This is a genomic window from Centipeda sp. (in: firmicutes) (genome assembly GCF_057271695.1).
On the sequence record NZ_DBHIVL010000013.1, the window covers coordinates 1 to 40,877 of the forward strand.

29 protein-coding genes and 2 tRNA genes are annotated in these 40,877 nt (G+C 56.9%); 3 read left to right on the forward strand and 28 right to left on the reverse strand.

Features of this window, described 5'->3' with window-relative positions; translation table 11 throughout:
* Nucleotides 1-135 precede the first annotated feature (135 nt).
* The 14 genes from rplB to ACO6BQ_RS03575 all read right to left on the reverse strand — a co-directional run bounded on the left by rplB (nucleotide 136) and on the right by ACO6BQ_RS03575 (nucleotide 13,374).
* Entirely contained in the window at nucleotides 136-963 is an 828-nt protein-coding gene (rplB, locus tag ACO6BQ_RS03510; RefSeq protein WP_489119541.1) for a 50S ribosomal protein L2, read from the reverse strand.
* A 20-nt stretch (nucleotides 964-983) separates the two neighbouring features.
* A complete protein-coding gene (gene rplW, locus ACO6BQ_RS03515; RefSeq protein WP_006692916.1) occupies nucleotides 984-1,265 on the reverse strand; it encodes a 50S ribosomal protein L23 in 282 nt (93 codons plus the stop codon).
* The gene (gene rplD / locus ACO6BQ_RS03520) at nucleotides 1,265-1,888 is read right to left on the reverse strand and encodes a 50S ribosomal protein L4 (protein WP_489119542.1); all 624 of its coding nucleotides are present in this window, start codon (nucleotides 1,886-1,888) and stop codon (nucleotides 1,265-1,267) included. Before rplD ends, rplW begins: the two co-directional genes overlap by 1 nt.
* 18 nt (nucleotides 1,889-1,906) lie before the next feature.
* Nucleotides 1,907-2,560, reverse strand: a complete 654-nt coding sequence (gene rplC / locus ACO6BQ_RS03525) for a 50S ribosomal protein L3 (protein WP_489119543.1) — start codon at nucleotides 2,558-2,560, stop codon at nucleotides 1,907-1,909.
* A gap of 15 nt (nucleotides 2,561-2,575) precedes the next feature.
* On the reverse strand, nucleotides 2,576-2,887 hold the full coding sequence (gene rpsJ, locus ACO6BQ_RS03530) for a 30S ribosomal protein S10 (RefSeq protein WP_006695835.1): 312 nt from the start codon (nucleotides 2,885-2,887) through the stop codon (nucleotides 2,576-2,578).
* Nucleotides 2,888-3,104: 217 nt separating this feature from the next.
* Entirely contained in the window at nucleotides 3,105-4,292 is a 1,188-nt protein-coding gene (gene tuf / locus ACO6BQ_RS03535) for an elongation factor Tu (protein WP_489119544.1), read from the reverse strand.
* A gap of 15 nt (nucleotides 4,293-4,307) precedes the next feature.
* Complete coding sequence (gene fusA, locus ACO6BQ_RS03540) at nucleotides 4,308-6,386, reverse strand: elongation factor G (protein WP_489119545.1); 2,079 nt, start codon at nucleotides 6,384-6,386, stop codon at nucleotides 4,308-4,310.
* A gap of 31 nt (nucleotides 6,387-6,417) precedes the next feature.
* A complete protein-coding gene (rpsG, locus tag ACO6BQ_RS03545; RefSeq protein WP_006692921.1) occupies nucleotides 6,418-6,888 on the reverse strand; it encodes a 30S ribosomal protein S7 in 471 nt (156 codons plus the stop codon).
* Between the two features lie 27 nt (nucleotides 6,889-6,915).
* Nucleotides 6,916-7,293, reverse strand: a complete 378-nt coding sequence (rpsL, locus tag ACO6BQ_RS03550) for a 30S ribosomal protein S12 (RefSeq protein ID WP_006692922.1) — start codon at nucleotides 7,291-7,293, stop codon at nucleotides 6,916-6,918.
* Between the two features lie 64 nt (nucleotides 7,294-7,357).
* Nucleotides 7,358-7,603: a ribosomal L7Ae/L30e/S12e/Gadd45 family protein gene (locus ACO6BQ_RS03555; protein WP_489119546.1), complete on the reverse strand. Its 246-nt coding sequence runs from the start codon at nucleotides 7,601-7,603 to the stop codon at nucleotides 7,358-7,360.
* A gap of 155 nt (nucleotides 7,604-7,758) precedes the next feature.
* Entirely contained in the window at nucleotides 7,759-9,774 is a 2,016-nt protein-coding gene (locus ACO6BQ_RS03560) for an LTA synthase family protein (protein WP_489119547.1), read from the reverse strand.
* Nucleotides 9,775-9,836: 62 nt separating this feature from the next.
* Entirely contained in the window at nucleotides 9,837-11,018 is a 1,182-nt protein-coding gene (locus ACO6BQ_RS03565) for an FtsW/RodA/SpoVE family cell cycle protein (RefSeq protein WP_489119548.1), read from the reverse strand.
* Entirely contained in the window at nucleotides 11,018-11,677 is a 660-nt protein-coding gene (gene trmB, locus ACO6BQ_RS03570; RefSeq protein ID WP_489119549.1) for a tRNA (guanosine(46)-N7)-methyltransferase TrmB, read from the reverse strand. Before trmB ends, ACO6BQ_RS03565 begins: the two co-directional genes overlap by 1 nt.
* A 41-nt stretch (nucleotides 11,678-11,718) precedes the next feature.
* Complete coding sequence (locus tag ACO6BQ_RS03575) at nucleotides 11,719-13,374, reverse strand: ShlB/FhaC/HecB family hemolysin secretion/activation protein (RefSeq protein ID WP_489119550.1); 1,656 nt, start codon at nucleotides 13,372-13,374, stop codon at nucleotides 11,719-11,721.
* Nucleotides 13,375-13,552: 178 nt separating this feature from the next.
* On the opposite strand from ACO6BQ_RS03575, the gene ACO6BQ_RS03580 reads away from it, so the two are divergent.
* Both ACO6BQ_RS03580 and ACO6BQ_RS03585 read left to right on the forward strand, forming a co-directional pair.
* Nucleotides 13,553-14,011 (forward strand): low molecular weight protein-tyrosine-phosphatase, encoded by a 459-nt coding sequence (locus ACO6BQ_RS03580; protein ID WP_489119551.1) that lies wholly within the window; start codon nucleotides 13,553-13,555, stop codon nucleotides 14,009-14,011.
* A 24-nt stretch (nucleotides 14,012-14,035) separates the two neighbouring features.
* Nucleotides 14,036-14,533 carry a pyridoxamine 5'-phosphate oxidase family protein gene (locus ACO6BQ_RS03585; protein WP_489119552.1) on the forward strand — a complete coding sequence of 166 codons (498 nt, stop codon included), beginning with the start codon at nucleotides 14,036-14,038 and terminating at the stop codon, nucleotides 14,531-14,533.
* Between the two features lie 165 nt (nucleotides 14,534-14,698).
* Here ACO6BQ_RS03585 and ACO6BQ_RS03590 read toward each other — a convergent pair whose 3' ends face one another.
* From ACO6BQ_RS03590 to ACO6BQ_RS03605, 4 genes are all read right to left on the reverse strand, one after another.
* Nucleotides 14,699-15,235: a PBECR4 domain-containing protein gene (locus ACO6BQ_RS03590; RefSeq protein WP_489119553.1), complete on the reverse strand. Its 537-nt coding sequence runs from the start codon at nucleotides 15,233-15,235 to the stop codon at nucleotides 14,699-14,701.
* 315 nt (nucleotides 15,236-15,550) lie between these two features.
* Nucleotides 15,551-27,016, reverse strand: coding sequence for a YDG domain-containing protein (locus ACO6BQ_RS03595; RefSeq protein WP_489119554.1), 11,466 nt, complete (start codon nucleotides 27,014-27,016; stop codon nucleotides 15,551-15,553).
* Between the two features lie 143 nt (nucleotides 27,017-27,159).
* A complete protein-coding gene (locus tag ACO6BQ_RS03600; RefSeq protein WP_489119555.1) occupies nucleotides 27,160-28,536 on the reverse strand; it encodes a flagellin N-terminal helical domain-containing protein in 1,377 nt (458 codons plus the stop codon).
* Nucleotides 28,537-28,879: 343 nt separating this feature from the next.
* Nucleotides 28,880-29,692, reverse strand: coding sequence for an Rpn family recombination-promoting nuclease/putative transposase (locus ACO6BQ_RS03605; RefSeq protein ID WP_489119556.1), 813 nt, complete (start codon nucleotides 29,690-29,692; stop codon nucleotides 28,880-28,882).
* A gap of 127 nt (nucleotides 29,693-29,819) precedes the next feature.
* On the opposite strand from ACO6BQ_RS03605, the gene ACO6BQ_RS03610 reads away from it, so the two are divergent.
* Nucleotides 29,820-30,137 carry a DUF2442 domain-containing protein gene (locus tag ACO6BQ_RS03610; RefSeq protein ID WP_106626480.1) on the forward strand — a complete coding sequence of 106 codons (318 nt, stop codon included), beginning with the start codon at nucleotides 29,820-29,822 and terminating at the stop codon, nucleotides 30,135-30,137.
* A gap of 77 nt (nucleotides 30,138-30,214) precedes the next feature.
* Here ACO6BQ_RS03610 and ACO6BQ_RS03615 read toward each other — a convergent pair whose 3' ends face one another.
* The 10 genes from ACO6BQ_RS03615 to ACO6BQ_RS03660 all read right to left on the reverse strand — a co-directional run bounded on the left by ACO6BQ_RS03615 (nucleotide 30,215) and on the right by ACO6BQ_RS03660 (nucleotide 40,876).
* A complete protein-coding gene (locus tag ACO6BQ_RS03615) occupies nucleotides 30,215-33,982 on the reverse strand; it encodes a PolC-type DNA polymerase III (RefSeq protein ID WP_489119557.1) in 3,768 nt (1,255 codons plus the stop codon).
* Nucleotides 33,979-34,554 (reverse strand): lytic transglycosylase domain-containing protein, encoded by a 576-nt coding sequence (locus ACO6BQ_RS03620; protein ID WP_489119558.1) that lies wholly within the window; start codon nucleotides 34,552-34,554, stop codon nucleotides 33,979-33,981. Before ACO6BQ_RS03620 ends, ACO6BQ_RS03615 begins: the two co-directional genes overlap by 4 nt.
* Nucleotides 34,541-35,146: a dephospho-CoA kinase gene (coaE, locus tag ACO6BQ_RS03625; RefSeq protein ID WP_489119559.1), complete on the reverse strand. Its 606-nt coding sequence runs from the start codon at nucleotides 35,144-35,146 to the stop codon at nucleotides 34,541-34,543. The genes ACO6BQ_RS03620 and coaE overlap by 14 nt, the downstream gene beginning before the upstream one ends.
* Nucleotides 35,147-37,777 carry a DNA polymerase I gene (gene polA / locus ACO6BQ_RS03630; RefSeq protein WP_489119560.1) on the reverse strand — a complete coding sequence of 877 codons (2,631 nt, stop codon included), beginning with the start codon at nucleotides 37,775-37,777 and terminating at the stop codon, nucleotides 35,147-35,149.
* Nucleotides 37,774-38,283: a cob(I)yrinic acid a,c-diamide adenosyltransferase gene (locus ACO6BQ_RS03635; RefSeq protein WP_489119561.1), complete on the reverse strand. Its 510-nt coding sequence runs from the start codon at nucleotides 38,281-38,283 to the stop codon at nucleotides 37,774-37,776. The genes polA and ACO6BQ_RS03635 overlap by 4 nt, the downstream gene beginning before the upstream one ends.
* A 78-nt stretch (nucleotides 38,284-38,361) precedes the next feature.
* Complete coding sequence (gene ndk, locus ACO6BQ_RS03640) at nucleotides 38,362-38,775, reverse strand: nucleoside-diphosphate kinase (protein ID WP_489119562.1); 414 nt, start codon at nucleotides 38,773-38,775, stop codon at nucleotides 38,362-38,364.
* Nucleotides 38,775-39,305 (reverse strand): gamma carbonic anhydrase family protein, encoded by a 531-nt coding sequence (locus ACO6BQ_RS03645; protein ID WP_489119563.1) that lies wholly within the window; start codon nucleotides 39,303-39,305, stop codon nucleotides 38,775-38,777. The genes ndk and ACO6BQ_RS03645 overlap by 1 nt, the downstream gene beginning before the upstream one ends.
* A gap of 53 nt (nucleotides 39,306-39,358) precedes the next feature.
* A complete protein-coding gene (locus ACO6BQ_RS03650; RefSeq protein ID WP_489119564.1) occupies nucleotides 39,359-40,588 on the reverse strand; it encodes a tRNA nucleotidyltransferase/poly(A) polymerase-related protein in 1,230 nt (409 codons plus the stop codon).
* Between the two features lie 64 nt (nucleotides 40,589-40,652).
* Nucleotides 40,653-40,729 (reverse strand) — tRNA-Ile (locus ACO6BQ_RS03655).
* A 72-nt stretch (nucleotides 40,730-40,801) separates the two neighbouring features.
* A tRNA-Gly gene (locus tag ACO6BQ_RS03660) sits at nucleotides 40,802-40,876 on the reverse strand.
* Nucleotide 40,877: the final 1 nt, after the last annotated feature.

Consider the following 40,877-nt stretch of genomic DNA (forward strand, 5'->3'; position numbering starts at 1 on the left):
TATGCGTCCGGTTTGCCTCCTTGTTCGGACGAAAAAATCTACGCCAATCTGACGACTTCATTTTATCAGCGATTCCTTAAATCAGCAATTCAGAGGAATGCCCCAAAAGCAGGGGCTGTCCTCATGAGTTACTTATTACTTCCTACGATGCACAATGAGACGATTCGATGCCTTCTTCTTGCGGCGCGTCTTCTTGCCCATCGCAATCTTGCCCCACTTCGTCATCGGGCTCTTGCGTCCGACCGGCGAACGGCCCTCGCCGCCACCATGCGGATGGTCATTCGGGTTCATCGCAATACCGCGCGTCTCCGGACGGCGTCCGAGCCAGCGGCTGCGGCCTGCCTTACCGATGGTGATGTTCTCATGCTCGAGGTTGCCAACCTGCCCGATCGTCGCACGGCAGCTCACATGCACGCGGCGAATCTCGCCGGACGGCATACGGAGGAGTGCGTAGTCGCCTTCCTTTGCCATGAGCTGTGCAGACGTGCCCGCACTGCGGACGAGCTGTGCGCCCTTGCCGATCTTCATCTCGACGGCATGGATGACCGTACCGAGCGGGATATTCTTGAGCGGAAGCGCGTTGCCCGGCTTGATGTCCGCCTCGGCACCCGACTCCACGACATCGCCGACCTTGAGGCCGTTCGGTGCGAGGATGTAGCGCTTCTCGCCATCTGCATAGTTCAGCAGCGCAATGCGTGCGCTGCGGTTCGGATCGTATTCAATCGTCGCGACGCGGGCGGGGATACCGTCCTTCGTGCGCTTGAAGTCGATGATGCGATAGAGCCGCTTGTGACCGCCGCCACGATGGCGCACAGTCAGTTTGCCCTGCTGGTTGCGCCCACCCGATTTCGTCAGGCGGACGGTGAGGGACTTCTCCGGCTTGTCCGTTGTGATCTCATCGAAGGAAGAGACCGTCATGAAGCGTCTGCCGGCAGAATACGGCTTAAAACTCTTTACTGCCACGTTCGTACCTCCCTTTCGTCTCAGCCTTCAAAGAACTCGATGCTCTCGCCCGGCGCGAGTTTCACGATGGCCTTCTTGTAGTCCGGGCGCTTGCCCTGCGTGCGGCCCATGCGCTTTGTCTTGCCGATGACGTTGACCGTGTTGACCTTTGCGACCTTCACCTTGAAGATCTCCGAGACCGCCTTTGCAATCTCGATCTTGTTTGCAGCCTTTGCAACAACGAAGACGTATTTGCCTTCAGCCATGAGCTGCGTCGTCCGCTCCGTGATGAGCGGGCGTACGAGAATATCACGTGCGTCCATTATGCGAATACCTCCTCGATACGGGTGATGGCATCCTTCGTAATGAAGAGCTTGTCGTGATGGAGAATGTCATAGACATTGATTCCACGTGCCGTGATGGCTTTTACACCCGGAATATTGCTGGTGGAACGCTCCACATTCACGGCTTCGTCCGCCGTGATGAAGAGGCTCTTTGCATTCACACCGAAATCGCTCAGGAGCTTCACGGCTGCCTTCGTCTTCGGTGCCTCGAAGTCGAGCTGGTCGAGGACGATGAAATCGCCCGTACGAACCTTGTCCGAAAGCGCACACCTCAAGGCCAGACGACGCTGCTTGCGCGGCATCGTAAAGCCGTACTTGCGCGGATGCGGGCCAAAGACCGTACCGCCGCCAACCCACAGCGGGCTGCGCGTCGAACCTGCGCGGGCACGACCCGTACCCTTCTGACGCCAGGGCTTTCGTCCACCGCCGCGCACAAGACCGCGCGTCTTCGTGGCATGTGTGCCGAGACGCTGCGATGCGAGCTGGAGGACAACCGCCTGATGAAGGAGGCCGGCGTTCATGTCGACATTGAAGAACTCGTCGTTCAGGCTGATCTCGCCAACCTGGTTGTGCGACATATCATATACTGCTACATTCGCCATGCTGCGATTCCCCCTTCCTTATTCTTTCGCTGCCTTTGCAGGCTTAACGGTATCTTTGATCACGACAAATCCCTTCTTCGGGCCCGGAATCGCGCCCTTGATAAGGATGAGGTTGCGGTCACTGTCCACGCGGACAATCGTCAGACGCTGCACCGTGACACGCTCGCCGCCCATACGGCCGGGGAGCTTCTTGCCCTTGAGGACGCGTCCGCCGGGACCGGAGATCATCGCACCCGTCGAGCCCGGCTCGCGATGCGACTTCGAGCCGTGCCCCATCGGGCCGCGCGCAAAGTTGTGACGCTTGATGCCGCCCGCAAAACCCTTGCCCTTGGACGTGCCGACCACATCGACAAGATCGCCCGCAGCGAAGATGTCGACGCCGATCGTATCACCAACATTGTATTCGGAAGGAGCAGCAAGACGCATCTCACGAATGAAACGCACCGCCTTCACGCCCGCCTTCTCAAACTGACCCTTGAGCGGCTTCGTGACGTTCTTCTCCTTGATATCGCCAAACCCGAGCTGCACAGCGTTATAGCCGTCCGTCTCGTCGGTCTTGTTCCGGAGCACGAAGTTGTTGCCGGACTCAACGACCGTCACGGGAACGACGCGGCCTTCCTCTGTGAAGATCTGGGTCATGCCCAGTTTTCTTCCTAAAATAGTCTTAGCCAAGGCTTCCACCTCCTATTAGAGTTTAATCTCGATGTCAACGCCGGCAGGCAGATCGAGACGCATGAGCGAATCGACCGTCTTGTTCGTCGGCTGCAGGATGTCGATGAGGCGCTTGTGCGTGCGCATCTCAAACTGCTCGCGTGAGTCCTTGTTGACGTGCGGAGAACGGAGAATCGTGTAGACATTCTTCTCCGTCGGAAGTGGAATGGGACCCGAGACCATTGCGCCCGTCTTCTTTGCCGTGTCGACGATCTTCGCCGCACTCTGGTCAAGTGCCTTGTGGTCGTAGGCCTTCAAACGAATTCTGATTTTCTGCTGTTTCGCCAAAGTAGTTTTCCTCCTTCGTCCGGGGTCTCGCCCCAAACATTTCTCCACGGCAGTTCCCTCTGCCCCCACGGGGCATAGCCATCTGCCATGTCATCGCATGGAGTACGTCGTCTGTCGTATGATTCCAAAAGATGAAAAAGAAGTTTTATCATATCCCCCGAAAAGGAGCGACGCGAGCGCCGCTCCTCTCCCTAGGGAATATCAAGAGACTAATAAATTAGCCTTCAATCGCCGTAACACGACCCGCGCCGACCGTGTGGCCGCCCTCGCGGATAGCGAAGCGGAGACCCTGCTCGATCGCGATCGGGGTGATGAGTTCGACTTCCATCTCGACGTTATCGCCGGGCATAACCATCTCCGTGCCCTCGGGGAGACGGACAACGCCCGTCACGTCCGTCGTACGGAAGTAGAACTGGGGACGATAGTTCGTGAAGAACGGCGTATGACGGCCGCCCTCATCCTTCGTCAGGACGTAGACCTGCGCCTTGAACTTCGTGTGCGGCTTGATGGAGCCGGGCTTCGCGAGAACCTGACCGCGCTCGATGTCCTTACGATCCACGCCACGGAGCAGTGCGCCGATGTTGTCGCCTGCAACCGCGCTGTCAAGCAGCTTGCGGAACATCTCAATGCCCGTAACAACCGTGCTGCGTGCCTCTTCCTGAAGACCGACGATCTCAACCGTATCGTTCAGCTTCAGCTCGCCGCGCTCCACACGACCCGTAGCAACCGTACCGCGGCCCGTGATCGTGAACACGTCCTCAACCGGCATGAGGAACGGCTTGTCCGTGTCACGCGTCGGCGTCGGGATGTACTTGTCGACCTCATCCATGAGCTCGAGGATCTTCGCCTTCATCGCATCGTCGCCCTCAAGAGCCTTGAGTGCGGAACCTGCAACAAAGGGGATGTCATCGCCGGGGAACTCGTACTGCGAGAGCAGCTCGCGCACTTCCATCTCGACGAGCTCGAGGAGTTCCTCATCGTCGACCTGGTCAACCTTGTTGAGGAACACGACGAGAGCCGGCACGCCGACCTGGCGAGCGAGCAGGATGTGCTCACGCGTCTGGGGCATCGGACCGTCCGCAGCGGAGACAACGAGGATCGCGCCGTCCATCTGTGCCGCACCCGTGATCATGTTCTTGACATAGTCCGCGTGGCCCGGGCAGTCGACGTGTGCATAGTGACGGTTGTCCGTCTCATACTCAACGTGTGCCGTGTTGATCGTGATGCCGCGCTCGCGCTCCTCCGGTGCCTTGTCGATGTCCGCATAGTCCTCGAACTTCGCATAGCCCTTCTCGGAGAGAACCTTCGTGATCGCAGCCGTCAGCGTCGTCTTGCCGTGGTCAACGTGACCGATCGTGCCGATGTTGACATGGGGCTTGCTGCGGTTAAACTTTTCCTTTGCCATTCTAAAATTGCCTCCTTATTCGCCTTTGTTCTTGGCGACTACAGCGTCAGCTATATTCTTAGGAACTTCGTCGTAGAAGGAAACTTCCATCGAGTAGTTCCCGCGGCCCTGAGTTTTGGAACGGAGATCCGTCGAGTACCCGAACATCTCCGAGAGCGGAACGAACGCGTTGATGACCTGCACGCCGTTGCGCGGCTCCATACCGTCGATGCGTCCGCGACGCGAGTTCAGATCGCCGATCACGTCGCCCATGTATTCCTCGGGCACCGTAACCTCGACCTTGACGTACGGCTCGAGGAGAACCGGGCTTGCCTTCTCGGCACCTGCCTTGAATGCCATTGAGCCTGCCACCTTGAACGCCGCCTCGGACGAGTCGACCTCATGGAACGAACCGTCGTAAACGATGACCTTGATGTCGACCATCGGATAGCCGGCGACAACGCCGCCCTCCATCGCCTGCTTGACACCTGCCTCGATCGGGTTGATGAATTCCTTCGGAATCACGCCGCCAACGACCTTGTTCTCGAAGGTAAAGCCCTCGCCCGCATCCTGCGGAACGAGCTCGAGCCAGCAGTGACCGTACTGGCCATGACCGCCGGACTGACGAACAAACTTGCCCTCCGCCTTGACCGACTTGCGGATCGTCTCGCGGTATGCCACCTGCGGCTCGCCAACCTTGCAGTCGACCTTGAACTCGCGGAGCATACGGTCGACGATGATCTGCAGATGCAGCTCGCCCATGCCCGAGATGATGACCTGGCCCGTCTCGGCGTCCGTATGAACGCGGAACGTCGGATCCTCCTCTGCGAGCTTCTGGAGGGCGATACCCATCTTCTCCTGATCGTTCTTCGTCGCAGGCTCAACCGCAACGGAGATAACCGGATCGGGGAACACCATCGACTCAAGGATGATCGGCTTCTGCTCATCACAGAGTGTGTCGCCCGTCGTCGTGTTCTTGAGGCCGACCGCCGCTGCGATATCGCCGCTGTAGACCACGTCGATCTCCTTGCGGTTGTTCGCGTGCATCTGGAGAATGCGGCCGATGCGCTCCTTGTTGTCCTTCGTCGCGTTGAACACATACGAACCGGAGTTCAGCGTGCCCGAGTAGACGCGGAAGAACGCAAGCTTGCCGACGAAGGGATCCGTCATGATCTTGAACGCGAGTGCCGAGAACGGCGCATCGTCCGAGGAGGGGCGGCTGTCCGCCTCGCCCGTATCGGGATTCACACCCGCAATCGGCGGGATGTCCGTCGGCGCCGGCATATAGTCGACGATTGCATCGAGCAGGGGCTGCACACCCTTGTTGCGGTACGACGTGCCGCAGGTGACGGGTGTCATCTGGCAGGCGATCGTCGCCTTGCGGATCGCACGGCGGATCTCCTCCTCCGTGACCTCCTCGCCGCCGAGATACTTCTCCATGAGGTCATCGTCCGCCTCAGCGCACGCCTCAACGAGCTTCTCGCGGTACTCTTCCGCCTGAGCCTTGTATTCCTCGGGAATCTCGACCTCATCGGTCACCTTGCCGAGATCGTCCTCATAGACGATGGCATTCATCTTCACGAGGTCGATGATGCCGCGGAACTCATCCTCTGCGCCAATCGGCAGCTGAATCGCCACCGGGTTCGCATTAAGACGCTCGCGCATCATCTTCATCACGTTGAAGAAGTCCGCGCCCGTAATGTCCATCTTGTTGACATACGCCATGCGCGGAACATTGTAACGTTCCGCCTGACGCCAGACCGTCTCCGTCTGCGGCTCGACGCCGCCTCGTGCGGTCAGAACTGCGACCGTGCCATCCAGCACGCGCAGCGAGCGCTCTACCTCGACCGTAAAATCAACGTGACCAGGCGTATCAATGATATTGATGCGATGGTTCTTCCAGTGGCAGGTCGTCGCCGCCGACGTAATCGTAATGCCGCGTTCCTGTTCCTGAACCATCCAGTCCATGGTGGCAGCGCCCTCATGAACCTCGCCGATCTTGTGCGTTACGCCCGTGTAGAAGAGAATGCGCTCGGTGGTCGTCGTCTTGCCGGCATCAATGTGTGCCATGATGCCGATATTCCGCGTTTTTTCAAGGGAATATTCTCTTGCCACTGTTTCCTATCGCTCCTTACACTACTGGAGATTACCAGCGATAATGCGCGAATGCCTTGTTGGCCTCCGCCATCTTGTGCGTATCTTCCTTCTTCTTGATCGCTGCGCCCGTATTGTTCGCAGCATCCATCAGCTCTGCCGAGAGACGTGCATCCATCGTCTTCTCGCCGCGCAGACGCGCATAGCCGACAAGCCAACGGATGCCGAGCGTCATGCGGCGATCCGCACGAACCTCGACCGGAACCTGATAATTGGCACCGCCGACGCGGCGTGCCTTGACCTCGAGCACAGGCATGACATTGCGCAGAGCCGTCTCGAACACCTCGAGCGGATCCTGCCCTGTCTTCTCGCGAATCGTATCAAACGCATCGTACACAACGCGCTGTGCGACACTCTTCTTGCCCGAGAGCATAACCTTGTTGATAAACTTCGTCACCGTCTTGGAATGATATACCGGATCCGGCAGAACATCCCGCTTCGGCACGGGGCCCTTACGTGGCATAGCCCAACCTCCTAACGATATACTTCCTTACTTCTTCTTCGCACGCTTCGCGCCGTACTTGGAGCGACCCTGTGCACGGTTCTGAACCCCTGCGGTATCGAGGGAACCGCGAATGATGTGGTAACGAACACCCGGCAGATCCTTCACACGGCCGCCGCGAATGAGGACGACGCTGTGCTCCTGCAGATTGTGCCCGATTCCGGGGATGTATGCGGTCACTTCGATGCTGTTCGTCAGGCGAACACGAGCAACCTTTCTAAGAGCAGAGTTCGGCTTCTTCGGCGTGGACGTATAGACACGCGTGCAGACGCCGCGCTTCTGCGGGCTGTTCTTCAGTGCTGGTGCTTTCGATTTCTCCTCGAGGCTCTTCCGGCTCTTGCGAATGAGCTGATTGATCGTTGGCATACTGCACCTCCTTCCTTTGTCGTCATATCATTTCTTTTGTATGAAAACGCAGAGAACTGCGTTTTTACCGTAGTTTGGCGACCGCCGCCGCACCCACATCGAGGTGCACCGCCGCGCCGAGCGCGGCTTTCGTTGCCGAGCGGTCAGGGGTAATCCCCGCATCCCCGCATGCCGCAAGCAGTGCTCCAAGCACACGCCCATCGACATCCGAGGCGATGAACACCATCTCCACCGTACCGCTTCGCACCGCCTTGCACACCTGATGAATGCCGGCGACCGTGCGCGCTGTACGCAACTTTTCCAAAGACATAGTGCACCTCCAAAAAGGGGACTGTCACATAATATCATCCGTCAAAACGCTTGTCAACGCATATTTTACAAAGTTTTCTATTTACACCCCTCCTAGCGTATCTTTCTTTTCTTTTGGGTGGTTTTATTGAAAATACGGAATTTTTGTTCGTTCCATCAGCCATTCTTCTTCATCAACAACTCCGGATGACGCACATAGTACGCCGTCAACTCACAGTACGCATCGCGCTCCGCCGTGAACCGCTCCGTATCGAAGTGCCACGGCAGCTGCCCCGCCGTCACAGCCAGCTCCTGCGCGGCACGCTCACGATAGTAGCCAATCTCCTCACGCGTGAGCCACGCATATGGTGTCACAACACAATCAATCGGCTCTGTCAGCGGCTTTTCGACAGCATAGTAGGGGAATCCCTGCGGTGCAATAAGTTCAATAAGTGTCGGCAAGATGTTGAGGTGTCCACCAATCACATTGTGTGCGAGATGGGCTGCCGTCAGCTCCGCATGGTGCATCGAAAACGACGTGAGAATGCGTTCACGCAGCAGCATCTCCTCCCGCGCTGCCAGCCCCCGAATAAGCGGAGCCTCACCGCCCATGTGATCTCCCGTCACGATAAAGAGGCTGTCCGGAAACGCTTCCCGCATCTGTGTGATGAAACGGCAGAGTGCCCAGTCCGCATACCACGCACAACCAAGCCCGCGATACTTCAGCGAGTTTTTGCGCAGCGCAGCACCCATTTGGGGATTCAGACGTGCTGCATCAAAGCCGCACTCCTCAAACGGGATACGGTAGGGGCCATGGTTCGAGGTCGTATAGAGGAAATGAAAGGATGGCACATCATCCCCCTCTGTGCGAATGCGCCGCGCCGCTTCGTCCAGAAAGATATGATCGTAGACACCGAGCCACGTACGCGGCGCATCTTCCCCACAGATATCCATGCCGCCGTGTGCCGCATCAAACCCGAGCGCAGGCACAAAGTGGACGAGACTGCCCCAGTTCAGTCCGCCGCCGTACCAGAAGGACGTACGGTATCCAAGTTCCTTGAGCTGGCGCGGCAACGCAGTGGGCAACGTATGATCCCAAAAGATCACATTCTCGTTCAACTCCATATCCGCGTCATAGATACCGAGAAGCAGACTGACAATAGACGGCTGCGAGATCATCCCGCCCGAAAGAAAATTGTTGATACTGACCGTATGTTTTTCGGCACGAAAACGCGCCCCCGCCTCCATGAGATTCAGTGCCGCGTACGGCTCATCGAAAAAAACCTGCCCGTAACTCTCCGCCAGCAGAAAGAAAATATGACGCGGCGGCGTGATGCGCGCCCCCTGCGCCGTTCGCCGAAACACTTCCAGTGGAGCCCCCGCGAAGGATGTCGGCATGATCGCTGTCATAATCGCACGGCTCTCTGCATCGGTATGATTCAGGCACTCCCGCACAGGACGTTTCCACACCATCTTGAGCGCGATGAGATCATCGATCGCCGCCTTGCCGAGTACCGCATCCTCCTTGACAGCAGCAGGCACCTCATCCCACTCGGGCTTTTTCCGATGGCGCAGCGTCCCACCATAGCGCAGCCAGTAAAAGAGCACAATAGCGGCGATAAACACCAACGTATTGACCGCATACTGTCCCGCCCCATCCGTCAGCGTGGGATAGGACACGGACGGCAGGGAAAGCAGAGCATTCCCTGCTGCATAGCAGAGCGCGAGATAGGGCAGATACCCGAGCAGCAGCCATACACCATGATTCTGGTGAAAGAAGATATCGGCGAAGTTGCGCTTGTCTGCATTTTTCCCGAGCCAGAGCGTCTGATTGAACGTATCGTGAAAATGCGCATAGAAAATCATCTTACCGATAAACGCCGTATAGAGCACCGCTGCATAGATAAGGAGCAGCGACAGACGCACGGCATCACTAACGGCAAAGTATGTGGGAAGGAACGCCGCAGGTATCGAGACGAGAACAAGAGGAATCAAAAACGCATACGCGTTGAAGTCCATCCCCCACCAGAATCCGTAACGAAAACAGGAAATCCACTTCCCCCACGCACCACACGGCGACTTCTTTGGCCGGTAGACGAGGATAAAGATGAGACGAAACACAGCACAGATCAGCGGCGGCAGAAGGAAAATCTTGAAATCCTGCTGCATTCCGAGAAAGAAATCACTGAACATCAAACAACCTCACAAACAAGAGAGGGATCTGCATGGAATTGTTTCTCATGCAAATCCCCCCATCATCGTACTACATGAATACTCTCGCGCCGTTTCTCCGGCGGCTCCGTATTTTTCTTCTCCGGCGGCTGCTCGTAGCTGCGGTCCGCAATGCCGAGCAGCATCCCCATCCCCGCCATCGTCACAATCAGCGACGACCCTCCGTAGCTGATGAACGGCAGCGGCACGCCGACCACGGGGAGCAGCCCCGCCACCATCGCGAGATTCGCAAGTGCCTGCCCAAGCACGAGAAAGATGATGCCAAGCGCGAGCACCTGTCCGAACGTATCCTTTGCCCGCACCGCTACACGCATACAGGTGATGAGCAGCACCGCGAGCAGAAAGAAGATCAGTATAACGCCGAAAAAGCCGTGCTCCTGACTGAAGATCGCAAACGCAAAGTCCGTGTGTGCCTCCGGCAGATACTCATACTTGCTCACACCGTCACCGAAGCCCATGCCGAAGATCCCGCCCGAGCCGATCGTCGAGAGCGACTGCACCATCTGGTAGCCCGCGTTGCGCGCATCCGACCACGGATCAAACCAGACCTCGATGCGCTTCATGCGGTACGGCTGCAGCATCCCAATCGCAAACGCCGTCACCAGCGTGAGCGGCACAATCCACAACCAGTAACGCGGGCGAACGAGAAGGACGAGTGCCATCAGGAGCGGAACGCCGAACACAATGCACGCCGTTCCAAAATCCGGCTCACGATAGACGAGAAACGCCATCAGGAGAATCGCCCCGAACGGAATAACGACACGCGGCCAGTCACGTTCCATATGAAAACGCTCTTTGCCAATCACCGCCGAGATCGAGAACGCCCCCATCAGCACAGCCATCAGCTTTGCAAACTCCGCCGGTTGAAAACTCAGAGGCCCGAGTGCAATCCATCGCTGCGCCCCATTGATCGTTGTCCCCACAAACAGAACTGCCACGAGCAGGAAAAGATTGATCCCCAGCCCAATGAACATGAGCCAGCGCAGCCGCTGATAGTTGATCTTACGGCAAATCCAACAGGCGACAATGCCGATCAGAAGCCATTGGAGATGCCGCTGGAGGAAGTAATACGGATTCTCGAAGTTCATCGCCGCGAGCACATAGCTCGAACTGAACACATTGATCGTCCCCGTCACGAGCAGAATCGCCATGATGATAACGATCGGCTCCGTCTCACTCTTAAAGAGCGTGTAGCGCGTACGCATCAGCCCTGCTCCGATGGGCGGCGTGCCACGACGCGCCCGATCTTCGCCCCGCGTGCACTGAACTTGCGCTCGTACTCCGTCATAATGTTGTCGGGCTCTCCAAGCGCGTGAAGGTCATGCGTCACACGCGAGAGCTGCCACCCCTCGCGCTCCATCGTCTCAAGCGAGTAGTCGAACAGCCCCCTATTGTCCGTCTTGAAATGAATCTCCCCGTCCGCCTGCAGCACGGCGGCATACCGTGCGAGAAAAAGCTCACTCGTCAGCCGCCGCTTCGCATGACGTGCCTTCGGCCACGGGTCAGAGAAATTCAGATAGATGCGCCCCACCTCAGCGGGAGCGAACAGCTCCGTCAGATGCGCCGCATCAAAAACCAGCAGACGAACATTCGATAGACCACGCTCCGCCGCCTTACGCGCCGCAAAGTAGAGTACCCCCTGCTGCGCCTCGAGCCCGACATAGTTCACATCGGGATTGCGTGCCGCAAGCTCCGTCAGAAAATCGCCCTTGCCGACGCCAATCTCCACATGAAGCGAAGCCTTGCGTCCGAACGTCTCCGTCCACGCCCCCGCAAACGCTTTCCAATCGCCGCCGAGCGGCGTCACAAAATCCGCATAGTCCAGAATCGCCGTGTCAATCCACGGCTTTCGTCTCAGTCTCATAGCCCTTTCCTGTTCAGCCCCACATCACAAATGCAGACATATTACCAGATCTTCCCCGCCATGAACCAGACCCGTCCCGATGCATTATTTTTCGCCGACACCGACGAATCCAGACCGATGCGCCGCGCATAGTCCACGCGCGCAAACCAGTCGCCCGGGTTGCTGTACGCAGCACCGATGCCCCAGCCGCGCAGTGTCACATGGTTGTTCTTCAGATCGTACCCCTTGCTCACGCGCACCGTTCCCATATCGTAGAACGTACTGAATGTCAGCCCGCGCAGCGGTGTATGCCAGCGCAGCTCCGCCGTGCCGAGCAGCCCCTCATCGCCCGTGCCCTCACCCTGTGCATAGGCACGCACCCCATTCGGGCCGCCGAGGTAGAACTCCTCCGAGCTGTCGAGATTGCGGCTCGCCTTCTGCCCCGCCACCTTCACGAGAAAATCTGTCGCGTGACCGAGTTTCTGCACCGCAGTCGCCTCTGCCTCGATCTTTGCATACGTCCCCTCCGTCGTGCGGTTGAGTTCCCCTAGAACACGACTGTATTCCGAATCAAAGCCGAGCCTGCCGACCGTCAGATTCGCATTGTAATTCAGCGTCAGCCCCTGCACGCGGTGCATACCGACCAGCCCCGCATAAATGCTGTGCGTATGCTTCTTCCCCTGCAGATCAAAGACCGTGATATCATCGTTCAAATCGCGATAGTTATAACCATAGCGGAAAAGAAGACTGCGCTCCGTCAAATGATAGAGCGGCGTCTGCCCAAAGAGCGTCAGCGTCAGCGAGTTCCCCTCCGCGCCAAGCGGCGAAAGCGCCTGTCCGATCTTATAGTTCATGCGCGAAATGCCAAGCCCAAGCGTCGTACCGCCACACCCGACCACCATCTCATAATTCGCATAGAAATTACGCAGACTCCCGTTCGAGATGAGCGTACCGAGACTTACCTTATCCCCCGCGCCCGAGGAATCATAGAGCGTCTCCTGCAGCCCGTAGCGATAACGTCCCGTCGACGGGCTGCCGTAGTTCTCCACATAGAACACCGTATTCGATGCCTTCGCGTCCTCAATGCGCACCGTCAGCTTACTCGTGCCGAACTCCCGACCGGGGCTCAGTACACCAACCGCACGCGCCCCCGTCACATCCGACACCGAGTAGAGCGCCGTCTCCAGACGAGATGTCGTGATGACATCGCCCGCCTTCAGCCCCGCAATAATCCGACGCGCAACCGGCGTCTTCAGACGGCTGTTATTCTCGATCGCAATCTCCCCATAGCGACCCGGCAGCACACGCAGCACAACAACACCGTCCGCACTCTCCTGCGGCGGCAGATACACCGCAGCAGCAGGATAGCCGTGCGTGCGGCAGTACGAAGTCAGCGCATCCACCGTGCTGCGCAGCTGCGTCATCGTCCGATGCTCGCCCATTCCCTCCTCGAGAATGCGCGTCAGCTCCGCCTTATCCAGCACAAGGTCGGGAGCCTCCAGAATAAAGTTCTCAATCGTAAACGCTGCATCGTCTCCCGCCTGCTGATAGCGCGGGGTCTGATTCTCCACCCCGATCTCGGAGCGCGGCTGCTCCCCCGCAATATCCGCCCCCGGAAGTGCAAGAGAGGGCGCAGCATCCCCCTCCGTCCCTGTGCACGCAAAACCCGCACAAATGCACGCAGCAAGACCCGCACGCAGAACAATGCTTTTTTTCATATGATTCATCCCATCACGCACGATCGTATCTCAACCCCTATAACACTGACACTATTTCGTCTACATTCTAGCATTTTCAATGCGAAAAGACAAGAGAAGAGAACGCGCAGGAGTTGCAATCCACGCACATTTGCGGTAGACTTTCGAAAGGAACAGCATACAGACAGGAGCATTTGAAATGAAGAAAATACTATTCGTCTGCCACGGCAACATCTGCCGCTCGCCCATGGCGGAGTTCGTCATGAAACACCTCGTGCGTGAGGCAGGGCTTTCCGACAACATCCTTGTGGAGTCCAAGGCACTCCACCGCGACGAGATCGGCAGCGACACCCATCGTGGCACACGCGAAATCCTGCACGCGCATAACATCCCATTCAGCAAGCGGCGTGCAACACTCATGACCGCCGCCGATTACGGTGCATTCGACATCATCATCGGCATGGACACCGAGAATATGTGTGACCTCGACCGACTCACGGGCGGCGATCCCGACGGCAAAGTCCGCCGCCTTCTCTCCTACATCGGCGAGGAACGCGACGTTGCAGACCCGTGGTACACCGGCAACTTCGATGTCACCTACCGCGATGTCGACTCCGGCTGCCGCGCACTGCTGCAGACGCTGACAGAAAATAAATGACCCCTGCACAGGAGACGAACAAATATGAACTACGAAGAAGCTGCCGCATTCTGGACAGAGAAAGACAGGAACGCTGTCAAAATGCCCAAAGATGACCTTCATGCGGCAATCGAAACATTCATCAAAGAACGCAGCACCTGCGCCCTCGCCACAGCGGATGGGGACTTCGTCCGCTGCACCCCGCTCACCTACAAATATCGTGCGGGCAAATTTATCATCTTCTCCGAGGGCGGACTGAAATTCCGTGCGCTCAAGGAAAACAAACACGCAGCACTTGCCATCTGCGGTGAGTACAAAGGGCCGGGCAGTGCCAAGAGCCTACAGGTTGCGGGAATCGCCACCGTCATCGGCACCGACGATCCGGACTATACCGAGCGGCTCGAGAGTCTCGGCATCAACGCCGCACACATGGCAAAACTCCGCCTCACCCTCATCCTCATTACACCAACAACACTTGAATACCTCGACTCCACACTCAAGGACGCCGGCTTCAGCCCGCGCCAGAGCCTCAAAATATCATAAATTCTCTCTGCTCACAGACCTAGGGAAGCACTGATAAATTCAGCACCGCCATCTTGACGCATCTTTTTTGCCCGCACTGTGCCCTCGATCCTCCACATAGCTTTGGCTATGCGTCCGGTTTGCCTCCTTGTTCGGACGAAAAAATCTACGCCAATCTGACGGACTTCATTTTATCAGCGATTCCCTAGAATACACGGCATAAACCGCTCTTATTTTATCAACATTATGCCGCACAGATTGATTCTTTAACGACACGGGAACATCTTTCCTGTTCGCATGGCGGATTCCCAAACTCAAGTGATTTTTTGTATCTCCAACAAAATAATCCGCATTGATGTATATGTCGTTATTGATTGATGTGCCAATCCAAAATCTGTTATACATAACATCTGCTAGGTAAGGAAGAACCGCCAGTTTCAAATGAGTTACACCATCTTTGCTAAACCGTAATTTTGAGGGAGACAGTCTATTATTGCAGCACATTTGAAAAAACACCTTTGCATCTGCTTTATCTGTATATCGAACACCTGTAAGATGTTGAAAGTTGCTCGTCAAAAATACAATGCGTTTGTATGCTGTACCACCTTCTACAGATTCATCTCTGTAGACAACAATAAAAACACGCCCCGCAAGTTTTTCCCGATAAGCAATCGCAGATCTATGCAAGATTTGTATTGCTTCATCACAGCTGTATTTCTTCATTTACAAAACCACCATATACACATAAAGATTGGGGTCATCTCCAAGGATGACCCCAATCACACCGATTTTACCGCCGCTCCCCGGCTTCCTAGCCCTTATGTCTAGGTTTTATGTAGAGTTTTACCGTCGCTCTCCGACTTCTCATCCCTTACGTCCGAGTTTTACTGTGGAGTTTTTAGGTGTCGGCTCACCTTTTGTATTTATATTATATAACACATTTTATAATTTTACAAGAACATTTGTGCAACAGCGCCCCATCGACACTCTCTCGAGGTGTCGATGGGGCGCTGTCATTCTTATATACTCAGTTTTTCATCACGCACCGAACACCTCGTTCACGAGGGAGAACACAGTCTCATCCGCGATACGGATGTCCGTTTTGCTGATGTCGACGCCGTCCTTGACCATATTGATGGAGGGCGGCATATAGGCGATTTCTGCCTCGGCATCGCGGCCGAAGTGTCTGCGGCGATCAAGCGAGGCATTCTCATAGGCATACTCGTCGGGGATCATCTTGCTCGTCTGGGTGAGTGCCTTGTAGTACTCATAGTCCGGGATATAGGGGCCAATGTGGAGCGCGGTGGCGTTCGCGGGGTCTTGGACAAAGCGATAGTTGCGCGAGACGGCATCGCCGTCCGTGCCGTTCAGGGCGTGATAGTCCCCACGGATCATGTAGTCGCCCCAGCGCAGGCGCGCATTCGGCGAAGAATAGTCGATTGAGCCGGGCAGAACCTCATTCGGAAGGAGCTCGGGGATATCATTATGTCCCAGATTGCTGCCCACCGGTTTGCCCGTATAGCTCTTGGGCAGTCCCTCGTTGATCCAACGTGTCTGCGGATCGGCTTTCAGATGAATGTCCTTCGGCGTGATCTTGCCCAACCCCTTGGTATTTGTCACCTCATCGCCCTTGCTGTCCACGATCTTATAGTTCGCGGCATCCGCCCCCGAGAGGCCAAGTGCATAGGTAACACCGACATCAGCAGCCGTGCCGTTCCCTTGGTTCCAGAGACCGTCCTTCCACGCAACATTCTCTGTGTCATACGTTGCCGTAGTTGCATTCGACACATCATCACCCGTGATGAGGGCACGCTTCGCCGCATCATTGGCATGACGAAACCGCATGAGCCCGTCGCCGCTCCGCGTGATGAGATTGCCGTCGGCATCCCGCGCCGCATTCACAACGCCGCGCGTGCCGTCATACTCCTTCGTCAGGTACGGCAGTGTCTCCGCCGTGATCGCTCGGCGGTTGATCTTGCCCGCGCCATCGCCACGGATTTTCCCATTCCAACCGTTCTCAAAATCGAAGTTCTGCTTGCTCAGCTGCACCTCGTACTGCACACCGCGGCCGTTCTCGCTCGCATCCTTGCTGCGTTTTCCACCCGTCGGCTGATACGTCCCCTTAATGTCCGCGATATCCTTGTCCTGCAGGGCGAAGGGCTTCCATCCCTCCGCGCGGGGCAGACGCATACGGCTATCCGTTTGATTGAGACGCGACCGTGCATCGTTTACGGCATCCGTGCCGTCGTACTCCTTTACCGCATCCTTGAACTTCATGCGGAAATCGCTCTCGCGCACGCTTGCCTTCGTAATCCGGCCCTTGCCATAGCCCGTTTCATCGAAGTCATAGTTGCCCGCATCATTGCCGAGCAGCGTACGCAGCACGTCACCCAGCTTGCGGTACTGCACATCCTTCGGCGGCTCGCCGGTCTGATTTGCGTCGGCGTTTTTCGTAAAGGCACTGTCGGTTCTGCCGTAACCGTAGTCGCTCGGCAAGGTAATGTCGTTATTTGCCGCATCACGCAAGATCAGCTGTTCGCCGCTGGGATTCACACCATCGCGGCGCAACGTCGCGCGCGCATCCGAATCCTTCACGAGCGCAGTCACATCCGTGTTCGTGCTTGTCCCATCATACGCACGCGACACATCACCGAACGTGATATCGAGGTGACGCGGCGTGATCGTATTGTTGTTCGTCGAGGTCTGAGAGATCACATTTCCGCGCTGGTCGACGAGTTCATAGTTTCCTGCATGGGCACCATCGACGGCGATATTGTAGTCAACAACCTTGCGCGTGCCCACGTTTTTATCGCGGAACATCGCCGTCGAGATATTCTGCACGCCGTCATTCGTGAGAAGCCCGCGATCGCCGTTCTCTTCCTCCAGCTGCACGATATCCGCTCCCGACGTAACCTGTCTTCCGCGATAGTAGGTCTTGATCGTCGGGTCACCGTTATGGACATACTTCGTTCCGTCATACTCCTTCGTCAGCTGCCCCGGTGCATACGCCGTGACCTGCCGCTTCGTGATTGTGCCGTTCGCCTGCTTTGTGATCGGACCCGTGATGTCGAAGTTGTGCCCCGTATAGTTGAGCGTATACGTCACACGCGGCTGTGCGCCGCCCGCCACATTTGCGGTATCGTAGTGGGTCGATGCCTCGTCAGCGCGGATCGTGAGCTCTTTCTTGATGTCAATCGGCGTACCGTTGATGTTCACCGTCGCGCTCGTGAGATAGCTCTTGAGTGCGTCCGGCGTATTCTGCCGATTGTACTTGACCTTCGTCGTGCCGTCATAGACCTTTGTGGCATCTGCGAGCGTCAGACCGTTTGCAATATCATTCGGCGTGATCGTACGCGGCGTGATCTTGCCCTTGCCCGACACCATTTCACTGTCCACGCGATAGTTTCTCGCCGCACTGCCCGCATGGTTGTCGGCGTAGTTCTTAAACGCCGCCTTCACACCGCTGTACGCGATATCCTTGTCGAGGATAGCGCCGTCCGCCGCACGGCTGACGTTCGGATCGGAGTAAAGCCCGTCAATCTTATCCGCCGCCGTCTGGTCGAAGTCAAAGTAATCTGCCGACTTCGCAAATCCATTGAGTTTCAGCTTATTCGCCGCCGGATGCGGTACCGTCGTCGATCCATTGGGGCGAACAACCGTCCGTGTGCCGTCGTAGACCTTATCAATCGGATCTGCACTGACCGTCAGCGTTTTCTTATAGATATCCGCCTTGCCGGAGCCGTTGCCCTTCATCTCGCCATTGCTGTCAAGGGTCTCTACCGTGCCGATCTTGTAGTTCGAGAGTGTATCGGCATCACCCGAGAGCGTCAGCTCGTAGGCGACGTTTCGTCCTGCTGTCGCAGGTGGACGCGCCTCCGCATCCACGCGGGTCTCCACCGAGGCATCAGGACTGCTGTACGTCCCCTTAACCTTCAGCTGGATATTGTTCTTGTCACGGTCGACAACACCCGTCAGATTTGCGCGTGCCATTGCATTGGCAAATATCTCATTTGTCTCGGTAAACGTGTCCTCGCCATCATACTCCTTGATGAGATGCGGCGGCAGCTTCGTCGCGAGATCGCGCTTCGTGATCGTGTCGTGCGTATGGTTGATCGTACGGTTGCGGCTACCCGTGAACTCGAAATTCTTCGTATTGATCGTCACATCATAGTTCACGCCGTTTGCATGTGCAACGCGCTCGTCATTGTACGCCGCGCCCGTAAGATCAATATCCTCGAGGTTGATATCCACGAGGTTGCCGCCGCCGAGATCGAGCTTGCTGTTCTGGAAACGCTTCTTGACATGCGCCAGATCCTTATAGGTCTGCCCGTTCTCCACATACTCGACATCCTTCGTGCCGTCGTACATCTTCGTGGCGTTACTGATGTCGAACTGGAAATCATTTGCCGTGACCGAGCGCTTGCGGATCGTGCCCTTGCCATATGCCGTATCCGCAACCGTATAGTTGTTCGCGGTTGCGCCGGAGAGCACGCTGCCGACATTCGCATACTGCACGTCCTTGCCGCGCTCGATCACATTGCCATTCGCGTCCGTAACAACGTTTGGATCACTGTGGAACGTCGCATCCGTATCGCCCGCACCGTAGAGACTGTTCACACTCCCCGTTGCAGAGCCAAAGGTCGCACTCGTAATGTTGTCTGCCGCAAGTGTCGCAGCCCCCCGCCCGTCGGAATTGCCCGCCATCACGGAGTTGATCGTCTTCGTATTGTTGACCGCCGTCGTGTCATAGGGCTTGTCCACATCCGCAAAGCCGAGCGTCATCGTGCGCGGTGTAATCGTACCCGTCGCCGAAAGGTTGAGCCCGTCCTCGGCCTTGGCCGTCGTGCCGTTATACGAGAGCTGATAATTGCTCCCTGCCGCACCGTCAATGCTGACGCGATAGGAGATATTCTTCGTCGTCACATTGCCACTGCCGTCGCGGGCGACATTCTTATCCGCTGTACGGCTTGTGAGATTGTTGACATAGTTCGTGCGAATCGTCATCGCCGCGCCGTCATCGACCTCTGCACCGTTCGACGTACGGACGAGCTTATTATCGTTTGTCGCACCTGCCGCATAGGTCACATTGCCCTTGGCATCGTCGTCAACAAACTTGTCGTAGTGCCGCGCATTCGTATCCACGAGATTTGCATTCGCATCGTAGATCTTGTCGATGCCCGTTTTCTGGGCAAGGTCAAGCGTCAGCACACGGCGGTCAATCGTCCCCTGTGCCGTCTTGGTAAAGTTATTGTCCCCCGAAATATTGATGTTGCTGTTGTTCAGGTAGAATTTATACGTGACCGTCGCCGGCGTGCTATTTGTCGCGTTCGCACTGCTGTACCGCGTCCCCGTCGTATCCATGACAAGGTCGTTGCGCAGGTCGACCGTATTCCCGTTCAGTACAACACTCGCCGTCGTGATATAGTTCTTCACATCATCGGACGCACTCGAACCGTTATACTTCACCGTCTTCGTGCCGTCATAGACCTTCGCTGCATTGGACGCGGCAAAGGTCACATCACTCGCATTGATATTCGCCTTGTTGATGGTACCTGTACCGTAGCCGTTCGTGGCAAACTCATAGTTGTTCGCACCGAACGCCGTCCCCATCGCCGTACCGAGACCCGCATACTGGACCGACTTATTCGTGCCCGCATTCGCGTCGGGGGTGAACGTTCCGTCGGTCGTGCCCGTGCCGTACTGACTGGTGATGCCCGTCAGCCCCGTGAGGCTCGTGCCGCTGACACGGGCAGCATTATCCTGTGATAGCACCGACGCATCGGCAGCCGAAACAGACGGTGTGATCGACGTATTCGCCGGTGTACCGTCATAGCTTTTGGACACAGGCGCAAAGGTCACATCCACCGTGCGCTTCGTAATCGTATTGTCATTCGTCGAGAACGAACCCGCATTGTTCGCGCCATTGTATTTCAGATTGTAGTTATCCGCAGCCGCGCCGTTCAGCGTAAGCGTATAATCGACCTGCTTGCCCGTGCCCGCGTTCTTATCCGCATACTGCGCCGTCGCCGTGTAGGTCGCGCCGTCGTTGCCCGTGAAGCCCGTCATCCCGATCAGGTCATTGGCATTTGCTACAACCGTGTTCGCGGCGTTCTTTGCCACACCCACAACCGTTTTGGTTGCGTCATAGACCTTCGATACGGGACTCTTGACCGTCGCCGTGACATCCTTCTTCGTGATGCTACCGTCGCCCTGCTTCGTAAACGAGCCGCCGTTCACCGTAAAGTTCCCATCCGCGCCCTCATATTTGAGTGTATAGGTGACGCGATTCGCCGATCGTCCGCCTTCCACGTCCTTTGTATCATACTCGGCCTTGTCAACCTTGAGTGACGGCAGGACATTCACCGTCGTACTGTTGACCGTCGTCGTCGCACTCGTGATATAGTTCTTGACATCCGTCAGTGCGCCAGAGCCATCCTTTTTGACCGTGCGCAGCCCGTCATACTCCTTCGTCGCCTGCCCGATGTTAAAGGTGATATTCGACGGGTTCAGCGCAAGCGGCGTGATCTCGCCGAGGCCGCGTGCGGTGGAACTGAGATTATAGTTTCCCGCATCCGTGCCACCGAGCGTCAGATTCGAGTAGTTGACCCAGTTCTTCTGCGCCGTGCCGCCAATCGTCTCCGTTGTGCCGTCACCGTTGACGTTCTCACTCTGGAACGATTCCGTATGCGTGGCGAGTTCGACGGTATCGCCTGAAAGGACACTGTCCGCCCCCGTCTTGAAGCCAACCTTTGACGGATCGACATTCTTCGTGCCGTCATAGACCTTCGTCACCTTTTTGAGCGCACCCGAAAGATCCTTCGGCGTGATCTTGCCCGTCGCCGAAAGTTCGAGTCCTGACTCTGCGTTTGTGACCGTGCCCCCCTTCTTAAAGGAGTAGTTCGTCGCGTTGCCGTTGATGGAGATGTTATAGAGAATGTCCTTGTCGATGGGGTTGTTCGAGCCGTCACGGCGCACATTCTTGTCCGCCGCCGTATTTGCATCGTTGCGATAGTTCGATGTGATATTGAAACTCGTCCCGTCTCCCGTGACAAGTTTGCCCTTATCCGTCGTCCCATCTACATACTTGACGTTGCCCGCTGCGCCCGGTGTCTGCTGAAACACCTCCCACTTGCTCTCTACGCGACTCTTACCATCATAGACTTTGTCAATCTTCTCATTCTGCACAAGCCCCAGTTCGAGCACGCGGCGCGAGATCGATCCGCCGCCCGAGACCTTACCCGCACCGCTCTCAAGGTTCACTCCGTTCAGCGTATAATTTTTGATCTTCTCGGCATCGCCCTCCGCTTTTACATTGTAGAGCACCTTTGTCGCACTCGCGACGTTCGCCGTCGGATTGTCGGAGTTATCCGCAAACTGTGCATCCCCGTTGAGGTGGAATACCACCTTGCTGTAGTCCGCAGGAATCACACCCGTCCCCGGCCCCACTGCGGGCGTGAGATGCCATCCATCTTTCAGCGTGTAGTTCGTCGTGCCGTCATAGACCTTCGTCGCGTTTGCAATATTGCCGTTGGCATCCCGCACTTGGAAATTGTTCCCAGAGATGTCGCGGCGGTTGATCGTGCCCTTGCCGTATACCGTCTCGTCGACGGTATAGTTGCCCGCATTCGCACCAAACTCGTTGTTGAATGCCGTGCGCATATTCGTATATTGGACATCATGTGCCGTCCCGTTGCTCGCATTCGCATTTGCCGTAAAGGAGGTTGTGCCACGCCCATAGGTGCTCGTTGCCGTGGCGGGCGAGGCGGTCATCATTCCCTGATACCGCGTCGTGAGACGCGATGCCGTGACATTGTCCACACCGAGGACAGCCGCGAGCACAGAGCTTGCGGGATCATCCGTAAACCCCGTGACCGTCGCGGAGGTATTTCCCGCCGTGCCGTCATAGGTCTTCTCCACGTCTTTCATCGTGATGTTCAGCTTGCGCGGCGTAATCTTGCCCGCGTTTGTCACCGTGCCGAGATTCGCCGTGAGCGTCTTATTTGCGCCAGTGCCCGAGACCGTACTGATGACCGTATTTCCTGCGTCGACAATCTTATAGTCGTCCGCATACTGCCCTGTGAGCTGTGCTGTATAGGTGACATCCTTGTTGATGATATTGCCGCTGCCGTCACGCGAGACATTCTTATCCGCATAGTGCGCCGTCGAGGTGTTCGTCGGCTGTCCGTCCGTCTCATCCGTGATCATCGTCGCGAGACTGACGATATCGCGCCCGCGTTGGATATTGCGGCTGCCGTCTGTATGCTCCGCCATACCGTCATAGACCTTCTCGACGGCGTGCGTAGTCGCCCGAATCGAGGCAGGGGTAATATGCCCCGCTGCCGTCACCGCGTCGCGCGGATCTGTGCCCTTGACATCCTCGAGATTACGCCTCTGAGCCTCAGGCGTATATGCCTCGCCAAAGTAGTAGTTCGAGAGCGGGCTGTCCCCCCCATCCTTCGTGCCGGCAGCAATGCTATAGCCGACGCGCTCCGCCTCAGAGACGTGGGAGGTGCGCGTCGTGCCCGACGAACCTTTGAGGAAATGCCCCTCGTTCCCCGTCATCGTAAAGTAGATGTTGTCCTTGTCCACATCGACAACACCCGTGTTCGGGGTAGTGGCAGATGTCGCTGTCTTTGCAACGAGATAGGTGCCGTCTTCGAGCGTAAACTTGTCCGTTCCGTCATAGACCTTCGTCGCATTCGCAATCGTGCCGTCCTTTTTGCGTACCTGAAAACCCGAGTTCTCGATCAGGCGGCGCGTGATCGTACCCGTTCCATACTGCTTGTCTGCGATTTTGTAGTTGTGATTCGAGCCGAGTACATCTGAGAGACCATTGTACTCGACGCGCTTATTCGTGCCTGCATGCCGATCTGCATATTGGCTCGTGACGTTCGACAGTCCGGAGAGGCTGGCAACCGTTGTCCCATCTGCCCCCGTAACCGCACCCGAAAGCCCATCGTTGAGCTCCGTCACCGTCTTGGTCGCATTGGTCGTCGTGCCGTCATAGATCTTCGTCACATTCTCAAATGTCAGCCCCAGAGGGCGCTGCTTGATCGTTCCCGTATAGCTGCCTGCAACTGCCTGCGAGGCGAGAACCGTCGTCCCCGTCGCGTCGAGGGTATAGTTGTCCGCCTCGACACCTGTGCCGCGGTCAAATTTCGCCGTGTAGGTCACCGCCTGCGAGGTCGGGGAATTCGTGACCGAGTTCCACGCAACATTCGGCGTGGCATACATCGCCTCCGACTTGTTCGTACGCGACTCAGAGCCGATAAAGCCCGTGAGCGTCACAAGAGCGTCGCCCGTGATGTCGTTGCGGTTGACGTCCGTCTGGTTCTGTTTCGCGTCGTAAGTCTTTGTAATATGGTTGTTGACGACTGTCGCCGTCAGTGCCTTCGGTGTGATCTTGCCCGCGCCCGTCGCGTTGAACGTATCGCTCAGCGCTTTCTCGGTCACGTTATCCGTATCAAGTACATAGTAGTCAGAGAGCTTGTAGAGATTATCATCATCCGTCTGCCCCGTGACCGTATAGGCGACCTTCGCCGCATTGCTGACATTCTTCGTGCGCGTCGTTCCGTCCACCTGCGTGAAATGCCCCGTGTCGGTGAGCGCAAATGTGATATGGTTGCGGTCGCGTTCAACCAGCCCCGTCGTGCCGCCAGTCACGGCATTCGAGGAGAGATAGACATGCGAGGACGGCGTGTACTCGTCGTTGCCGTCGTAGACCTTTTTCGCATCGACCTTTGCATGGGTTGTCTTATCATAGACGTTGAAGTCGTCCCTGAGGATCTGGCGCGGGATAATCTTGCCATCGAGGTAGACATTGCCGCCCTCGACCGCTGTCTTTGTCCCACTCGCAGGGGTATAGTAGAGCTCATAGTTGCCCGCGTCATTGCCCGTAAGCCCAACATTCGTATACTGGAGCTTGTGGGGACCCGCATGGAGCTGCTCCACACCCGCTTCGTCCGTATACTTCGGACCACCTACATTCGTGAGTGCAACGTCATCCCCCGTGTTATCATCGTCGCCCGTCATGATTGCACCGTCGGGCATCGTCGGCGTACCTGCGTTGATCTGTGCGAGAGTCAGACCTGTCTTCGTTTTATCCAGTTTGATATTCTCAGAGCCGCTGGTCTGGAACATCGCGCTGTCTTGCACGACGGATGTGCCGTCATAGATCTTGTTGTCTGCCTTCTTCTTTTGGATCGTGAGATAGAGCGGTGCCTTGGTAATGGTCGCCTTTCCCGTCAGGTTGCTGAGGGAGCTGCCGTCAAACGTATAGTTCCCCGCATCTGAGCCGGTGAATCCAATCTCCCCCGAGAATTTAACATCGTGCGTGCCGACATTTCTGGTATTATTCCCGTTGGAGTCAACCATGCGTGCCTTGAAGGTTTTCCCCGATACGTTAAAATCAAGCTGAACGGTTCCCGCAGCAATGTCCTCCGCAGTAAATCCCGAGGAGGTGACACTTCCGCTCGTGAGTGCATCACGGAACGCCTTGGTCACGTCGCTCTTGCCGTTATACATGCGTTTCGGATTAATATTGCCGCTGTCAAGACGGACATCGCGCGGCGTGATCGTAACATTGACCCCGCGCAGGTTCGGGCCGTCCTGATCCGACCAGAGCATTGCCTTCGTCCCTACATCGCGCACACCGTTCTTCTTGTCAAAATCGTTCAGCGTTGTAGTTATATTGGGCGCTGGCTTAACATACGCGAGAACACCGCTCGTATCCGCCCCCGCGCCAAACGTAACATTCCCCTTGTCGCCGACAACATCGGGCGAGTTCCTATCCACGACCTTCATATAGTAGCTGTTGTACGCCGCCGTGATATCCTTGCCGTCATTGCTCTGAACCGTATTGCCCGTATCGTCTTTCAGAGTACCGTCTGACTTGAAATAACGATAGTTGTACGTCGCCGTCGCCGTCCCGCTCATAAATGCGGTCAGGAGCGGCATCGTCCGCCCCTCGTAGATGCGCCACTTCGCGCCGGGCGCACCTGTGTTATTGATGGCATTGCCCCAACCTGAATACGAGGCAACAGATGTCATGGAGCCGCCGCCTGTCCCCGAGCCTACGAGCGTAGCTTGTCCTGATGATTTATTAATTTTAAATGTATTCTTTGAAACATTTCCCGTGAGGTTTCCCTCGTTATACGAAAACTGTCCCATTGCAAAAGAATTCTCTACATATGTCCCATTATCAGGGTCAATCATATAGATAAAAAACATGCGTTGAGTAGTCGGAATACGTGATAAGAAGCTCGCATCACTATAGGTGTTGTAGATATTTGTCCCGGTCGCCGACGTACCAATAATACCGCCGCCATCGCCAATCGTTGCTTTACTGTAAACACCATCAAGTGTGGTGTTGTCTGTTACGCCAACAATACCGCCATGCTTGGCTGTCTTTCCATCTACGACTGTATCTTTCACATATACATTGCGAATCTGTGTGCCGCCCGTAGTATACGCGGCAATCCCGCCCGCATAATCAGATGATCCGGTCATCCCCATAATATGAGCACCGACAACGCCAAAATTTTCAAGGCGTGCTCCACTTGTCGCTCCAAAAAGCCCCGCACGACTTACACCCGAAACATTAAACTTCTTCACCTGGAAGAAATTTCCGTCAAGTTTTCCCGTAAACTTTTTTGTATCGTCTCCAATCGGCGTCAAAGCAGTGCCCGAGAAGTCTATATCGTTCTCGAGCATATAATTCTTTGTGCGATCACTATTGATATTTTGGAACTCTGTTTTATCAGCGACGAGCTGATAGTAGTTGTCCGCCGTCGCATTATTGTCATTGATTTTATAACCTGTCAGAGCGGGCTGTCCGTCTGCTTTCTTGTAGCCGATGTGGGCATAGCCGCCGTTTGCCGTATCGGTGTGAAGTACAACAGGGCTTGCCGTCGTGTGCACGTTTGCCGCATTGAGAAAACGGATGTTCTTGCCGTGTACCTCGACGGTATTCGCCGTGATATCCTTGCCCATATTGACGACATCGGAGAGACCTACAGACGTATCGAGCGGCGATACCTTGTTCGCCATGTCCGCAGCGATGTTTACCGTGGAGATCGCCTGCGTGGAGACATGGAGATTCCCGACGTTGACCTCTGCCCCCTTGCCGAAGATGACGCCGTTCGGGTTGACGATATAGACGTGGTTGCCGCCCTTAATCTTGCCGTTGATGTTCGAGGTGTTCGCACCCGTGACGATGTTCAGATAGTTATGTGCCGCCGCTCCTGTCGTCACACCACCATCATATTGAACAATTTCGCCCTGATTGACGGAGTAGTCGCGCCAGTTGATAACATTGTTCGTCACTGTGGATGTAATCTTCGTCGTGTTCGCCGTAATGCGGTCGACCTTGACCCCCGTCGTATAGTCATGCTCGCCCGTCGGCGCAGCATATCCGACCTGTGGAATCAAAAAAGCACCCGCCATGCCTGCGATGAGGGCATAGCGTACCCGCTGCGATAGTTTTCGTGTCCGATTGTTCTTCATGTCTCGATCTCCCAATCAACCCATTGTCCCTTATATAGTATATCGAATAGCACACGTCATTTGATAATAGCATAAACACAGCGCAAAGACAATAAACCCCTCCAATCATCCTAGGACGATTGGAGGGGTTTTCCCGTTTCTATTTACTGCAGCAAGCTCAGCACTGCGCTTGAGTTCTGATTTGCCTGTGCAAGCATCGCCTGTGCCGACTGCGTGAGCACGTTGTTCTTCGTGTATGCCGTCATTTCCTTCGCCATGTCGGAGTCGCGAATCACAGACTCGGAATCCTGCACGTTCTCGGATGCTGTGACAAGGTTGCTGCTCGTATAGCCGAGGCGGTTCTGCGCCGCACCGATGGCAACCATCTGATCGGTCGCCTTGATGAGCGCATTCTCAAAAACATTGATTGCTGCATTTGCAGCTTCTTTAGTCGTCACCTGGATTTTGGGGCCGCCGCCAACAACAGAAACGCCTGCTCCAAGTGTGGCGGTGTTGTGATCCCAACCTCGTCCCGTTTGTGACTGCAGCCCAAGAGCTACCGAGCGCATATCCGTAAAGCCAACTTTAACCGCCTGATTTGCCTTGACCCCCGTCTGGAGGACCAGTGAATTATCCGGAGAAGGATTCTGCGCGCGTACAGTTTCCTTAAAGGCATCAAGAACCGCATTGACTTCATTGCGCATCTTTCCACTACTGTCAGTGACAGCAAAGGTGATGCCGGCAATTTGCCCATTCACCCCCGGATCATGTGAACGGATGGTAATTCCTGGTTGATTGTCCGGTGTATACACATTTTGTCCATATTCGTCAACTCCAACTTTCGCAGTTCTGCTGAAATACCCTGCATCCGTATTGGTAACAATCCCCATCGCTGCGACTAAGTTGTTGTTACCAATTGGAGACAACGTGCCTGTATAGGTGATACCATTCCGTGTCCATGATGCAGTGACGGTATCAGTGGAATGTATCCCAACATTAGTCCCATCGCGCCGTCTCAATTCGATCAAAGGGTCTGTCGGATCGGTTGCAGGATGAAGGCTCATATTTGTAAAGCTCGTATACGTTCCTTGTCCGGATGGTCCCTTTACTACCCCATTCTTCGACCCATCGATGAGATACTTCCCATTGTACGTCGTCAGCGCGTTCTCGTCAATCTGGTCGATGAGATGGTCGACTTCCTTCTGGATGACAGCACGATCCTCGTCTGTATTCGTATCGTTCGCAGCGTTGATCGCCTTTTCCTTCAGTGTCTTGAGGATCTCAATCGTCGACTGCACAGCCCCTTCTGCCGTCCGCAGCAAAGCAGAGCCGTTCTTCGTGTTGTTGTCGTCCTGATCGAGTGCACGCACCTGCACGCGCATCCGCTCCGAGATTGCCATCCCCGAGGCATCGTCGCCGGCACTGTTGATCTTCATGCCCGAAGAGACCTTCTGCAGGCTCTTCGAGAGTGCACTCTCATTCTTGTTGAGCGTGTTGAGCGTGTTGACCGCCGACATATTGTTCTTGACCACCATCGCCATAAAGACTGCCTCCCTGACTTATCTATAATTTCCATAATTTACTTTGAAATAATTGGATAAAAGAGCATAGATAGCCCGTCCTGAAAAATATATCGACGAAATGAGGAGAGGACTTAACTATATAAAGCAATATTTTAATGGGATATGGATTCTTCGTATACGCCGCCGTCGACGTACTATAGGAAGCACTGATAAATTCAGCACCATCATCTTGACGCATCTTTTTTGCCCGCACTGTGTCGGCAAATCCTCCACATAGCTTTGACTATGCGTCCGGTTTGCCTCCTTGTTCGGACGAAAAAATTTACGCCAATCTGACGGACTTCATTTTATCAGCGATTCCTTAAGTAACCCCTTCACCGATATTAGGAATAGCGGCTTTTAACTGGTGCAGATACTCAATCGTACACCCCGTTCGCTTTGCAATTTCCTCAAGAGAAAGATTCATTCCGAGCAAAGGAAGTATTTGTAAAACTTCCCTCATCCCCTCTTTTCGCTCTTCCTTCATCTTCATCTCATACGTCATGTAGCTCACCGCCTCTCCTTCTATCATCTTCACCTTCTGAATCTCCTCGTCAATCTCCTGCACGAAGCGATCTGTCGACATTACGCCGTCGACGTACTGCAAAAACGCACGAATGGAGTTGTCGATCTCGCCAAGTCGCCCCTTTGTGTTGAGAAAAATCTTTCGAGCCCCATCGTTCAGCCGCAAAGCTGCATCCTCGACACAGCGATTCTCAAAGGTGTAGAGATATCGCCCCACGCCAAAGGGATCAAACGGGCAGATAAAGATGATGATCGTCGGATTCAGCGTATCATAGTCCGCACCTGCCGCGAGAAGATCAGCATCCATCATGGACTGATAGTAACGCGTCCGCTTGCTCAGTCCGTCTCCCTCGGGCTTTCGCACCTGCATCTCGATGTTGTAGACAGTGCCCTGATCGTCCTTCACATAGACATCCAGACGAATGCCCTTGCTGTGATAACGCGCCGTGACTGTCTTCTCCGTCTCAAGATAGTCAATGTCCTCGATCTCAATGTGAAGAATCCGCTCAAGCATCTGCTTGCAGATCCGCTTGCGGCTCATGATGAGCTTGAACATATAGTCGTCACTGATGGTCAGCTCTTCCCACGGCTTGATCCGATACCCACTCATACGCTCACCTCTTTTCTCTATTTTACGAATTTTTGCAGGGGAGCGCAAGAAAAACACGCAGATAAATAATCTTTGATTGTCATACCTTATTCGGTCTGATAAAATATATGTAACGGAGGTGATGCCCATGCTGTCGATCAAAGTCACAAAGGTCATTCCTCTTGAGAATCTACGTCTTCTCATTTTCTTTGAAAATGATGTGAGCAAAATATTCGACGTGGCGGCACTTATGGACGAATGTCCCGAGTTTGAGACACTGCGCGATCCTGCGCTTTTTCAGTCGGTCACGATTGAACCCGGTGGCTATGGCATCGCTTGGACGGACGAACTCGACTGCTCGGAGGGGGAACTCTGGGAAAAAGGTGTGACAATACCTCTGACAGCTACGGACTTTGCTGCGGCTGTGCAATATGAACGCAAAACAAATATACAAAAAGCATCGTAAAAGATGTCTTTCCATGCAAAAACAGAGTAGTATATGAAATCACAAGGATTTCGTATACTACTCTGTTTATTTTGATTCTATGCAAACAGTTCCACCTGGTTGCTCTCCATCATCCCGTCCAAGCAGCCGTGCTCACGCAGGAGTTCGACGGCGGGGGTGGGGATGTGGGCGCGGGTGGCGAGATCCTCGATGGAGATGAACGGCCCGTACTGCCGCGCCTCGACGATTGCCTGTGCCGCCTTCTGCCCCATGCCGGGGAGGGCGGTGAAGGGCGGGAGAAGTGAGTTCTCATGGAGGATGAATTTCTCCGCGTCGGAGGCATAGAGGTCGACGGGCTCGCAGGAGAAGCCGCGCAGGTACATTTCCCAAGCTAACTGTAACACGATCAGGATGTCCTGCTTTTTGTTGTCGAGCTTGCCGCGATGCTCACGCGCCTCGGCGTTGAGTGCGTCGATTGCCGCCTTGACCGCTGTTTTGCCCTTTGAAATAATGTTCGCGTCGAACTCGTCCGCACGAATGGAGAAGTATGCGGCGTAGTATGCGAGCGGATAGTGTACTTTGCAGAAGGCGATGCGGTAGCCCATCATGACGTAGGCGGTGGCGTGTGCACGCGGGAAAAGATACTTGATCTTCTGGCAGGAGTCGATGTACCACTCAGGAATGCCGTCTGCACGGAGTGTCTCGACAACATCGGCGGCGATGCCCTTCCCCTTTCGGACGTTCTCCATGGTCTTGAACGAGAGGAGCGGGTCGATGCCGTTCTGCATGAGGTAGTTCATGATGTCGTCGCGTGCGGAGATGGCGTCCTTCAGCGTGCTTGTTCCCGCCTTGATGAGATCCTGCGCGTTGCCAAGCCAGACGTTCGTGCCGTGGGAAAAGCCGGAGATGCGCACGAGGTCGGCGAAGCAGTCGGGATGCGAGTCGTCGATCATCTTCTGCGTGAAGGAGGTGCGGAACTCGGGAATCCCATACGTTCCCATGTTCGCGCCCAGTTCCTCGGGGCTGATGCCGAGTGCCTCGGTCGAGGTGAAGATGGACATGGTGGCGGGATCGTCGAAGGGGATGGTCTCGGGGTCGCGGTGGGTCAGCTCCTCGAGCATCTTGATGACGGTCGGGTCATCGTGTCCGAGGATGTCGAGCTTGACGAGACGCTCGCTGATGGAATGATAGTCGAAATGGGTGGTGAGGGTATCGGACTCCATGTTGTTCGCGGGACGCTGAATGGGCGTGAAGTAATGCACGTCCATGTCACGCGGCACGACCATGATGCCGCCCGCGTGCTGCCCGGTGGTCGCCTTGACCCCCATGCAGCCGCGCATCATGTGCTCGATGTAGGGGCGTCCCTTCGCCACGTCCTGATCCTCGTAGTAGTGCATGGCGTAGCCGTAGGCGTTCTTGTCCTGCAGTCCTGAGATCGTACCCGCACGAAAGACGTTCATCTTGCCAAAGAGCACCTCGGTGTACTTGTGCGCGGTCGGCTGATAGTCGCCCGAGAAGTTGAGGTCGATATCGGGTACCTTGTCTCCGTCGAAGCCGAGAAAGACGGCGAACGGGATGTTATGCCCGTCCTTCGTGAGCGGCGTTCCGCAGACGGGGCAGTTCATCGACGGCAGGTCAAAGCCGCTCCCGACGGAGCCGTCCTCGATGAATTTGTTGTACTGACAGTGACGGCAGCGGTAGTGCGGCGGCAGGGGGTTGACCTCGGTGACGCCGATCATGGTCGCAACAAAGGATGAGCCGACGGAGCCACGCGAGCCGACGAGGTAGCCGTCGTCGTTCGAGCGTTTGACAAGACGCTGTGCGATGATGTAGAGTGCGGCAAAGCCGTGCTTTAGGATCGGTTTCAGTTCGAGTTCGAGGCGGTCGGAGACGACCTTCGGCAGGTTCTCACCGTAGAGCTTGCGCGCACGCGCATAGGACATCTCCTGGATCTCGCGATCCGCGCCCGGCACGGTCGGCGCGTAGAGTTCGTCGGGGATCGGGAGGAAGTGCTCGACCATGTCGGCGATCTTCCTCGGGTTCGTAACGACGCACTCGTAGGCACGCTCTGCGCCGAGGTAGTCGAACTCGGCGAGCATTTCGTCGGTCGTGCGCAGGTAGAGCGGCGGCTGGCGATCCGCGTCGTTATAGCCGTTCGCCTTTTGGATCATGGCGCGATAGACGGCATCCTCGGGGTTCAGAAAGTGTACGTCACAGGTCGCAATCAGCATTTTATCCAGTTTTCGCGCGAGCGCATCGACCTTGCGGTTGATGTCTCTGAGATCCTCGTCCGTCTGCATGGGGAAACGCTGATCGAATTTTAAGAAGTCGTTGTTGTGGATGGGCTGGATCTCAAGGAAGTCGTAGAACTTCGCCAGCTCTTCCAGTTCCTCGTCGGGTCGTCCCGCGACAATGCCGCGAATGAGTTCCCCCGCCTCGCACGCTGAGCCGACGATCATACCGTCACGGTACTGCTGCAGCACGGCGCGTGGAATGCAGGGGCGGCCGCGTTTCTTCGTACCGCGAAAGTAGCGGATGTGCGAGAGCGAGACGAGGCGATAGAGGTTATAGAGCCCTGTCTTGTTCTGCGCGAGGAAGATGATGTGATGGGCGCGTTGATCCTCGGGTTTGTCGAGGAGGTAGCCCTCCATGCCGTAGATGATCTTGATGTCCCGCCCCTTTTTCTTGAGTGCGCGGGCGGTGTTCATCGCCTCGGGGAATGCCTGCACAACGCCGTGGTCGGTGATGGCGACGGCGGGCCAGCCCCAGCGTGCCGCTGTCTCGACGAGCACCTTCGGCGGGACGACGGCATCGAGCGCACTCATTTTCGTATGCGCGTGCAGTTCGACGCGTTTCACCTCTGCTGTGTCCTCGCGCTGCGGGACGGTGCGCCGCTCCATGCTGTCGATGAACAGGACGTAGTCGCTGATGAATTTATCGTATTCGATTTTCCCTTGGATGCGGACGGAGCAGCCCTTGCCGATCGCCTTGAGGATGCGCCCGACCTCCGCGTCGATGTCCTCCTGTGTGGTCTTGCCGCGTGCGCTGAAGAATTTCTTGCACGCGATGCCGTTTGTCCGATCCGCGAATTTGAGCAGGAGGATATACGCGCCGGACTTGAGCTGGTTCGCCTGCGGGGCAAAGACTTCCCCCTCAAGAACGATGTTTTTGACCTCGTCCTCGATCACACCGAGGTCACGCGCCTCGCCCACAACACCGCGTCCGAGGATGACGTTCGCGGGCAGTTCCTTCGGCTTTGCGCCCCGTGCTGCGCGTGTGGGAGCGGCGGTGGGGGCTTCCTTTTTGACCGCAACGGGGAGCGGGGGCGGTGTCCATGCGGGGGTGTGCATTTCCTCAAGTTCGGTCTCCATGCAGACGACCTGACAGGCACAGCCGATCTCTGTGCGAACTGCCGTCTCGATGCGCTTTGCGACGGCAGTCTGCGCGAACAGCTCCGCGCCGAAGTTCCCCGGTGCAGAGAGGCGGATGACGTTGCCGTCGATGGCGTACGCCGTCCGGCGCAGGGTGTGAAAGAGGACGGCATCCTCCCCTGCCGCCACACACACGATGCGTTCCCAGAGCGGCGCGACGGCATGGGAGAGGGATACGGCATTCTGCTGAATGTGTGCCTCTCTGAGCTGATAGTTCGCCGCGATCTGCTCTTTCATCCGCGCAATCAGCCCATCGTCGAGTACGTCGGTGCAGCCGATGACCAGCTCCCATGTGCTGTCCGCTGCCGAGACTTCGACGTGGCGCAGGACGCACGCACGCAAAAGAGCCCGCTCCTCATCAGTGAGGGCGAGCCCGCGCAGGAGACGCAGGAGCATATCCTCCGCACTTGGCAGAATCCGATAGGTCTTGTTCATTCGTCGTAGAGCCTCTTATACTGCTGCCTGTCCTCAAGCACGCGGCGCACGTAGAGCCGTGTCTCGGGATAGGGGATCGCCTCGATCTCGTCAAACTGTTCGTTCCAGTGAAACCGCTCCATCCAGTCGCGCACGTTGCCGCGTCCCGCATTGTACGCGGCGAGCGCGAGGATGTCGTTGCCGCCAAACTCCCGCTCGAGCTCCGCGAGATACCACACGCCGTAGCGGATGTTGAGCGCGGGGTCGTAGAGATAGTCCTCGGTAAAGGGTTCGTCCATCTGCCGCGCAATCCACGCCGCCGTCTGCGGCATGAGCTGCATCAGCCCGAGCGCACCGCCGTCGGACTTGGCACGCGGCTGAAATTTGCTCTCGTGCTTGATGACGGCGGCGATGAGGTAGGGATCGGCACGGTAGGCATCCGCACTGGTCTCGATGTAGCTGCGGTAGCCGTATGGATAGATATAGCTGCGCTCCACCCATCCCCAGCCGCCGACCAGCGCAAAGGCGATGACGGCGACGACGAGAAGGCGCAGTATCCACCAGAATCTGTACCGAATTTTACGCGCGTTCAAGAATCCGTTCCTTCCAAAGTTTCCCAATGTATTCCCGTAGTTCTTCCACCGTTCCGCTGTTGTCGATAACGACATCCGCACGCGCACATTTCTCCGCGAGCGGCATCTGTGCGGCGATGCGTGCCCGCGCCTTGCCCGCGTCCATGGACGTGTCGCGTGCCAAAAGACGCGCCAGCTGCTCCTCGCGTGGGAGGGCGACGACCCATGTCTCGTCGGCGAGCGCGTCCCATCCCGCCTCAAAGAGCAGCGGCACATCCAGTACCGCGGCTCTTTTGTTTTCGTCTCTTGCCGCACGCAGCCGCTCCTCTGCCGCGCTGCGAATGATGGGATGCGCGATGGCCTCCACCTCCGCACGCACAGCGGGGTCGGCAAAGACGCGGCGTGCAATCGCCGCACGGTCGAGCGTGCCGTCCGCCGTCACGATCTCCCTGCCAAAGTGCTCTACATAGGCATTGTAGATCGGCTGATGCGGCTGTGACAGCTCGTGCGCGAGCGCATCCGCGTCGACGATTGCCGCGCCGAGGGCACGCAGTTCCGCGCTGACGGTGGACTTGCCGCAGGCGATGCCACCCGTCAGGCCGATGATCTTCACCTACTTCGCCTCCGCCCAGTTCTTCCCCATGTGCACGTCTACGGCGAGCGGCACGGCGAGCTCCGCCGCCCCGCCCATCGCCGTGCGCAGGATATCACTGACACATTCGATCTCATCCTGCACGACCTCAAGCACGAGTTCATCATGCACCTGCAGGAGGATACGGCTTTTGACCTTTGCCTTACGCAGTGCCTCATCGGCGCGGATCATGGCGATCTTGATGAGGTCGGCTGCCGTTCCCTGGATCGGCGTGTTCATCGCCATGCGTTCGGCAAAGGAACGCTGCATAAAATTGCGGCTGTGGATGGCGGGCAGGTCGCGCCGCCGCCCGTAGAGGGTTGTTACGAAACCATTCGTGTGCGCGTCCGCGACGGTCTTGTCGAGGAATTCACGAACGCCGTGATAGCGTTCAAAGTACCGCGCGATGTAGCCCGCCGCTTCCTTGCGCCCGATGCCGAGATCACGCGCCAGTCCGAAGTCGCTGAGCCCGTAGACAATGCCGAAGTTGACCGCCTTTGCCCTGCGCCGCTGCTCTCCTGTGACCTCCGCGAGCGGCACGCCAAACACCTCCGACGCGGTGCGTGCGTGTACGTCCTGCCCGTGACGGAATGCGTCGATGAGCGTCGCGTCCCCCGACATATGCGCGAGGATGCGCAGCTCGATCTGCGAGTAGTCCGCCGAGAGGAGCATATCATACCCCTCGCCCGGCTCGAAGAGCGCACGCACGGCACGCCCCTCCTCCGTCCGCACGGGGATGTTCTGGAGGTTCGGGTCGGAGCTTGAGAGCCGCCCCGTCGCAGTCACCGTCTGGTTGAAGCTCGTGTGCACGCGCTCCGTTGCGGGGCGGATGAGTGCGCCGATGCCCTCCAGATAGGTGGAGCGCAGTTTCGTCCACATGCGGTAGGTGAGCACCTTGTCCACGATGGGATGGCGGTCACGCAGCTCCTCAAGGGTCTCGGCGTTCGTCGAGTACCCCGTCTTGGTCTTTTTGACCTTGCTCCCCGCCGCAAGGTCGAGCCGCTCAAAGAGGACTTCACCGAGCTGTTTGGGCGAACTGATGTTGAACTCCGTCCCTGCGAGTGCATGAATCTCGGTGACGAGCGCATCAATGCGTGCATTTGCCGCCGCAAGTTCGCGCTCAAGCGCGGCGCGGTTGACATAGATGCCCGTCCGCTCCATCGCTGCCAGCACGGGCACGAGCGGCAGTTCCACGTCCCGATAGAGACGCGTCAAATGTGCCTCTGCGAGTGCCGCCCGCAGAGGTGCGGAGAGTCGCGCAGCAATCTGCGCCTCGCGTACGGCGCACTGCTCATCGCTCAGAGCATCAGGCGCAGCGGGGAGCTGTCCCAGATGGGCGAATGCCGTGCGCTCGATGTCGCGTTTGCTCTCCTCGGGGTGGAGGAGGTAGTCCGCAAGTTCGAGGTCGAACGTGTTTGCACCGACGGAAAGCCCCGCCTGTGCATAGCGTTTCGCATTCCAGAGGACGACTGGACGCGCCGCGAGAATGTCCCGCACGGCATCGAACTGTGGCGAGTCCGCACGCATAGTGCGCTGCTCCGTCCCATAGGAGAGGGCAAGCAGCTCCACCTGCACAAAGGGCGCATCTCCGCGAAAGCGTGCGCCGACAGCGATTTCCTCCGCCCCGCGCAGCGCATCGAGGTCGGCAGCGGTGAGTTCTGACGCGTCAAAACACGGTGTCGAAGAAACGTCCTCCGCACCGAAGAGCGACTGCTCCACTGCTCCCGCAGGTGTCGCTGCCCCTAGATAATCCGAGAGTGCGCGATGCACCGTCCGCAGCTCGTACTCCCGGCAGAACGCATCGAGTGCCGCACGGTCGGGCTGCATACGAAAGCCCTCCGCCGCATAGCGGAGTTCGGGCACATTGCATTCAATCGTCGCAAGTTGCTTCGACAGGAGTGCCTGGTCGCGATACTCCACGAGCGAGGCACTGAGCTTCTTCCCACTGACCTCGGCGGCATGATCGAGTACGTTCTCAATCGTACCATATGCAAGCAGCAGTTTCGTCGCGGTCTTGGGACCCACGCCGGGCACGCCCGGAATATTATCCGAGCTATCTCCCATCAGCCCCTTCATGTCGATGAGGCGGATCGGCGCAAAGCCGTACTCCTCCTCGAATGCCGCCGTGTCGTAGGCACGCGTGTCGCTGATGCCCTTTTTCGTCAGGACGACGGTGAGACCGTCACGGATCAGCTGCAGTGCGTCACGGTCGCCCGTCACGACGACGGTCTCCGTACCGCTCTCTGCCGCCTGCGTCGCGAGCGTGCCGATGATGTCGTCCGCCTCGTAGTCGTCCAGTTCGAGGAAGGGAATGCCAAGGCTCTGCGCGAGTTCCTTCAGAAGTGGAATCTGCGCGATCAGCTCCTCGGGGGTCTTGTCACGCGTCCCCTTGTAGTCGGGATAGAGTGCCGTGCGGAACGTCGTGCGGCTCTTGTCAAACGCGATGACAATCTGCGTCGGCGCGAGTTCTTTGAGCAGCTTTACGAGCATCATCGCAAAGCCGTGCACCGCGTTCGTGTGGATGCCGCGTGCATTCGGCGGGAGCCGCAACGCGTAGAACGCGCGAAAGAAAAGGCTGCTCCCGTCAAGAACGGCAAATTTTTCCCGGCTCACAGGTTCGGTTTGTCCTCGTCCTCGAGACGCATGAGGACGAAGCAGTAATCAGAGATGCGGTTGAGGTACTGCAGGTCGACCTCCGCCACGCTGCCGCGCCGTGCGAGTGTCCATGCGCGACGCTCCGCCTCGCGTGCCACCGTACGCGCCAGATCGAGCATCGCGCTCGACTTCTTGTCGCCGGGGATGACAAACTCCTTGAGCGCGGGCAGACTCTCCTCGATACTCGCGATCTCCGCCTCGATGCCTGCGACCATCTCCGCCGTAATGCGGGGCGGCTTGTTGCGGCTCGCAAAGTCCGCCATGAGCATGCCGAGCTGCTTCTGCACGGCGAGGATATCGTCCTTCACGCGCTTGTTCGTTGCAAACGCACGCGCCATGCCGAGCGCAGAGCCGAGGCTGTCGACCTTGCCGTAGACCTCGACGCGTGCGTCGTCCTTTGCAATGCGCTCACCCGTGAAAAGGCTCGTCTGTCCCTGATCGCCCGTTTTCGTTACAACACTCATCGTAGATTCCTCCCTTGTCTCTGATAACTGCACCCGACTTTGCAAAAGTGCAGAGTCGGGCGTCAAAATCAAAAATTTTTAGAAAATCTCCGCCTCACTGAAGAAGATATGTACCTCGCGTGCCGCACTCTCGGGGCTGTCGGACGCGTGCACCGCATTCTCGCTCCCGTTCTTTGCAAAACGCTTGCGGATCGTACCCTCTGCCGCATTCGCCGGATTCGTCGCACCGTGCAGTTCGCGCACCCGTGCAATCGCATTCTCGCCCGCGAGCACCATCGCCACGAGCGGCGCGGAGGTCATGAACGCAGAGAGCTCACCGTAGAACAGCTTTTCGAGATGCTCCGCGTAGTGGATGCGTGCGATGCGATCCGTCATCTGCATCATCTTCATCGCACGGATCTCGAGCCCCGCCTCCTCGTACGCCTTCGTAATGTCTCCGATGTGGTGCGTCCCGACGGCGTCCGGCTTAATGAGAACCAGAGTTTGTTCCATTACTTCATCACCTCAATGATCTGTTTGTACTCCGCTCCGAGGCCGGCATAGTTCTCCGCCGCCGCACGAAGCGCCTCAATCTCATCGTCGCGCAGAGCGCGTACGATCTGAGCAGGGTTGCCAAACACAAGCGAGTTCGACGGAATCTTCTTGTGCTGGGGAAGGAATGTGCCCGCGCCGATGACGACGTTCTCGCCGATCTCGGAGTACCCCATGATGATCGAGCCCATGCCGATGAGGGTGTTGTCCCCGATGCGGGCGCAATGCACGACGGCATTGTGTCCGATGAGCACATTGTCCCCAATGTGAACAGGCACGTCACGCATGACGTGAATCGTCGCGTTTTCTTGGATGTTCGTATTCTGCCCAATCGTAATCGGCTGAAAATCGCCGCGCACCACTGCACTGAACCAAACACTTGATCCGGCTCCGATCTCCACATCACCGACGACCGCAGCCGTCGGAGCAATGAAGGCCGTTGGATGAATCACAGGCGTTTTTCCCCGATAGGGCAGGATCATCTTGTCCATCAATGCTGCCTCCTTCTTATCTTTCTCCGCTCAGTCGTATTATACCACGTCAATTACATCTCCAACAAGGAATTTTTCAATATTCGCACACGCTGCTCACGCAGCCACCTGCCGACCTCCTCACCCGAGAGTTCCGACGGCGCGGAACGTCCTGTGACCGCCCGCATCGCCGCGAGATAGTCCGCGCCGCGCGTGAGATAGTTCGGCAGAGATCCATGGTCGGCACGGATGATAACGTTGAACTCTGCGATGGAAAGCCCCGAGCCGCCGATGCCGAGCAGGAGATCCGCGATCTTGCCGGGACGTGTAAGACGCGGCGCACGCATATGCTCGTGAATGACGAACGCCGCTGCCTTGCGCCAGTCGTGCGGGAGTGTCATGCGTCGATTCCACGCAGTGAGCGCATCCAGCCCCGTACGCTCGTGTCCGTAGTGATGCGGCAGCACCTCCCGTGGGGTCAGCGCCTTGCCGAGGTCATGCACGAGCGCGGCAAAGCGCGTTTTGAGCTCCTCCGTCTCACGTGCAACCGCATCAACCATCGCCAGTGTGTGCGCGAGGGCATCCCCCTCGGGATGAAACTCGGTCGGCTGTGTCTGTCCCTCAAGCGCGGCGATCTCGGGAAAGGTGTCGGCAAGGAGATCCGCCGCACGCAGCACGCGAAAGAATACGGATGGACGCGGTGCGGCGAGCGCACGCCGCAGCTCGCCCATCAGCCGCTCCGTCGGCTCGTTTTTGAGCTCCGCTGCACATGCGTTCATGTAACGGAGTGTGCCCTCCTCCACCGCAAAGCCGAACTCCGCCGCCTGCCGTGCCGCACGCAGCGCACGCACGGGATCGTCCGTGAAATGCTGTGAGACGGCACGGATCACGCCGGCTGCGATATCTGTGCGCCCGCCATAGGGATCAAAGAGCTCCTCCGTGGGGAGCTCCATCGCCATCGCATTCATCGTCGTGTCGCGCCGATAGAGATCCTCCTCGATCGTCACGGACGGATCTAACGCGACTGCGAATCCGCGATAGCCCGTACCCGTCTTGCGCTCCCTGCGCGCAAAGGAGACCTCGCGCCGCGTCCCGTCCACGCGCACATGATAGACGGGGAAGGATCTCCCGATCTTCTCCGCACGCGGAAAGAGCGTACAGAGCCGCTCCTCCGTCATGCCCGTTAAGACATAGTCGACATCCTTTGCCGGCATCCCGCGAAAGAGGTCGCGCACGCAGCCGCCCACGCGAAAGACACGCGCACCCGTGCTTCGTATATGCTCGACAAAAGCAGCTTCCGTCATCCGCTCACCTCCCCTAAAAAATAAAAAAAGCATCACTTCTTCTGCGTGATGCTCTCATTTCGATTGGTGGGCCCACTTGGACTTGAACCAAGGACCGACCGGTTATGAGCCGGTTGCTCTAACCAACTGAGCTATAGGCCCCAAACAAAGTGAAGAGCACGCAAGGCTCTCACTTTCAAAAAAACCTGCGCAGCGCGCAGGTCAGATAAGCGATGGAGCGGAAAACGAGGCTCGAACTCGCGACCCCCACCTTGGCAAGGTGGTGCTCTACCACTGAGCTACTTCCGCA

Coding starts and splice junctions, on each gene's coding strand:
- ACO6BQ_RS03555 (WP_489119546.1), bottom strand. CDS start 7,603: ATGTCTTTGGAAAAGTTGCGTACAGCGCGCACGGTCGCCGGCATTCAT.
- ndk (WP_489119562.1), bottom strand. CDS start 38,775: ATGGAACAAACTCTGGTTCTCATTAAGCCGGACGCCGTCGGGACGCAC.
- ACO6BQ_RS03605 (WP_489119556.1), bottom strand. CDS start 29,692: ATGAGTGGGTATCGGATCAAGCCGTGGGAAGAGCTGACCATCAGTGAC.
- trmB (WP_489119549.1), bottom strand. CDS start 11,677: ATGAGACTGAGACGAAAGCCGTGGATTGACACGGCGATTCTGGACTAT.
- ACO6BQ_RS03600 (WP_489119555.1), bottom strand. CDS start 28,536: ATGGCGATGGTGGTCAAGAACAATATGTCGGCGGTCAACACGCTCAAC.
- ACO6BQ_RS03560 (WP_489119547.1), bottom strand. CDS start 9,774: ATGTTCAGTGATTTCTTTCTCGGAATGCAGCAGGATTTCAAGATTTTC.
- ACO6BQ_RS03610 (WP_106626480.1), top strand. CDS start 29,820: ATGCTGTCGATCAAAGTCACAAAGGTCATTCCTCTTGAGAATCTACGT.
- ACO6BQ_RS03650 (WP_489119564.1), bottom strand. CDS start 40,588: ATGACGGAAGCTGCTTTTGTCGAGCATATACGAAGCACGGGTGCGCGT.
- ACO6BQ_RS03580 (WP_489119551.1), top strand. CDS start 13,553: ATGAAGAAAATACTATTCGTCTGCCACGGCAACATCTGCCGCTCGCCC.
- rplD (WP_489119542.1), bottom strand. CDS start 1,888: ATGGCGAATGTAGCAGTATATGATATGTCGCACAACCAGGTTGGCGAG.
- rpsG (WP_006692921.1), bottom strand. CDS start 6,888: ATGCCACGTAAGGGCCCCGTGCCGAAGCGGGATGTTCTGCCGGATCCG.
- ACO6BQ_RS03590 (WP_489119553.1), bottom strand. CDS start 15,235: ATGAAGAAATACAGCTGTGATGAAGCAATACAAATCTTGCATAGATCT.
- ACO6BQ_RS03575 (WP_489119550.1), bottom strand. CDS start 13,374: ATGAAAAAAAGCATTGTTCTGCGTGCGGGTCTTGCTGCGTGCATTTGT.
- ACO6BQ_RS03565 (WP_489119548.1), bottom strand. CDS start 11,018: ATGCGTACGCGCTACACGCTCTTTAAGAGTGAGACGGAGCCGATCGTT.
- ACO6BQ_RS03595 (WP_489119554.1), bottom strand. CDS start 27,016: ATGAAGAACAATCGGACACGAAAACTATCGCAGCGGGTACGCTATGCC.
- ACO6BQ_RS03615 (WP_489119557.1), bottom strand. CDS start 33,982: ATGAACAAGACCTATCGGATTCTGCCAAGTGCGGAGGATATGCTCCTG.
- ACO6BQ_RS03645 (WP_489119563.1), bottom strand. CDS start 39,305: ATGGACAAGATGATCCTGCCCTATCGGGGAAAAACGCCTGTGATTCAT.
- rpsL (WP_006692922.1), bottom strand. CDS start 7,293: ATGCCAACGATCAATCAGCTCATTCGCAAGAGCCGGAAGAGCCTCGAG.
- tuf (WP_489119544.1), bottom strand. CDS start 4,292: ATGGCAAAGGAAAAGTTTAACCGCAGCAAGCCCCATGTCAACATCGGC.
- rplW (WP_006692916.1), bottom strand. CDS start 1,265: ATGGACGCACGTGATATTCTCGTACGCCCGCTCATCACGGAGCGGACG.
- ACO6BQ_RS03635 (WP_489119561.1), bottom strand. CDS start 38,283: ATGAGTGTTGTAACGAAAACGGGCGATCAGGGACAGACGAGCCTTTTC.
- ACO6BQ_RS03585 (WP_489119552.1), top strand. CDS start 14,036: ATGAACTACGAAGAAGCTGCCGCATTCTGGACAGAGAAAGACAGGAAC.